General features: G+C 73.4%; 50 protein-coding genes (1 of these 50 only partly in view). 27 read left to right on the top strand and 23 right to left on the bottom strand.

Translation table 11 applies throughout. From position 1 onward, the window contains the following. The 4 genes from ACILQ5_RS17115 to ACILQ5_RS17100 form a co-directional block, all read left to right on the top strand. On the top strand, positions 1–1,150 hold the 3' portion of the coding sequence (locus ACILQ5_RS17115) for a hypothetical protein (RefSeq protein ID WP_395659237.1). The gene continues 5 nt to the left of window position 1, outside the view; the window shows 1,150 of its 1,155 coding nt (coding positions 6–1,155); its start codon lies off the left edge, out of view; its stop codon occupies positions 1,148–1,150. 59 nt (positions 1,151–1,209) lie between these two features. Next, positions 1,210–2,052: an SDR family oxidoreductase gene (locus ACILQ5_RS17110; RefSeq protein ID WP_395659236.1), complete on the top strand. Its 843-nt coding sequence runs from the start codon at positions 1,210–1,212 to the stop codon at positions 2,050–2,052. A gap of 12 nt (positions 2,053–2,064) precedes the next feature. Further along, positions 2,065–3,222, top strand: a complete 1,158-nt coding sequence (locus tag ACILQ5_RS17105) for a sulfotransferase family protein (protein ID WP_395659235.1) — start codon at positions 2,065–2,067, stop codon at positions 3,220–3,222. An 84-nt stretch (positions 3,223–3,306) separates the two neighbouring features. Then, a complete protein-coding gene (locus ACILQ5_RS17100) occupies positions 3,307–4,377 on the top strand; it encodes a diacylglycerol kinase (RefSeq protein ID WP_395659234.1) in 1,071 nt (356 codons plus the stop codon). Here ACILQ5_RS17100 and ACILQ5_RS17095 read toward each other — a convergent pair whose 3' ends face one another. Next, positions 4,378–5,313 (bottom strand): AraC family transcriptional regulator, encoded by a 936-nt coding sequence (locus ACILQ5_RS17095; RefSeq protein ID WP_395659233.1) that lies wholly within the window; start codon positions 5,311–5,313, stop codon positions 4,378–4,380. A gap of 87 nt (positions 5,314–5,400) precedes the next feature. Here ACILQ5_RS17095 and ACILQ5_RS17090 point away from each other — a divergent pair, with 87 nt between their 5' ends. After that, complete coding sequence (locus ACILQ5_RS17090) at positions 5,401–5,853, top strand: DUF1772 domain-containing protein (protein ID WP_395659232.1); 453 nt, start codon at positions 5,401–5,403, stop codon at positions 5,851–5,853. Between the two features lie 15 nt (positions 5,854–5,868). Here the strand turns inward: ACILQ5_RS17090 and ACILQ5_RS17085 are convergent, their stop codons facing one another. Further along, positions 5,869–6,177, bottom strand: coding sequence for a hypothetical protein (locus ACILQ5_RS17085; protein ID WP_395659231.1), 309 nt, complete (start codon positions 6,175–6,177; stop codon positions 5,869–5,871). An 80-nt stretch (positions 6,178–6,257) separates the two neighbouring features. On the opposite strand from ACILQ5_RS17085, the gene ACILQ5_RS17080 reads away from it, so the two are divergent. From ACILQ5_RS17080 to ACILQ5_RS17070, 3 genes are read left to right on the top strand one after another with little or no spacing between them, the layout of a single operon-like run. Further along, a complete protein-coding gene (locus ACILQ5_RS17080; RefSeq protein ID WP_395659230.1) occupies positions 6,258–7,262 on the top strand; it encodes a TIGR00341 family protein in 1,005 nt (334 codons plus the stop codon). A 51-nt stretch (positions 7,263–7,313) separates the two neighbouring features. Beyond that, positions 7,314–8,813 (top strand): ABC transporter substrate-binding protein/permease, encoded by a 1,500-nt coding sequence (locus ACILQ5_RS17075; RefSeq protein ID WP_395659229.1) that lies wholly within the window; start codon positions 7,314–7,316, stop codon positions 8,811–8,813. Further along, positions 8,810–9,574, top strand: coding sequence for an amino acid ABC transporter ATP-binding protein (locus ACILQ5_RS17070; protein WP_395659228.1), 765 nt, complete (start codon positions 8,810–8,812; stop codon positions 9,572–9,574). Before ACILQ5_RS17075 ends, ACILQ5_RS17070 begins: the two co-directional genes overlap by 4 nt. Positions 9,575–9,806: 232 nt before the next feature. Here the strand turns inward: ACILQ5_RS17070 and idi are convergent, their stop codons facing one another. The 7 genes from idi to ACILQ5_RS17035 all read right to left on the bottom strand — a co-directional run bounded on the left by idi (position 9,807) and on the right by ACILQ5_RS17035 (position 17,689). Next, entirely contained in the window at positions 9,807–10,361 is a 555-nt protein-coding gene (gene idi / locus ACILQ5_RS17065) for an isopentenyl-diphosphate Delta-isomerase (protein WP_395659227.1), read from the bottom strand. A 72-nt stretch (positions 10,362–10,433) separates the two neighbouring features. Then, complete coding sequence (locus tag ACILQ5_RS17060) at positions 10,434–11,717, bottom strand: MFS transporter (RefSeq protein ID WP_395659226.1); 1,284 nt, start codon at positions 11,715–11,717, stop codon at positions 10,434–10,436. Positions 11,718–11,769: 52 nt separating this feature from the next. Beyond that, entirely contained in the window at positions 11,770–13,323 is a 1,554-nt protein-coding gene (locus ACILQ5_RS17055) for a DHA2 family efflux MFS transporter permease subunit (RefSeq protein ID WP_395659225.1), read from the bottom strand. Positions 13,324–13,363: 40 nt separating this feature from the next. Beyond that, positions 13,364–14,740 (bottom strand): cytochrome P450, encoded by a 1,377-nt coding sequence (locus ACILQ5_RS17050; protein ID WP_395659224.1) that lies wholly within the window; start codon positions 14,738–14,740, stop codon positions 13,364–13,366. Positions 14,741–14,814: 74 nt separating this feature from the next. Next, complete coding sequence (locus ACILQ5_RS17045) at positions 14,815–15,735, bottom strand: alpha/beta hydrolase (protein WP_395659223.1); 921 nt, start codon at positions 15,733–15,735, stop codon at positions 14,815–14,817. Further along, on the bottom strand, positions 15,732–16,343 hold the full coding sequence (locus ACILQ5_RS17040) for a TetR/AcrR family transcriptional regulator (RefSeq protein ID WP_395659222.1): 612 nt from the start codon (positions 16,341–16,343) through the stop codon (positions 15,732–15,734). The genes ACILQ5_RS17045 and ACILQ5_RS17040 overlap by 4 nt, the downstream gene beginning before the upstream one ends. After that, positions 16,340–17,689, bottom strand: coding sequence for a flavin-containing monooxygenase (locus ACILQ5_RS17035; protein ID WP_395659221.1), 1,350 nt, complete (start codon positions 17,687–17,689; stop codon positions 16,340–16,342). The genes ACILQ5_RS17040 and ACILQ5_RS17035 overlap by 4 nt, the downstream gene beginning before the upstream one ends. Positions 17,690–17,795: 106 nt before the next feature. Between ACILQ5_RS17035 and ACILQ5_RS17030 the strand changes: the two genes are divergently transcribed. Together ACILQ5_RS17030 and ACILQ5_RS17025 are read left to right on the top strand one after the other, a co-directional pair. Continuing rightward, the gene (locus ACILQ5_RS17030) at positions 17,796–18,533 is read left to right on the top strand and encodes an SDR family NAD(P)-dependent oxidoreductase (RefSeq protein WP_395659220.1); all 738 of its coding nucleotides are present in this window, start codon (positions 17,796–17,798) and stop codon (positions 18,531–18,533) included. A gap of 20 nt (positions 18,534–18,553) precedes the next feature. Continuing rightward, positions 18,554–19,099 (top strand): CG0192-related protein, encoded by a 546-nt coding sequence (locus tag ACILQ5_RS17025; protein WP_395659219.1) that lies wholly within the window; start codon positions 18,554–18,556, stop codon positions 19,097–19,099. Between the two features lie 22 nt (positions 19,100–19,121). Here the strand turns inward: ACILQ5_RS17025 and ACILQ5_RS17020 are convergent, their stop codons facing one another. The 6 genes from ACILQ5_RS17020 to ACILQ5_RS16995 form a co-directional block, all read right to left on the bottom strand. Then, positions 19,122–19,847 carry a TSUP family transporter gene (locus tag ACILQ5_RS17020; RefSeq protein WP_395659218.1) on the bottom strand — a complete coding sequence of 242 codons (726 nt, stop codon included), beginning with the start codon at positions 19,845–19,847 and terminating at the stop codon, positions 19,122–19,124. Between the two features lie 26 nt (positions 19,848–19,873). Further along, complete coding sequence (locus tag ACILQ5_RS17015; protein ID WP_395659217.1) at positions 19,874–20,779, bottom strand: sucrase ferredoxin; 906 nt, start codon at positions 20,777–20,779, stop codon at positions 19,874–19,876. Beyond that, positions 20,776–21,891: a cupin domain-containing protein gene (locus ACILQ5_RS17010; RefSeq protein ID WP_395659216.1), complete on the bottom strand. Its 1,116-nt coding sequence runs from the start codon at positions 21,889–21,891 to the stop codon at positions 20,776–20,778. Before ACILQ5_RS17010 ends, ACILQ5_RS17015 begins: the two co-directional genes overlap by 4 nt. Then, positions 21,892–22,209, bottom strand: a complete 318-nt coding sequence (locus ACILQ5_RS17005; protein WP_395659215.1) for a hypothetical protein — start codon at positions 22,207–22,209, stop codon at positions 21,892–21,894. A 128-nt stretch (positions 22,210–22,337) separates the two neighbouring features. Next, on the bottom strand, positions 22,338–25,280 hold the full coding sequence (locus ACILQ5_RS17000) for an AAA family ATPase (protein WP_395659214.1): 2,943 nt from the start codon (positions 25,278–25,280) through the stop codon (positions 22,338–22,340). 58 nt (positions 25,281–25,338) lie between these two features. Then, on the bottom strand, positions 25,339–25,500 hold the full coding sequence (locus tag ACILQ5_RS16995) for a hypothetical protein (protein WP_395659213.1): 162 nt from the start codon (positions 25,498–25,500) through the stop codon (positions 25,339–25,341). 276 nt (positions 25,501–25,776) lie between these two features. Between ACILQ5_RS16995 and ACILQ5_RS16990 the strand changes: the two genes are divergently transcribed. Continuing rightward, positions 25,777–26,421, top strand: a complete 645-nt coding sequence (locus ACILQ5_RS16990) for a hypothetical protein (RefSeq protein WP_395659212.1) — start codon at positions 25,777–25,779, stop codon at positions 26,419–26,421. A gap of 28 nt (positions 26,422–26,449) precedes the next feature. On the opposite strand, the gene hutI is transcribed toward ACILQ5_RS16990, so the two are convergent. Genes hutI through ACILQ5_RS16975 form a run of 3 tightly spaced genes read right to left on the bottom strand, consistent with a single transcriptional unit; the run spans position 26,450 to position 30,098 of the window. Continuing rightward, positions 26,450–27,616 (bottom strand): imidazolonepropionase, encoded by a 1,167-nt coding sequence (gene hutI, locus ACILQ5_RS16985; RefSeq protein ID WP_395659211.1) that lies wholly within the window; start codon positions 27,614–27,616, stop codon positions 26,450–26,452. Continuing rightward, complete coding sequence (locus ACILQ5_RS16980) at positions 27,601–28,917, bottom strand: formimidoylglutamate deiminase (protein WP_395659210.1); 1,317 nt, start codon at positions 28,915–28,917, stop codon at positions 27,601–27,603. Before ACILQ5_RS16980 ends, hutI begins: the two co-directional genes overlap by 16 nt. Beyond that, a complete protein-coding gene (locus ACILQ5_RS16975; RefSeq protein WP_395659209.1) occupies positions 28,914–30,098 on the bottom strand; it encodes an allantoate amidohydrolase in 1,185 nt (394 codons plus the stop codon). The genes ACILQ5_RS16980 and ACILQ5_RS16975 overlap by 4 nt, the downstream gene beginning before the upstream one ends. Before the next feature lie 22 nt (positions 30,099–30,120). Between ACILQ5_RS16975 and ACILQ5_RS16970 the strand changes: the two genes are divergently transcribed. The 4 genes from ACILQ5_RS16970 to ACILQ5_RS16955 all read left to right on the top strand — a co-directional run bounded on the left by ACILQ5_RS16970 (position 30,121) and on the right by ACILQ5_RS16955 (position 34,300). Then, on the top strand, positions 30,121–30,759 hold the full coding sequence (locus ACILQ5_RS16970) for a nitroreductase family protein (RefSeq protein ID WP_395659208.1): 639 nt from the start codon (positions 30,121–30,123) through the stop codon (positions 30,757–30,759). Between the two features lie 128 nt (positions 30,760–30,887). After that, the gene (locus ACILQ5_RS16965) at positions 30,888–32,222 is read left to right on the top strand and encodes a M20/M25/M40 family metallo-hydrolase (protein ID WP_395659207.1); all 1,335 of its coding nucleotides are present in this window, start codon (positions 30,888–30,890) and stop codon (positions 32,220–32,222) included. Then, a complete protein-coding gene (locus ACILQ5_RS16960; RefSeq protein ID WP_395659206.1) occupies positions 32,219–33,682 on the top strand; it encodes an MFS transporter in 1,464 nt (487 codons plus the stop codon). The genes ACILQ5_RS16965 and ACILQ5_RS16960 overlap by 4 nt, the downstream gene beginning before the upstream one ends. Before the next feature lie 99 nt (positions 33,683–33,781). Continuing rightward, positions 33,782–34,300 carry a DUF1992 domain-containing protein gene (locus tag ACILQ5_RS16955; protein ID WP_395659205.1) on the top strand — a complete coding sequence of 173 codons (519 nt, stop codon included), beginning with the start codon at positions 33,782–33,784 and terminating at the stop codon, positions 34,298–34,300. Positions 34,301–34,358: 58 nt separating this feature from the next. Here ACILQ5_RS16955 and ACILQ5_RS16950 read toward each other — a convergent pair whose 3' ends face one another. Beyond that, on the bottom strand, positions 34,359–36,737 hold the full coding sequence (locus tag ACILQ5_RS16950; protein WP_395659204.1) for an HAD-IC family P-type ATPase: 2,379 nt from the start codon (positions 36,735–36,737) through the stop codon (positions 34,359–34,361). Between the two features lie 62 nt (positions 36,738–36,799). Between ACILQ5_RS16950 and ACILQ5_RS16945 the strand changes: the two genes are divergently transcribed. The 3 genes from ACILQ5_RS16945 (at position 36,800) to ACILQ5_RS16935 (ending at position 39,010) form a co-directional block, all read left to right on the top strand. Then, positions 36,800–37,897, top strand: a complete 1,098-nt coding sequence (locus tag ACILQ5_RS16945) for an HpcH/HpaI aldolase/citrate lyase family protein (protein WP_395659203.1) — start codon at positions 36,800–36,802, stop codon at positions 37,895–37,897. Position 37,898: 1 nt separating this feature from the next. Beyond that, complete coding sequence (locus ACILQ5_RS16940) at positions 37,899–38,765, top strand: HpcH/HpaI aldolase/citrate lyase family protein (RefSeq protein ID WP_395659202.1); 867 nt, start codon at positions 37,899–37,901, stop codon at positions 38,763–38,765. A 101-nt stretch (positions 38,766–38,866) separates the two neighbouring features. Then, a complete protein-coding gene (locus ACILQ5_RS16935) occupies positions 38,867–39,010 on the top strand; it encodes a hypothetical protein (protein WP_395659201.1) in 144 nt (47 codons plus the stop codon). Positions 39,011–39,120: 110 nt separating this feature from the next. On the opposite strand, the gene ACILQ5_RS16930 is transcribed toward ACILQ5_RS16935, so the two are convergent. Together ACILQ5_RS16930 and ACILQ5_RS16925 are read right to left on the bottom strand one after the other, a co-directional pair. Continuing rightward, a complete protein-coding gene (locus ACILQ5_RS16930) occupies positions 39,121–40,131 on the bottom strand; it encodes a M48 family metallopeptidase (protein WP_395659200.1) in 1,011 nt (336 codons plus the stop codon). A 35-nt stretch (positions 40,132–40,166) separates the two neighbouring features. Continuing rightward, a complete protein-coding gene (locus ACILQ5_RS16925) occupies positions 40,167–41,249 on the bottom strand; it encodes a saccharopine dehydrogenase (protein ID WP_395659199.1) in 1,083 nt (360 codons plus the stop codon). A gap of 44 nt (positions 41,250–41,293) precedes the next feature. On the opposite strand from ACILQ5_RS16925, the gene ACILQ5_RS16920 reads away from it, so the two are divergent. Both ACILQ5_RS16920 and ACILQ5_RS16915 read left to right on the top strand, forming a co-directional pair. Then, the gene (locus ACILQ5_RS16920; protein WP_395659198.1) at positions 41,294–41,860 is read left to right on the top strand and encodes a hypothetical protein; all 567 of its coding nucleotides are present in this window, start codon (positions 41,294–41,296) and stop codon (positions 41,858–41,860) included. A 64-nt stretch (positions 41,861–41,924) separates the two neighbouring features. Continuing rightward, complete coding sequence (locus ACILQ5_RS16915; protein WP_395659197.1) at positions 41,925–42,590, top strand: SDR family oxidoreductase; 666 nt, start codon at positions 41,925–41,927, stop codon at positions 42,588–42,590. Between the two features lie 264 nt (positions 42,591–42,854). On the opposite strand, the gene hutU is transcribed toward ACILQ5_RS16915, so the two are convergent. Both hutU and hutH read right to left on the bottom strand, forming a co-directional pair. Next, positions 42,855–44,525, bottom strand: coding sequence for a urocanate hydratase (gene hutU, locus ACILQ5_RS16910; protein WP_395659196.1), 1,671 nt, complete (start codon positions 44,523–44,525; stop codon positions 42,855–42,857). Continuing rightward, a complete protein-coding gene (gene hutH / locus ACILQ5_RS16905) occupies positions 44,522–46,066 on the bottom strand; it encodes a histidine ammonia-lyase (protein WP_395659195.1) in 1,545 nt (514 codons plus the stop codon). The genes hutU and hutH overlap by 4 nt, the downstream gene beginning before the upstream one ends. A 200-nt stretch (positions 46,067–46,266) precedes the next feature. Between hutH and ACILQ5_RS16900 the strand changes: the two genes are divergently transcribed. The 7 genes from ACILQ5_RS16900 (at position 46,267) to ACILQ5_RS16870 (ending at position 57,155) form a co-directional block, all read left to right on the top strand. After that, positions 46,267–47,559, top strand: a complete 1,293-nt coding sequence (locus ACILQ5_RS16900) for a choice-of-anchor P family protein (RefSeq protein ID WP_395659194.1) — start codon at positions 46,267–46,269, stop codon at positions 47,557–47,559. A gap of 102 nt (positions 47,560–47,661) precedes the next feature. Then, positions 47,662–48,858 carry an MFS transporter gene (locus ACILQ5_RS16895; RefSeq protein ID WP_395659193.1) on the top strand — a complete coding sequence of 399 codons (1,197 nt, stop codon included), beginning with the start codon at positions 47,662–47,664 and terminating at the stop codon, positions 48,856–48,858. 62 nt (positions 48,859–48,920) lie between these two features. After that, the gene (locus tag ACILQ5_RS16890) at positions 48,921–49,367 is read left to right on the top strand and encodes a hypothetical protein (protein WP_395659192.1); all 447 of its coding nucleotides are present in this window, start codon (positions 48,921–48,923) and stop codon (positions 49,365–49,367) included. 50 nt (positions 49,368–49,417) lie between these two features. Further along, positions 49,418–50,173: an IclR family transcriptional regulator gene (locus tag ACILQ5_RS16885; RefSeq protein WP_395659191.1), complete on the top strand. Its 756-nt coding sequence runs from the start codon at positions 49,418–49,420 to the stop codon at positions 50,171–50,173. 183 nt (positions 50,174–50,356) lie between these two features. Next, complete coding sequence (locus tag ACILQ5_RS16880; RefSeq protein ID WP_395659190.1) at positions 50,357–51,274, top strand: DMT family transporter; 918 nt, start codon at positions 50,357–50,359, stop codon at positions 51,272–51,274. 160 nt (positions 51,275–51,434) lie between these two features. Continuing rightward, a complete protein-coding gene (locus tag ACILQ5_RS16875; protein ID WP_395659189.1) occupies positions 51,435–53,849 on the top strand; it encodes a hypothetical protein in 2,415 nt (804 codons plus the stop codon). Between the two features lie 126 nt (positions 53,850–53,975). Further along, positions 53,976–57,155 carry a heterodisulfide reductase-related iron-sulfur binding cluster gene (locus tag ACILQ5_RS16870; RefSeq protein ID WP_395659188.1) on the top strand — a complete coding sequence of 1,060 codons (3,180 nt, stop codon included), beginning with the start codon at positions 53,976–53,978 and terminating at the stop codon, positions 57,153–57,155. Positions 57,156–57,192: the final 37 nt, after the last annotated feature.

Here is a 57,192-nt window from a genome sequence, read left to right as displayed (position 1 = left end):
CTCGGACCTGACGCGTCCCCTGCAGGACGCGATCGCCGAGGCCGAGAGGCTGATCGAGGGGGCGCCGTTCATCCGCACCGAGCAGGACCTGCTCGAGGGCTACGACTACCTCGCCGGGCGGATCCGGATGGCGATGCAGATGGCCTTCGACCACGACCTCGAGCGGCCGCTGTTCATCAACCCCACCCACCAGTTCTCCCGGCAGGGCCTGGACAACCCGGACGCGATCTACTTCAACGCCTACCTCCAGGAGGGCGTCGAGTACGTCGTCCGCGGCGTGCGCGGCACGACGGCCGACCTGTCCTTCCAGGTGATGGGCGGGGCGTACACGGCCGACTCGGCCGCCACCTCGATGCTGGCCTTCGACGACCGCGAGCTGGAGATCGCCGAGGACGGGTCGTTCGAGTTCACCTACGTGGCCGAGCCGGGCGCGAAGACGATGATCGTGCGCGAGGTCTACAACGACTGGGACACCGAGGAGCGCGGCCGGCTCTGGATCGAGCGCACCGACACCCTCGGCCGGCCCGCGGCCCCGCTCACCCGGGCCCGGCTCGCCCAGAGGTACGAGGTCGCGGCCAAGCTGCTGACCGGCTCGATCCAGACCTGGTTCGCCTTCCCCCAGTTCTTCGAGCGCAAGGAGCCGGCCAACCGCCCCACGCCGCCGCAGTCCACGCCCGGCGGCCTCTCGTCGCAGCGGTCCTCGATCGGGCACTACGAGCTCGCCGACGACGAGGCGTTGATCGTGACCGTGCCCGAGTGTGCCGACTGCGCCTACCAGGCGATCCAGATCGGCTCGGACTGGTACGTCTCCACCGACTACGAGACCCACCAGACCTCGCTCACGAAGGCGCAGGCGGTCACCGACCCGGACGGCATGATGCGGTTCGTGATCTCGGAGCAGAGCCCCGCCGGGCCCGGGGGCGCCATCGCCAACTGGCTCGAGTGCCTCGGTCACCGCACCGGGTCGCTCATGCTGCGCTGGCAGCGGATCGAGCGCGACCTCGGCCCCGAGGACGGACCCGTCGTCGAGAAGGTCGCGATCGCCGACGTACCGGACCGGCTGCCGTACTACTCCCCGATCACCACCGAGGAGTACGCCGCCCGGATCGCCGCCCGGCAGCGCTCGGTCGCCCGGCGGATGCTGAGCTGAGGACGCGTCGTTCGCGAGAACCCTCGACCCAATACTGAAACACGTTCTAGTCTGTGCGGGTGACGAACGACCTCGGCTACGCGCAGGCCCACGACACCTCGATCGAGGAGCGCTACGACCCCGTCCCCCTGCTCGCGGGCAAGGTGATCGTCCTCTCCGGTGTCGGGCCCGGCCTCGGGCGGGCGCTCGGCGAGGAGGCCGCCAAGCTGGGCGCCGACCTGGTGCTGGCCAGCCGCACCGAGTCCCGCCTCGAGAAGATGGCGGCGGCCGTCGAGGCGCACGGCCGGCGAGCGGTCGTCGTCCCGACCGACATCACCGACGAGGCGTCGCGGGCGGCGCTGGTCGAGCGGTCGCTCGAGGCCTTCGGCCGGGTCGACTGCCTGATCAACAACGCCTTCGCGATCCCGCCGATGGACCCGATCACCCAGATCAGCCCCGAGGCGCTCGCCAAGGCCAACGAGACCAACGTCTTCGCCCCGCTGCGGCTCTCGGCGCTCTTCGCCGACGCGCTCTCGGCATCGAAGGGGTCGATCATCATGCTCAACTCCTGCGTCGTGTTCTCCTCCCAGCCCGAGTACGCCGGCTACAAGCTGTCGAAGGGGGCGCTCGAGCACCTCGCGTCGTCGCTGGCCACCGAGCTCGGGCCGCGCGGGATCCGGGTCAACAGCGTGGCGCCGTCGTACATCTACGAGGACGTCAACCGGGCCTACTTCGACTTCCTCGCCGCGGTCGAGGGCGGCACGCACGAGGACGTGTACGCCGCCAAGGCCGCGCCCACCGACCTGAAGCGGCTGGCCTCGCCGCAGGAGGTGGCGCGGGCCGCGCTGTTCCTGGCCTCCGACCTCGCGTCGGCGGTGACCGGGCAGATGCTGACCGTCGACTGCGGGGAGTTCCACGACTGACATGGCCGGCCGATGAGCGACAACGTGATGACCCGGGAGCGGGCGGACGTCGGCAGCTACGAGAACATCGTCGCTGCCGCCGTCCGCACCACCGGCCTGTCCGACTTCGGGGACGGCGTGCACGAGGAGGGGTTGCGGGTCCTCACCGAGGACCTCGCGTCACCGGAGGCCGGGCTCACCCCGCGCGGCAACTACTTCCAGCGCTCCGAGGTGAAGTCGGCGCTGGTCGGGGTGCTGCTCACCCAGGCCCAGTTCGCCGCCCACCCCGAGCACCGCGAGGTCCGCATCGAGCGGCCGATCTTCGTGATGGGCCTGCCGCGCACCGGCACCACGGCGCTGCACCGGCTCCTGCACGCGGACCCGATGGCGCAGGGGCTGGAGATGTGGCTGACGCAGTACCCGCAGCCGCGGCCGCCGCGCGACACCTGGGAGTCGGACCCGATCTTCACCGCGATGCAGCAGGCGTTCTCGGCGCACCACGTGGAGAGCCCCGAGTTCATGGGCATCCACTACATGGACGCGACGACGGTCGAGGAGTGCTGGCGGCTGCTGCGGCAGACCGGCAAGTCCAACTCCTACGAGTCGCTGGCCAACCTCCCGCGCTACAGCGCCTGGCTCCAGCAGCAGGACTGGACCGACGCGTACGCCCGCCACAAGGAGAACCTCCAGCTGGTCGGCCTCAACGACCAGGAGAAGCGCTGGGTCCTCAAGAACCCGTCGCACATGACGGCGCTCGACGCGCTGATGGCCGTCTACCCCGACGCCCTGATCGTCTACACGCACCGCGACCCGGTCACCTGCATCGCCTCGTCGTGCTCGCTGTCCGCGGAGACCACCGCCGGCCACAGCTCGACGTACGTCGGCGGCGTCATCGGCCACACCCAGCTCGACCTGTGGTCGCGGGCCTTCCACGCGTTCCACGACGCACGCCCGAAGTACCACCAGGACCAGTTCGTCGACGTCGCCTTCCAGGACCTGGTGTCCGACCCGCTCGGCGTGACCCGGCGCGTCTACGACCGGTTCGGCCTCGACTGGACGCCCGAGGTGCAGGCGGCGATCGAGGAGATCGACCAGGAGTCCAAGCAGGGCAAGGCGAAGCCGTCGCACCGCTACACGCTCAAGGACTACGGCCTCACCGAGGAGCGGGTGCGGGCCGCCTTCGACCGATGATCTGGGGTAGTCCCTGACGTTCTTGCCCCGACCGGGGCCCGGGAAGGGCCAGAAGGTCAGGGACTACCGCAACGAGGAGACAGCATGAAGAAGCGCGTGGTCGTGTGGGGCACCGGCGTGGTCGGGTCGATGGTGATCGCCGAGATCGTCGACCACCCGGTGTTCGAGCTGGTCGGGGTCGGGGTGTCCACCCCGGAGAAGGTGGGCGTGGACGCCGGGACGATCTGCGGCATCGCACCCACCGGCGTCCTGGCCACCGACTCGGTCGAGGAGCTCGTTGCGCTGCGGCCAGACGCCCTCGTGCACTACGGCCCCACGGCGGCGTACGCGGACGACAACATCCGGGTGATGTCGGCGTTCCTGCGCGCCGGCATCGACGTCTGCTCGACCGCGATGACGCCGTGGGTCTGGCCGACGATGGAGCAGATCCCCGCCGCCTGGGTCGACCCGGTCGCGCAGGCGTGCGAGGAGGGCGGCGCGTCCTGCTTCACGACCGGCATCGACCCGGGCTTCGCCAACGACCTCTTCCCGATGACGCTGATGGGCCTGTGCGGCCGGGTCGACTCGGTGCGCGCGTCCGAGCTCCTCGACTACACCGACTACGAGGGCGACTACGAGGACGAGATGGGCATCGGCCGCCCGCCCGAGTTCACCCCGCTGCTGGAGATCCCCGAGCTGCTGGTCATGGCGTGGGGGGCGACCGTCCCGATGATCGCGCACGCCGCCGGCATCGAGCTCGACGAGATCACGACCACCTGGGAGAAGTGGGTCACCCCGACCGACCGGACCACCGCGAAGGGCGTGATCGCGGCCGGCAACGTCGCGGCGATCCGCTTCACGATCAACGGCGTGCTCGACGGTCGCGAGGTGATCTCGCTCGAGCACGTCAACCGGATCGGCCTCGACGCGGCCCCGCAGTGGCCCGCCGGCTCGGCCGACGACGTCTACCGCGTCGACATCACCGGCTCGCCCTCGATCAGCCAGGAGACCGCGTTCCGCTTCACCGACGGCTCCGGGCGCGCCCCCGCCGTCGCCGGCTGCCTGGCCACCGGCATGCGGGCGCTGAACGCGGTGCCCTACGTCAACGAGCTGCCGCCGGGCTGGGTGACCGCGCTCGACCTCCCGCTCGTCCCCGGGGTCGGCACGATCCGGTGATCAGGCCAGAGCCGCGCGGTGGTCCCGCGGGCTCACGCCGTACTGCCGCTTGAACGCGGCGCTCAGGGCGAACGGCGTCGAGTAGCCGACCCGGCGGGCGACGGTCGCCAGCGTGGCGCCGGGCTCGCGCAGCAGGTCGGCGGCCAGCGCGAGCCGCCACCCGGTGAGGAACGCCATCGGCGGCTCACCGACGACGTCGGTGAAGCGGCGGGCGAACGCTGCCCGGGACACGCCACCGGCCGCGGCGAGCTCGGCGACCGTCCAGGGGTGGTCGGGGTGGTGCTGCAGCAGCCGGAGCGGCGGGCCGACGACCGGGTCGGACTGGCCGAGGTACCACGCGGGGGGTTCGCTGCCCGGGCGGGCGAACCAGGCCCGCAGCACCGCGATGAGCAGCAGGTCGAGGAGCCGGTCGAGGACGGCGTCCTGGCCGGGGGCGTCCTTGGTGATCTCGTCCGCGAGCAGCGGCACGAGCGGCGAGCCGAGCTCGTCGGCGGTGAGCAGGACGAACCGTGGCAGCGCCTGCAGCAGCCGGCGGCCGACCTCGCCCTCGAGCCCGTAGGCGCCGGTGAGGAGGACGGTCCGCCCGGTCGCGCTGTTGCCCCAGCTGCGGACGCCCTGGTGCATCTCCTCCACCAGCGGGCGGCCGTCGGGGGTGGTGCAGTGCTGGCCGGGGTGGATGACGGCGTCCACCGGGCTCTCCGGGGAGTCGGCGATCGTCCAGTGGTCGGGCCCGACGGCCACCAGGACGTCCCCGGGCCCCGCGGCGACGGGCTCCCCCTCGTCCGGCACCGCCCACATCCCGCCGCGGACCACGGCGGTCACCGACAGCGGCACCTCGTCCTCGAGGCGCACCGACCAGGGCGGGTCCAGCTGGCAGCGCAGGAGGAACGCGCCGCGCGCCCGCGGGCCGTCGAGCAGCCCGGTGAGACCGTCCATCCGAGGAGGGTAGGCGTGGACGATCGCGTATGGAAGTGCGCCGATCGACCATGGAGAGTCTCACCGACCTGAGGTCTGCTGGGACCCATGGACATCCTCGAGAGCCTCCGCACCCCGGTCCTCCTGGCCGCGACGCTGGCCGCCGGGCTGCAGGCCGGCACCTACTACGCCTGGTCGTCCGGGGTGATGCCCGGCCTGGCCGGCACCGACGACCGCACCTTCGTGTCGACGATGACGCACGTGAACACCGCGATCGTGAACCCCGCGTTCATGCTGACGTTCCTCGGCGCCCCGGCCCTGGCGGCCGCAGCCGTGGCGGTGAGCCCGCCGGGCGCGCGGGCCTGGGCCGTCGGCGGTCTCGTCTGCGCGCTGGCGACCGTCGCGGTCACCGCCGCGGCCAACGTCCCGCTCAACGACGCCCTCGCCGCCGGGGGCTCGCGCGCCGACTTCGAGTCCGCCTGGGTCCGCTGGAACCTGGTACGCACCGCCACCTCGACAGCAGCGCTGGCCTGCCTCGGCTGGGCCGCGCTCCGCGCCTGAGCGCCGACCGTCGGGTCAGGCGCCCGAGCCGTCCGCCGGCAGCGGTACGTCGGCACTCCACCGCTCCCGGCGCTCCTGGTCGGACTGCTCCCACCACGGCGTACCCCGCTCGCCGAGCGCGACCTTCGCCGCCTGCACGCCGGCCCGGGCCACCTGCTCGTCGGGACCGCCGCGGGTGCGCCGCACCTCGCGCCGCCACGCCATCAGCGCCCGCGTCAGCTCACCGCGGCGCTCCTCCGGGATCGCCGGGTCAGTGGCCCGCCAGCGGCGCCCGTCGACCACGACGTAGCGCCCGTCCGGCGTCGTCTCGGGAGGTCCGGCCACCGTCCGAGGCTAGGTCGCGAGACGCCCGGTTGCGGAGTGGCGCGGCCGCAACCCGAGGCACGACGTGCTGATACTCGCTCATGTGGGTGGGACTGCGGGACCAGGTGCTGCCGGAGAACCAGCGCAGGAGCCTGGCCGACCTCGAGGACGACCTCGACTTCGGGTCCGGCGACCGACGCGCGAAGAGGTCGGCGTTCTGGACGATGCTGGTGCTGTCGTCGGTGATCGCGAGCTGCGGGGTGCTGTCGGACTCCACCGCGACCGTCATCGGGGCGATGATCATCGCGCCGCTCTCGACCCCGATCATGGGCATCGCCCTCGCCGTGGCCGAGCAGCGCCGGAACGGGTCGATCGTCTACGTCCTCGTCGGCGGCACCCTCGTCGTCGCCATCGGGATGCTCTTCTCGCTCGCGATCCCGGGCGGGATCGCGCTGATGTCCGACAGCCAGATCTCGAGCCGGACCTCCCCGGGGCTCGTCGACCTCGTCGCCGCGGTGGCGACCGGGCTGGCCGGCGCCGTGGCCCTGGCCCGCCGTGACGTCGCGGCGGTGCTGCCCGGCGTCGCGATCGCGATCTCCCTGGTGCCGCCGCTGGCCGTGGTCGGGGTCTGCCTCGGCCAGGGCGACGTCGGGTTGGCGGCCGGTGCCCTGGTGCTCTTCCTCTCGAACCTGCTCGCGATGGTGGCGGCCGGCGTCCTCATGTTCACCGCCCTCGGCTACTCGACCGAGGCCGTGGAGGACCGCGACCGTCCCCGGCGCCGCACCTACGTGCTGATCGCGGTCCTGGTCGTGCTCGTGGCGGTGCCGCTCGGCGCCAACACCTGGGCCACCTACGTCCTGGCGCGGTACGACGCCGACGTGCGCCACGCCACCGAGACCTGGCTGCGGCCGTCGCCGGACGCCGCCGTGACCAAGGTGGACTTCAGCTCGCTGGACGAGGCCCACGTCTACGTCCGGCACACCGGCCAGCTGCCGCCGTACGCCGGCCTCCTCGACGACCTCGAGGGCGTGCTGCCGGACGGGGTGACGATCTACGTCGACTCCACGGTCGGCGAGAGCCACCAGGCCGGGACCGTCGGCGACTGAGCGCGTCGCACGTCACGGTTCGGGCGTGGCCGGTCGGGGTACCCGACCCTGGTGCGCCTGATCCGTCCGCTTGTGCTCCTCACCGGGCTCCTCGCCGCCGTGCTGGGCGCCCTGCTCGGCGGCGTCCTGGTGGCCGGCCCGGCGGCGGCCGACGGCGATGGCACCGCCCCGCGGGTGGTCAAGGTCGGCACGGAGGGCACCTACCCGCCGTTCACCTACCGGGACCCCGACAGCGGCGAGCTGACCGGCTTCGACATCGAGGTGATGAAGGCGGTCGGCGAGCAGGCGGGCTGGGACGTGCAGTTCGTCGAGGCGCCGTTCGACTCGCTGTTCCCCGCGCTCGACTCCGAGCGCATCGACGTGATCGCCAACCAGGTGACGATCAACCCCGAGCGGGAGGCGCGCTACCTCTTCAGCACGCCGTACACCTACTCGCACGGGGTCATCGTCACGGCGAAGGACACCGACGACATCACCTCGCTCGCGGACCTGGACGGCCGGACGACCGCGCAGACCGCGAGCAGCAACTGGGCCCAGGTCGCCAAGGACGCAGGCGCGAAGGTCCAGTACGTCCAGGACTTCGGCCCGGGCGTCGAGCTGCTCGCCCAGGGCCGGGTCGACGCGATCGTCAACGACAACATCGCGGTCCTCGACTACCTCGCGACGTCCGGCAACGACCAGGTGAAGATCGCCGGCGACGCGGGGGACGAGACGCTGGAGCAGGCGCTCACCTTCCGCCGGTCCGACCCCGAGCTGCAGCAGGAGGCGGACCAGGCGCTGCAGGAGCTCGCCGACGACGGGACGCTCGCGCAGATCTCCGAGAAGTACTTCAAGGCCGACGTCACGGTCCGCAAGGGTTCGCGCGACGTGGAGGTCCAGGCGTCCGACTCGCGGTCGACCTGGGAGGTCGTGCAGGACACCGCGTGGCCGATGCTGCTCGGGCTGCTCAAGGGGACGCTGCCGCTCACGGCGATCAGCTTCGTGCTGGGGCTGGCGATCGCGCTCGCCGCCGCGCTCGCCCGGCTGTCGTCGGTCCGGGCCCTCGACGCGGTCGCGCGGGTCTACATCTCGGTCATCCGCGGCACGCCGCTCCTGGTGCAGCTGTTCATCGTGTTCTTCGGGCTGGGCCAGATCGGCCTCAAGCTCGACCCCTACCTCGCCGCCAGCCTCGCCCTCAGCCTCAACGTCGGCGGGTACGCCGCCGAGATCATCCGCGCCTCGATCCTCTCGGTGCCGCGCGGGCAGTACGAGGCGGCGACGGTCATCGGCATGGACTACGGGCAGTCGATGCGGCGGATCGTCCTGCCGCAGGCGACCCGCATCGCCGTACCGCCGCTCTTCAACACCCTGCTGTCGCTGATCAAGGACACCTCGCTCGCGTCGCTGGTCCTGGTGCCCGAGCTGTTCCGCGAGGCGCAGGTCACCGCGGCCGACACCACGGAGTACCTCCCGCTCTACGTGATGGCCGCCGTCTACTACTGGGTGGTCTGCTACCTGGTCACCCTCGCCCAGGGTCCCCTGGAGCGCCGGCTGGGGAGGTACGCGACATGAGCGACCTGATCGAGGTACGCCGGCTGGAGAAGTCTTTCGGCGACCGACCGGTCCTCCGCGACGTCGACTTCACCGCCGAGGCGGGCACCGTCACGGTCCTGCTCGGGCCGTCCGGCTCGGGCAAGACCACCGTGCTGCGCTCGATGAACGTCCTGGAGCGCCCCGACGCCGGCCTGGTCCGGATCGGGGACTCCTCGGTCGACTTCGGGGTGCCGCCGGCCGACAAGGCGGCCGACCGCCGGGCGGTGAAGGCGCTGCGGGCGCGCAGCGGGATGGTCTTCCAGTCCCACCACCTCTTCCCGCACAAGACCGTGCTCGGCAACCTGGTCGAGGGGCCGGTGCAGGTGCAGGGCCGCGACCCGGAGGAGGCGGCCGCGGCGGCGCGGGTGCTGCTCGCGCAGGTCGGCCTCGAGGGCCGGGAGGACGCCTACCCGTCCCAGCTGTCCGGCGGCCAGCAGCAGCGGGTCGGCATCGCCCGCGCGCTCGCGCTGCGGCCCGAGGTGCTGCTGCTCGACGAGCCGACCTCGGCGCTCGACCCCGAGCTGGTCGGTGAGGTGCTCGCGGTCATCCGCGACCTCGCCGCGGAGCACTGGACGCTGGTGATCGTCACCCACGAGGTCCGGTTCGCCCGCGACGTCGCCGACCAGGTGCTCTTCCTCGACGACGGCGTCGTCGCCGAGCGCGGCGGCGCCGAGGTGCTCACCGACCCGCGCGAGGAGCGGACCCGCCGCTTCCTCGCCCGGGTGCTCGACGCCGGCTGAGGTCTGACGGCCGCGTTCCGCAGCCGGACGCCGCGGGACGTCATACGTCGCGGTGCCCGGGGCGACCGCCTCGTCTGACGTCCGCGAGGTCGCAGCAGGACGTCATACGTCTTGGTGCCCGGGGCGACCGCCTCGTCTGACGTCCGCGAGGTCGCAGCAGGACGTCATACGTCTTGGTGCCCGGGGCGACCGGCTCGCACGACGTCCTCGGGCCGGGGCCGCGGGCGGGAGGTCAGCGCGGCTGGCGGACGACCTGGGCCAGGCCGCCGAGGGCGTCGAGCTCGGCGAGCTGCTCGACCAGCCACGGGCTGAGCGCCCACGGGGCGACCGACGCGGCGGTCTCGAGCTCGCCGGGGTCGACCCAGCGGTGCTCGGCGACCTCGTCAGGGTTGGGCCCGACCGGGCCGGCGGCGGTCGCCACGAACACGGGGCAGAACTCGTTCTCGACGACGCCCGAGGCGTCGACGGCGCGGTAGCGGAAGGACGGCAGCACGCAGCGCAGGGAGCCCAGGGTGGTGCCGAGCTCGTGGCCGGCGTACCGGTGCACGGCTGCCTCCATCTCCTCCTCGGGGCGGGGGTGGCCGCAGAAGGAGTTGGTCCAGACACCCGGCCAGGTGCGCTTGGCGAGGGCGCGGCGGGTCATCAGCACCCGGCCGGCGTCGTCGACCAGGTAGCACGAGAACGCGAGGTGCAGCGGCGTGTCGGTGTCGTGGACGCTCGCGCGCGGTGCCGTGCCGGTGGGGCGGTGCTCCGCGTCGAGGAGCACGACGACGTCGAGGTCGGTCATCGGGTACGCCTCCTCGGTGCTCGGATCCGCCGGACACCCGGCGCCGTCGGCAAAGGTACCCGGCGCCCCGAGTCAGGCCTCGCCGGCGGCCCGGCGCACCTCCCGCTCGGCCACGGCGTGCTCGTCGGTGCGGGCGTCGTAGGACCAGAAGTCCCGCAGGATCCCGGCGGTGATGGTGACGCCGGCGACGCAGGCCAGGCCGCCGGAGGTGATCGCCGCGCGGACCGACCAGAGGTCGGCGGTGACGCCGGCCCGGACCTGGCCCGAGAGCGGCCCGAGGGAGTAGGACAGCATCTCGATCCCGGCCAGCCGCCCGCGCATCGCCTCGGGGATCGTCTGGCTCCACACCGTCGATCGGAAGATGCCGGAGATCATGTCGGCCGCCCCGGCGAGGGCGAAGAACAGGGCGACCAGCCAGATGTTGGGCATCAGGCCGGCGACGGCGATCATCGCGCCGTACGCCGCCGCCGCGAGCACGATCGCCCGGCCGTGGTGGTGGACCCGCGCCGTCCACCCGCTGAGCCCGGTCGCGGCCAGCGCACCCACGACCTCGGCGCTGTAGAGCATCCCGAGCAGCTCGGGCTGGCCGAAGACCTGCTCGGCGAGCGCCGGGAACAGCACCACCGGCGCGGCGAACATCATGGCGACGATGTCGACGAAGTAGGTGCCGAGCAGGTCGCGGCGCCGGAAGGCGTAGACCATGCCCTCCTTGATGCCGGCCAGGCTGGGCGGGGTGGTCTCCTCCCGGTGCGGGTAGGCCCGCATCGAGAGGTAGAGCGTCGACGCGACGACCAGCCCGCTGACGTCGATCACGAAGCACCAGCCGATCCCGACGTAGGCGACCAGGAGGCCACCGACGGCCGGGCCGCCGAGCAGGCCGAGCTGCATGCCGAGGCTGGACAGCGCGTTGGCCGCGGGCAGCTGGTCGTGGGCCACCGTCCGCGGCAGCAGCGCCTCGCGGGAGGGCCGCTGCAGGGCCGAGCAGGAGGCGAGGGCGACCGCCACCACGAAGATCACCCACACGTCCGGGTCGCCGCGGAACGCGTTGACCGCCAGCACCAGCGTGAACACCGCCTGGGCGAGGCCGGTCAGCACCAGCAGGCGACGCCGGTCGACGTGGTCGGCCAGCGCACCGCCGTACAGGCCGAAGACCAGGATCGGTGCGAGCTCGACCAGGCCGATCGCGCCGACGGCGAAGTTGGAGCCGGTGAGCGTGTAGACCTGGTAGGGGATGGCGACGTAGCTGACCATCGCGCCGAAGTAGAAGACCGTGCCGGCCAGGAACAGCAGCCGGAAGTCACGGGAGGTGCGCAGCGGCGTCGTGTCCATCCGCAGCGCACGCAGGCGCTTGATCACGAGCGACGATCCTCCCAGCCCCGGCGGCGTGGAGGAAGCGAATTAGCGCCCGTCAGTGCACGACGACCGGCGGCCGCCCCTCGTCGTCGAGCAGGTGCGTCTCCTCGTGCTTGCGAGGCAGCAGGGCGGCCGGGATCACGGTCAGCAGCACCAGCACCCAGGCCACCCAGTAGGTGTCGGCGAAGGCGGCCGCGGCGTCGGCGAGACCCTTCGCGATCGCGACCGGTGGGAGCTTGTCGGCCAGCGCCGGGTCGTGGAGGGACGCCATCGCCGGCCCGGCCAGCTTGGAGGCGTTGAGGTGGTTGGTGAGCAGCACCGACATCACCGCGACGCCGACCGAGCTGGCGATCTGCTGGTTGATGTTCAGCAGCGTCGAGCCGCGCGCGACCTCGTGGGCCTTCAGCGTCTTCATCGCCGAGGTGAACAGCGGCATCATCGTCGCGCCCATGCCGAGGCCCATGACGAAGAGCTCGAGCATGATGTGCCAGTACGGCGTCGTGGCGGTCAGCTGGGTCAGGCCGAACATCCCGATCAGGATGAAGACCAGGCCGAACGGCACGATCTTGCCGATCGGGTGCTTGTCGACCTGGGAGCCGGCGATCGGCATCGTGATCATCGCGCCGATGCCCTGCGGCGCCACCAGCAGACCGGCCTGGAGCGTTGACTCGCCGCGGACCTCCTGGAAGTAGGTCGGCACCAGCAGCAGCCCGCCGAAGAAGGCGGCGACGAAGAGGAACATCGTGATGACGGTGATCGTCAGGTTGCGGTTCTTGAACAGCCGCAGGTCGAGCAGCGGGTGCTCGGGCCGGAAGGAGTGGAAGACGAACGCGACCATCAGCACCACGCCGATGGCCATCGGCACGTAGACCCGCGGGGCGTTGAAGGTGCCCTCGCCCGGGATCGACGAGACACCGAAGAGGAAGAGCGCGAGGCCCGGCGACATCAGCGCCATGCCGAGGAAGTCGAAGGACTCCGACGGCTGCGGGGAGTCCTTCGGCAGCACCCGCCACGCGTAGACGAGCGCGACCAGGCCGATCGGCACGTTGATGAGGAAGATCCAGTGCCAGCTCGCGACCTCGAGCAACCACCCACCGAGGATCGGGCCGAGGATCGGGCCGAGCAGCATCGGGATGCCGAGGATCGCCATCAGGCGACCCATCCGGTGCGGCCCGGCCGCCTTGGTCATGATCGTCATGCCGAGCGGCATCAGCATGCCGCCGCCGAGGCCCTGCAGCACCCGGAACCCGATGAGCGCCTCGATGCTCCACGCGGTCGCGCAGAGCGCGGAGCCGAGCGCGAACAGCGCGATCGCGGTCATGTAGAGCCGCTTGGTGCCGAACCGGTCGGCGGCCCAGCCGGTCAGCGGGATCACCGTGGCGAGTGCGAGCGTGTAGGCCGTCACGGTCCACGCGACGGTGGAGTACGGCAGCGGGTCGGTCGGCGTGCCGAACACGACCTGGAAGGTCGGCAGCGCGACGTTGACGACGGTGATGTCGAGGATCGACATGATGGCGCCGAGCACGACGACGCCGGCGATCTTCAGGACCGCGCGGTCGATGTGGTCGGGCAGGTCGACCGGCGAGCCGGACGGCACCTCAGCGGACATGGCGGCTCCCTTCACCGAGGAGCAATCCTAGGTCGCCCGGCTAGCGCGCCGACACCCGGATCCGCGCACCGCGGCGGGGCACGCTCGTGATGTTGCGGACCTTGGGCTCGTCGTCGCCGACCGCGGTCACGTCGTACGACGCGAACACCTCGCGCAGCACCGCGACCCCCTCCATCGCCGCGAAGCCCGCGCCGATGCAGCGCCGCACGCCGCCGCCGAACGGGATCCACGTGTTGGTGGGCGGGTTCTGCCCGAGGAAGCGCTCGGGCCGGAAGGCCCCGGGATCGGGGTGGTTGTCCCCGCGCTGGTGGGCCAGGATGATCGACGGCCCGACGGTCGTGCCGCGCGGCAGGTGGTAGCCCCCGACCGTGGCCGGCTCCATGAGGGTGCGCACCACCATGGGGATCACCGGGTGGAGCCGCATCGACTCCTTGAGCACGGCGTCGAGGAGCTCGTCGTCGCCCTCGTCGGCCGCCTGCCGGCAGCGCGCGAGCAGCTCGGGGTCGCGGCCCACCTCGTAGAGCGCCCAGGCCAGGGCGGTCGCGGTGGTCTCGTGCCCGGCGAGCAGCAGCGTGACGAGCTGGTCGCGCAGCTCGGTGTCGTCCAGCCGGTCGCCGTCCTCACCGGCGAGGATCAACCGGGAGAGGACGTCGGTGCGCTCCTCGAGGTCGGGCGACCTGCGGCGCTCGCGGATCTCGGCGTACATGAGCCGGTCGAGCTCGAGCTGGTTGTCGGCGGTCGCCTTCCAGGGGCCGACCTTCAGGAGCTTCGGGTAGGCCCAGCCGAGCAGGATGGCCGGGCTGACGTTCACCGTCTTGTTGACCCGCGGCCGGAGCTCGGCGAGCCGGCGCTGGTCGGTGACGCCGAAGACGACGCGCAGGATCACCTCGAGGGTGAGCCGGTTCATCCGGTCCAGCGAGCGGAACTCCTCGCCCGAGCGCCAGGTCGCGACCTCCGCGGCGGCGACCTCGGTGACCAGCGCCTGGTAGCCGCGCAGCGCGTGCCCGTTGAACGCCGGCATCAGCAGCTTGCGGGCCCGCTTGTGCTCGCTGGAGTCCTGCAGCAGCAGCGAGTGCTCGCCCATGATCGGGCCGAGGATCCCGTTGGCCTTGCCCGCGTGGAACACCTCCGGGTCGCCGGCGAAGATCTCCTTGGCGACCTCGGGCCGCGTGAAGATGACCAGCGGCCGCCCACCGGGGGCGAGCCGGATGGTGAAGGCGTCCCCGTAGGTGCGCATCAGGTAGGGGTGGAACCAGTGCCGGAAGCGCAGCAGCGCCGACGTCTGCACGAGCACCGGCCACCGCGGGCCCGGCGGCAGGCCGGTGAGGTCGACCGGCGGCAGCTTCTGCTGGCCACCGGGGCTCATCCGCCGCAGCCGCTCGCTGGTCAGCCGGCTGACGTCGTCGAGGGTGCTCACCTCGTCGATGCTAGGTCGCCCGACCGCAATTGAAAAGGTGTCAATAACGCTGGTCTGCAGGCGGTGCCTGCCGGTCAGGTCCCGAGGTGCCGGGTCAGGAAGTGCACCTGGTGCCGGACGACCGGGTCGAACCACTCCTTGCCCGGCCAGACGTCGAAGTGGTCGCACGGGTAGTGGCGGACCTCGGCCCGGCCCGCGAACGCCGCCTTGGCGGCCGCCTGCGGGGGCGCGCTGCGGTCGAGGTCGGCGATCTGCACGAGCAGCGGGGCCCGCACGTGCTCGGCCTCGCGGCCGGGGCGGTGGCTGCCGAGCTCGAGCCCGACGGCCGCGTCGACCTCGTTGCGCCAGGTCGGGCCGGCCAGCGCGAGGTAGTCCTCGTAGCAGCCGTCGAGGGTGAGCGCGCCGAGCTCCCCGGGGTGCGCGACGACCGGCATCATCCGCGGGCTGCCCACCTTGCTGCGGACGCCGAGGACGGTGGAGCGGAGGATGGCGCTCGGCCGGTGGTACGCCAGCGCGTGCCGGCCGGCGGCCCGCCCGTCGACCAGCGGGGTCAGCGCGACGACGGCGGCGAGGTCGTCACGGTGGGCGGCCGCGGCCAGGACGTGGCCGCCGGCGAGCGAGACCCCCCACAGCACGAGGCGCTGCGGGTCGACGCCGGGCAGCCGGGCCGCCGCGGCCATCGCGGCCCGGTAGTCCTCGAGCTGGGCCACCATCGACACGGTCTGCCGGGGCTCGCCGGCGCTGGCACCGAACCCGCGGTAGTCGAAGGCGAGCACGTCGAGCCCCGCGGCGGCGAGCGCCTCGGCGAACGGCAGCAGCCCGGAGTCCTTGGTGCCGGCCAGCCCGTGCGCCATCACCGCGACCGGCCGGCCGGCGTCCGTGGCGAGCGCGTCGCCCTCGCCGGTGAGGTGCCACGCGTGGCACTCGGCCCGCTCGGTGCCGGCGCCTCCGGAGAAGAAGGTCAGGTCGGCCCTCTTCACGTGCTCAGGCTTCATGCGGTCCTCCCGTGGGCCGTGGTCCCGTAGATGCTGCTCAGCCAGACGTGCACGACCGCGTCGAGCTGCTGCTCGAGGTCCGCCCCGTCCTCGGCCCGGACGACGCGTTCGAGGGTGCGGTCGTTGAGGTCGAGCAAGGCGGTCGCGAGCGCCCGCGCGTCCGGCCCGGCGGGGGCCGCGCCCGCGGCCCGCTCCGCCTCCACCAGGTCGGCCACCACGTCGACGTACGACCGCTGGAAGGCGTCCCACTGGTCGCGTACGGCGGGGCTGGCTGCGCGGGCGTCCAGGACCGCGCGGTGCAGGTGGGTGCGCTGTCCCCAGCCGTGCACGATCGCGCGGATCGCGGTGGAGATCCGGTCGCGCACGGTGCCGTCGCCGGCCAGCACCTCGGCGGCGTCGAAGCCGTCGGCGTACATCTCCTCGTGGAGCGCGGCGACCGCCGCCGCCTTGTTCTCGAAGTAGAAGTAGAACGCCGAGCGGGTCACGCCGGCGCTGCGGGAGATGTCGGCGACGTTGATCTCCCCGAGGCTGCTCTCCCGGAGGTGGTCCTCGAGCGCCTCGAGCAGCGCGCCCCGGCGCTCGACGCCGCGGGTGGGGCCGGGCCTCACGACGCGCGTCCCGCGAGCGCCGGGACGCCCCGGGCGTGCGCGCGGCGCCGGCCCTCGGGCAGCTCCTTGGTGCGCATCTGGTGCTCGTAGACGAAGTAGTCGAGCTGGTGGGTGTGCCGCGGGCGGTCGAGCATGTGGCCCATGTAGAGCTCGTCGTCGGCCTTGATCACCCGGTGCATCTCCTCGGGCGGCGGCGGGGCGTACTCCCCCACGGCGTAGGCCGCGATCAGCCGCGCCTGGCACTCCACGAACGGGAAGAGCGTCGGCGTGGCCTGGGCGAAGCCGGCGAAGAGCAGGTCGTCGACGTCGGGCTTGATGATCCGCTTGTACAGGTCGATGCGGTTGTCCGGCGCACTGATGAAGTCGGGGTCGAAGAACGGGAACGTCAGGTTGTAGCCGGTCGCGTAGACGATCGCGTCGAAGTCGGCGGAGGTGCCGTCCTCGAAGTGCACGGTCGCCCCGTCGAGACGGCTGACGTTGCCCTTCGGGGTCACGTCGCCCGACTTCAGCCGCAGCGGCAGCTCGCCGGACTGCGTCGGGTGCGCCTCGAAGAACTTGTGGTTGGGGGCGGGCAGGCCGTAGAGGGTCGGGTCGGAGTAGGTGAACCGCTGGCCCCACTGCGCGGCCTTGCGCTGCCACGACAGCGGGATCTGCGGGATCGTCCGGTAGTTCATGTCGGCGGCCTTGCCGCCGATCAGCTTCGGCACGATCCACGCGCTGCTGCGGGTCGAGAGGGTGACCTCGTTGCGCAGCGCGCGCTGCGACAGCTCGACGGTGATGTCGGCCGCGCTGTTGCCGAGCCCGACGACGAGGATCCGCTTGTCCATCAGGTGCAGCGGCGTCCACGGATCGATGTAGTGGTGGGAGTGGATCGACTCACCGGTGAACTCGCCGGGGAACTCGGCGGTCCGCGGGTCCCAGTGGTGGCCGTTCGCGACGACCAGCAGGTCGAAGCGGCGCGTCTCCCCACGCTGGGTGGTCAGCTCCCACCCGCCGCCGGGCAGCCGCTCGGCGTGCTCGACGCCGTTCTGGAACTCGATGCCCGCGCGCAGGCCGAAGGCGTCGGCGTAGCCGTCGAGGTAGTCCTTGATCTGGGTGTGGTGCGGGAAGTCCGGGTAGTCGTCGGGCATCGGGTAGTCCCGGAACGACAGCTGGTGCTTCGAGGTGTCGATGTGCAGCGACCGGTAGGCGCTGCTGTGCCCGTTCGGGTTGCCGAACGCCCAGTTGCCGCCGACCCGGTCGGAGGACTCGAAGGTCGTCCACGGTACGGCGTAGTCGTCGAGCATCTTGCTGACCGTCAGGCCGCTGATGCCGGCTCCGATGACAGCGGTCCGCGGTCGCGCCACTCGTCCTCCCCATCCCTGCGTCGGCGTACTGGAACATGTTCTAGCCGCGACGCTAGGGTCTGCACTTGACACGCGTCAACAGGTGGCGCGGGAGCGGGGAGGGCGCATGGACGCGACAACGGAGCGGGTGGCGGTGGTCGTCGGCGGCGCGTCGGGCATCGGCGCAGCGGTCGCCGCGGGGCTCGCGGCGGCGGGCTGGCACACGGTCGCGGCCGACCTGCCGGGCACGGACGCCGAGGTCCACCTCGACGTGACCGACGAGGGCTCGGTCGCCGCCGCGCTCGACGCGGTCCTCGCCGACCAGGGCCGTCTCGACGTCGTGGTCAACAGCGCGGGCGTCTCGACCCTGGGCAACGTGGTCGACCTGGCCGCCGAGGAGTGGCGCCGCGTCGTCGACGTCTGCCTGACCGGTGCGTTCCTGGTCCTCAAGCACGCGGGGCAGCGGCTGTCCGCGGGCGGGTCGGTGATCTCGCTGTCCTCGCTGAACGCCCGGCAGCCCGGCGCCGGCCTGGCGCCGTACTGCGCGGCGAAGGCGGGCCTGTCGATGCTCACCCAGGTCGCCGCGCTCGAGCTCGCACCCCGCGGCATCCGCGTGAACGCCATCGCCCCCGGGCTCGTGGTCACCCCGCTGACCCAGCCGGCGATGGAGATCCCCGGGATCGAGGACGACTACCTCGAGAACACCCCGCTCGGCCGGTCCGGGCGGCCCGACGAGATCGCCGCGGCCGCGCTCTACCTGGCCACCGCGGACTGGGTGACCGGCGAGGTGCTCGACATCAACGGCGGCGCCCACCTGATGCGCTACCCCGACCTCAACAAGCACGTGCTGGCCGCCTTCTCCTAGCCGCGTCCTAGCATCGCGGGATGGCCCACCTGCACCGCGCGACCCTCGCCCCGTCCAAGCCCGAGCTCGTCGCCGCCTGGTTGCCGACCCAGGCCTGGGCGGCCGGGCTGCCGGCCCTGCGCCCGCTCGGCGGCTACCGGCTCGACGACCCCGACGGCGAGGTCGGGATGGAGGGGGTGCTGCTCCGGAGCGCGGACGGGACGGTCGTGGTCCACGTCCCGCTGACCTACCGCGGCGCCCCGCTCGACGGCGCCGAGGAGCACCTGCTCGGCACCACCGAGCACTCCGTCCTCGGGACCCGCTGGGTGTACGACGCCACAGGCGACCCGGTCTGGAACGCGACCCTGGCGCGGACGGTCGCCGAGCGCGGCACCGGCGCCGAGGAGTGGTTCGAGGTCGACGGCGAGCGGGTCGTCCGCGAGCCGTCCGTCCGGGTCGCCGGCAGCGGCGGCGTCGGCGAGCCGGTCGTCGTGCACGTCGTGGGCGCGCCGGTCGACGGCGAGCCCGCACTCACCGGCAGCTGGGACGGCGGCTCCGGCGTGCTCGCCGTGCTGGCGCGCCCCTGACGGTCCCGGCCGCCGGCCGGCGTCAGGTCAGGCCCGCCAGCACGGCCACGACGCCGGTGGCGGCGAGGAGCAGCAGCACGACCCTGCGGAACGCCGCCGGCGACAGCAGCCGGCGGGCGCGGTACCCGAGGAACCCGCCGACGAGGACCACCGGGAGCGCGACGGCCGCGGTCGTCACCTCCGCGGCACCGAGGTCGCCGGTGGCGACGAAGAGGCACACGGCGAGCAGGTCGAGGACGAGGAACACGGTGGTCGTCATCGCCCGGAACACCTCCGGGCCGACGCCGCGGGCGTGCAGCAGCGTGACGACCGGCGGCCCGTTGGTGGCGGTCGCCGTGGTCAGCACCCCCGTGGCCAGCCCGGCGACGAGGTCGGTCGCGCGGCCCGCGGCCGGCAACGACCAGCCCCGCCACAGCGACGTCGCCGCGGCCAGGACGAGGACGCCGACGAGCACCGTCAACGAGTCCCTCCCCAGCGCGCGGTAGAGCAGGTAGCCGGCGGGCATCCCGACGCCGGCGGCCACCAGGATCCGGGCGAGCACGGGCCGCTCGACGTCGCGGCGGCCCTCCACCGCCTGCCACGCGTTGAACGCGGTGCCCATCAGCAGCGCCAGCACGACGGCCTCGTGCGGCCCGACGACGAGGGCGAGCAGCGGCACCGCCACGAGCGCGAACCCGAACCCGCTCGCCATCTGCACGGCCGCCGCGAAGCCGAGGACCACGGCGACGGCGACGGTGGTGAGGGGCATGCTCCGGAGTCTGGCCCCCCGCGGGCTCAGGTGCGGGTGAGACCGACGACCTCGTGCCGCGGGACCGGGTTGTCCCGCTGGGCCTTGCAGGTGAGCCGCGCAGCGGAGGCGGGGTCGCGCACGGTCTCGACGACGACCTCGTAGGTGCCGCCCGCCGCCGCGAACCGAGCCGTGGTTCGGGCACCATCGGTCGAGCGCGCCGTCAGCGCGACGGCGTCCAGCCGGGTGGCGCCCAGCGTGCGCCGCAGGTGCAGCTCGGCCGCCTGCACGGCCATCGGGTGCGCGGACCCGCCGCGCAGGTGGTCGAGGTCGAGCTCGCCGTTGAGGTGCGATCCGGCGACCGCGATCGCCGAGGCCGGGTCGAGCCGCCCGTAGTAGAGCCCGTGCGGCAGGACGACCATGTTGGCGGCGAACCGGTCGCCGCCGACGTGCGAGACCTCCCAGGTCTCCTGCGGGTGCGCCCGGTCCAGGGCCCGCGCGACGGGGCGGCCGCGCTCGGCGCAGCACGCGTCGTGGCGGCCGTTGGTGCACACGCAGAACAGCGAGCCGTCGTACGCCGGGAGGCCGGTCGTGCCGCCGCGCCGGAACGCCTCGAGGTCGAGGTCGAGCACCTCGCGCTCGTCGCCGAGCACCCCGGACTCCAGCCGCGGGCCTGCGGGGTCGGTGTGCGCGGCGAAGACGCGGACCCCGTCGCCGTCCGGCACCGACGCGAACCGGCGGACCAGGAGGATCTTGGCGCGCAGGTCGCGGGCGCGCTGCTCGAGCGCGGCGCCGAGGCCGTCGGGGAGCCGCGCGTCGCGGAGGGCGTCCTGGCCCCAGGGGCCGACGTGCTCGAGCAGCAGCCAGGTGCGGACGTGGGTGGCGGTGCCGCCGACCGGCTCGTCGCGCAGCAGGCTGGCGGCCGCGCACCGGGTCGCGGGAGAGGGGCTCACGCGAGCTCCAGCAGCCCTTCGCGGACCAGGCGGCGGCAGAGCACGAGGTTGCTCGCGGCGTCGAGGGGGAGGTCGGCCGGGGTCAGCTCGGCGCGGGCGCGGACCTCCTCGAGGGCCGGCCGGATCCAGGCCGGGACGGTCATGGTGCGGTCGCCGAGCAGCACCTCGACGCGGTCGCCACGGTCGAGGAGCACGCAGGGGTGGCCGGGCCGGCGACGCAGCCGGGTGTCGACCGCCAGGTCGGCGAGGCCGAGCACGTCGTGCAGCCCGCCGGGCAGCCGCGGCGGGCGGGAGGTGAGGAACCGGCGAACCTCCGCCTCGACGGCGGCGTCGGTGTCGAGGGCGCGCACGGCCTCCGCCAGCGCGGCGAGCCGGTCGGCGAGCGGGCCCGCGAGGCGGCCGGGGTCCTCGAGGTAGCCGGCGGGCAGGTGCTCGTCGGGCACCTGGGCCAGGACCGGCTTGATCGTGCGCTCGACCAGGCCGCGCCAGGTGAGCTGGTTGATGCCGACCGTCACGTGCAGCGACACCGTCTGCTGGGCGCGTGCGGCGTGCGGCGTGCCGGTGGGCAGGTACATCGACAGCCCGGGCTCGAGCAGCAGCTCCTCCGGCCCGTCCTGGCCGTGCACCTCCCAGAGCTTGGAGCCGGCGGTCTGGAAGACGAACACGTCGTGGGAGTCCGCGTGGACGGCGAACCCCTGGGCGCCCGGGGGCGTGAGGTAGGCGTTGGCCTGGCAGGGGTGGCCGAGCTCGACCTCGAGCTCGGCGACCAGCCGGGTCAGCGGCGGCCAGTAGCGGTGCAGCCCCTGGAAGACGACGGTCGCGCCGTCGCGGAAGAGGTCGAGGGCCTTGCGCCCGTCGACGAGCCCGGTGAGGGACTTGCCGGCCAGGGTGGCGCTGCGGGTGTACGACGACTCCGGCAGCACCGCGCCGTCCTGGGCCAGCCGGACCGACGGCGTGCGGATCGCGGTCGAGGTCAGCAGGTGGTCGGCGTCGTCGAGCGAGAGCAGCCCGACCAGGTCCTCGGGGTCGGTGCGGTGCACGTGCACGCGGGACGCCCAGACCTTCGCGAGGAAGGTCTGGGCGTCACCGCTCAGCAGGTCGAGAGCAGACACTCAGGAGGCGTCGCCGTCGGTGCCGTCGCCGTCGGTGCCGTCACCGTCGCCGGCGTCGCCGTCCGTGCCGTCGCTGTCGCCGCCGTCGGTGCCGTCGCTGTCGCCGCCGTCGGTGCCGTCGCTGTCGCCGCCGTCGGTGCCGTCGCTGTCGCCGCCGTCGGTGCCGTCGCTGTCGGTGCTGTCGCCGTCGGTGCTGTCGGTGCTGTCGCCGTCCGCGCCGTCGCCGTCGGTGCCGTCGGCGTCGCCGCCACCGGCGAGCGGGTCACCGGCCGAGGCCGTCGTCATGTCGTCGTCGCTCAGGGGCTCTTCCGGGGTCATGGGTCCTCCTGTGTCGTGGCCAGCTGTGGTCGCCAGTCTGCTGGGGGGCGGACCGGCGGACAAGGAGTACCCCTGGCTGGTCCGCACTACACCGGGCCGGCGACCCGGCAGGCAGGTCCGGCGGACCGCTACAGCAGCCCGCGCCTCCGGGCGATGGCGGCGGCCTCGGTCCGGCCGGCCGCGTCGAGCTTGGCCAGGATGTTGGAGACGTGCACCGAGACGGTCTTCGCGCTGATGAACAGCTGCTTGCCGATCTCCCCGTTGGACCGGCCCTCGGCGACGAGCGCGAGGATCTCGGTCTCGCGCGGCGTGAGCGCGTCGGGGGCGGACTCGCCGCGCACCGGGGTGCTGCCGATGGCCTTCAGGTCCTCGAGCAGGCGTACGGCGCCGAGCCGGTGCGCGGCGGCACGGGCGGCGTCGCCGAGCTCACGGGCGCCGGCCAGGTCGCCGCCGGCCCGCAGGATCTCCGCCAGGGCGGTGCGCACCCGGGCCAGCTCGTGCACGTGCCCGAAGTCCTCGAACAGCGTGACCGCCTCGCGCCAGGTGCGGACCAGGTCCTCCTGGGGCGGCGCGTCGATGCCGACCAGCCAGCGGAACCGCAGCGTCTCGGCGTCGAGCCGCTTCATCCACGCCCGGCCCTCGGGGCCCCAGTGCCCGGAGGGGTCGGAGTAGCGGTCCAGCACGACGTGGCCGTCGGCCAGGATGCGGTCCACCCGCTCGGCGTAGGTCGCCCGCTCGGCCGCGGACAGGGTCGGCACCGCCCGGGCGAGGGCGGCGATGGTGAGGGCGCCGAGACGGATCCGCGCGCTGAACCACTCGTGCCAGATCCGGCTCAGCACGGCCACGACCTCGTCGTAGGCCTCGACGGCGCCCGCGGCGTCCCCGCGGTAGCCGGCGGCGTCGATCTCGACCGCGCTGGCGTTGATCGCCACCCCGCCGTCCCGGGCCCAGAACATCCGCAGCGCCCGCGCGTCGGCGGCCACGTCCGCGCCGCGCGCGAGCCGGACCGCGAGGCGCAGCGGCTCGAGCAGGGCCCGCGGGATCGGCGGCGGCCGGTCGTCGGCCACGTCGGTCAGCGCGAGCGCCTCGTCCCAGCGGCCGAGCACGTCGTACACCCAGGCGAGCTGCCAGCGGGACTCGAAGGCGAACGGCGCGAACGGCATGCCGGCATCGACGCCCCGGTCGATCGCGCTGCGGAACCAGAACTCGGTCTCGTCGAACTCGGCCCAGTCCTCGTAGGAGCGGCCGAGCAGGTAGCGGGCCCGGAGCTCGGAGGCGAGGGCACCGGACTCCTCGGCCCGGATCACCGCGTCGGCGAGCGCCGAGCGCAGGCCCTCCTTCGGGCCGCTCTTCTTCAGGCCCGAGAGGGTGGTGATGACGTCGGCGACGAGCTCGCTGAGGTCGAGGCGCTCGGCCAGGCCGAGCGCCTCCATGCCGACGGCCTGCGCCTCGTCGTACCGGCCCATCCCGGCGAGCACCCGGGCGTGGGTGGCGAGCACCCGGGTGCGGAGCCCGGTCTCGCCGTCGGGGACCAGGGCGACCGCGTCCTCGGAGATCGGGACCGGGTCGGTGCCCTCGGTCGCCATCAGCAGGTGCGCCTGGGTGGACAGCATCCGGGCCCGCCACGTCGTCGGCGCCTCGGCGGGCAGCCGCTCGAGCTGCTCGACGATCACCTTCACCGCGCGCTCGGGGTCGCCGCTCGCCGAGAGCGCCTCGGCGGCGCTCACCACGAGCTTGGAGAGGTCGAGGTCGACCTCCGCGCAGCGGCGCGGGTCGACGAGCAGCTCCAGCGCCTGCTGGTAGTGGTACGCCGCCTCGTCCGGGCCGCCCACCTGGCTGGCCTCGTCGCCGGCCTGGATGCTCGCGGTCAGGGCGGTGTCGAGGTCCATCGCGAGCCGCGCGTGCCGCGCCAGCTCGGCGGCGGTCCCGGAGGCCACGCCCTCCTGCAGGGCCGTCACGTAGCGGCCGTGCAGCCGGACCCGCTCGCCGGGCAGCAGGTCGTCGTACACCGCCTCGCCGAGGAGCGCGTGCCGGAAGGAGTAACGCGAGTCGCTCGCGACCACGATGTTGCCCTCGACCGCCTGGCGCAGGCCCTCGTCGAGCGCGGCGTCGTCGAGGTCGAGCACCGCAGCGAGGAGGTCGTGGCCGACCCGGCGACCGGAGACGCTGGCCGCGCGCACCACCTGGCGCGCGGTGTCGTCGAGCCGGTCGAGGCGCACGAGCAGCACGTCGGCCAGGTCGGCCGGGACCCAGCTGCCGGGCCCGGCGGCGGCGCTGGTGAGCTCCTCGACGAAGAACGCGTTGCCCTCGGCGCGGCTGACGATGTCGGCCAGCTCCCGGTCGGAGAGGCCCTCGGGGACGAGCTCGGCGATCAGGGCGCGCACCGCGTCGTCGGGCAGGGGGGACAGCGCGACGCGGTGCACGCCCCGCAGGCGGGACCACTCGGCCACCTGGCGACGCAGGGGGTGGCGGCGGTGCAGGTCGTCGGAGCGGTACGACGCGACGATCGCGACCGGCCCGGCGAAGGGGCGGGAGAAGAGGAAGCTGAGCATGTCGCGGGTCGACTGGTCGGCCCAGTGGGTGTCCTCGACGACGAGGAGCACCGGGCCGGTCTCGGCGACGGCCTCCAGCAGGGCGTGCACGGCCTCGAAGAGGTCGCCGCGGTCGAGCGCCGCGGCGTCGCCGCGCTCCTGGTGGCCCATCATCCGGCGGCCGGGCTGGAGGCGGGCGAGCGCGGGGTGCCGGGACGCGACGTCGTCGACGACCGCCGGCAGGTCGGCCGCCACGCGGCCGAGGACCTCGGAGAACGGGAGGTAGGGCAGCGCGCTGTCGCCGAAGTCGAGGCAGTGGCCCGCGAAGACCTGCCAGCCCTCGGTGAACGCGAGGTCGCGCAGCTCGGTCAGCAGCCGGGTCTTGCCGACACCGGCGTCGCCGGAGAGCAGCACCGTGGCCGTCTCGCCTACCGGCGTACCGGCCCCGTCCGGGGCCGGGGACGGACGGACGCCGAGCAGGGAGGCGACCTCCGTCAGCTCGGCGTCTCGTCCGACCAACGTCCGACTGGTGTGTGCCACGTCGGACAGTGTCCCGTGCCCGGGCACGGTGTGCGCTGTCATTTCCGCCGCCCGGCGGTCAGCGGATCGTGGTCCAGCCGCTGTCCTGGACGGCTCCGCCGGACCCCCTGCGGCTCAGCAGGCGGCGGCGACGCCGGCCGGCGATGTCGGCCTGGATCCGGCCCAGGCGGAACTCCAGCTCGGTCTTCACGTAGTCGCGGTCGATGGTGCTCTCGTACATGGTGGGCTCCTCAGCTCCTCGGTGGTGAGCACGAGGTTCGTCGTCTGAGGTAGCGCGGCACATCGGGAAGGTGCCTTATCTCCCGTGGGCCGGCCCGGGGGTGCCTTAGAGACGCCTCCCTGGTGCCGGCGCCCGCGCGCGCTCGTGGAGGGCGCGGCTGCTCTGGCCGCACGGTCCACCCGCGCCTATCGTCGAGGGAGACGACGCGGGGGTCGTCACCGAGGAGCGAGGCAGCACCGGACCCTCCCGCGCACCGCCGCAGGAGGAGACGCAGCCATGGCCCGTCCGCGACCAGCCCTCCGCGTCGCCGCGCTCGTCGTCGGCTTCGTCACGTGCCTCTCCGTGGTCCCGGTCGCCGCCGCGGCCACCCAGCACACCGACGACGCCACCGGAGACGTGTGGGAGGCGGTCCGCGACGACGAGGGCTACGTGGTCGGCTGGGACCATGCCGGGTCGCCCGGCAACGCCGACGTGGTCGCCGTCGACGCGGGGCACGAGCGACGTCAGATCGTGTTCACCGTCCGGCTCGCGGAGCTGGCCCGGGGACCGCAGCACGACCCGTTCATCAGCCAGGAGCGGATGGTCTTCGACCACGGTCCCGGGGTGACCGCCGAGGTGCACACGACCCTGGGATGGCACGGCCGCAGCTTCCTGTTCAGCTCCGTCACCGGCAACCGGGTCCGCTGCCCGGACCTGCGGCACGAGATCGACTACGCGGCGGACACCGTGCAGGTGTGGGTGCCCCGGTCGTGCGTGCACCGCCCCCGGTGGGTCCGGTACTCGGTGACCCAGTGGACGCTCGGCGGGGGGAGCACGGCGACCCTCGAGGACGACCACGACTACTTCGACAACGGGCTCAACCCGACGCACCACCGCCGGGTCGACGACGCCAACCTCTCCGCCCGGCTCCGGCGAGGCTGAGGGACCTCGAGAGCGGGGTGGCTCGGCGTCACAGCACGGGGCGGCCGGCCACCCAGGTCTGCGCCACCAGCGGCACGCCGGGGCGGTAGGCGAGGTGCACGTGGGACGGGGCGTCCAGGACCACCAGGTCGGCGCGGCGGCCGGGGACGAGGGCGCCGACGTCGTCACGGTCCAGCGCCTCGGCGGCGCGGTACGTCGCCGCGTGGACCGCCTCGGCCGGCGTCATGCCCATCTCCCGGACGGCCAGGGCGACGCAGAACGGCATGGAGCTGGTGAAGCAGGAGCCGGGGTTGCAGTCGGACGCGATCGCGACCCGCACGCCCGCGTCGAGGAGGCGGCGGGCGGAGGGGTAGGGCTGGCGGGTCGAGAACTCGACGCCGGGCAGCAGCGTCGCGATCGTGCCCGAGTCGTGCAGGGCGTCGACGTCGGCGTCGTCCAGGTAGGTGCAGTGGTCGACGGCGACCAGGCCGAGCTCGGCCGCCAGCCGGACGCCGGGGCCCGGGCCGAGCTGGTTGGCGTGCAGCCGGCCGCGCAGGCCGACGGCCGCTCCCGCCTCGAGGATGCGGAACGCCTGGTCGGCGTCGAAGGCACCGCGCTCGCAGAAGACGTCGATCCAGCGGGCGTGCGGGGCGGCGGCGTCGAGCATCGGGCCGGTCACCAGGTCGACGTACGCCGCGGGGTCGTCGGCGTGCTCGACCGGCACGACGTGGGCCCCGAGGAAGGTCGTCTCGTCGGTGAACTGCCGCGCGACCGCGAGCGAGCGCGCCTCGTCACGGACGGTGAGGCCGTAGCCGCTCTTGATCTCGACGGTCGTCGTGCCCTGGCGGCGCATCTCCTCGACCAGCCGGGCGACGTGGCTGGTGAGCTGCTCGTCGGTCGCGGCGCGGGTCGCGGCGACGGTGGTGCGGATCCCGCCGGCGGCGTACGGCGTCCCGGCCATCCGGGCCGCGAACTCCGGGGCCCGGTCGCCCGCGAAGACCAGGTGGGTGTGGCTGTCGACGAAGCCCGGCAGCACCGACCGGCCCCCCACGTCGACCTGCTGGTCGGCGGCGGGCGCGTCCGCGGCCGGGCCGACCCACGCGACCCGGGTGCCGTCGACGACGAGTGCCGCGTCGGCCACCGTGCCGAGGAGGTCGGTCGCGGCCGGGTCGTTGGTGACCAGCTCGCCGATGTTGGTGATCACGGTGCTGGCCACAGGTCTCCCATCGCCCGGTCGAGCTCGCGCCCGATCTGCTCCACGTCCGCGGCCGTGTGGACCGGACGGCCGCCGACCACCACGTGGGTGACGTCCGCGGCGGTCGCCGCGTAGACAGCGGTGTGCTCGTCGGCGCCGGTGCCCGCGGTGCGCGGGCTGCGGGTGTCGATCGTGACCAGGTCCGCCGGCTCCCCGACGGCGATCCGGCGGGGCGTGCCCACCGCGAGCAGCTCCGCCGCGGTCCAGTGGCCGCGCTCCTGGGTGGCCAGGCGCTCGTCCATCTCCAGGCCACGCAGCTCCTCGAACGGGTCGACGACCGCGTGGCTGTCGCTGCCGATGCTGACCCGGCAGCCCGCCTCGGCCAGCCGGCGGGCCGGACCGATGCCGTCGGCGAGGTCCCGCTCGGTGGTCGGGGTGATGCAGACGTTGGTGCGGGTGCCGCCGAGCAGCGCGATGTCGTCGTCGGTGAGGTGCGTGGCGTGGACGACCGTGGTGTCCGGTCCGAGGAGACCCTCGTCGTGCAGCAGGCGGGTCGGGGTGACGCCGTACGCCGCGAGGCAGGCCTGGTTCTCCGCGACCTGCTCGGAGAGGTGGACGTGCAGGGGCGCGCGGCCGCGGAACACCGCGAGCTGGTCGCGGGGCACCGCACGCACCGAGTGGATCGCGGCGGGGCCGTCCCCGGCGCGCTCGGCCCAGGCAGCCGCGGTGCCGTCGCTGTAGCGCCGCTGCACGCCCTCGGGCGGCGCGCCGAAGCCGCTGCTGAGGTAGCAGGTGTCGAGCAACGTGATCCGGATCCCGGCCTCGGCGGCCGCGGCCACCAGGGCCTCGCCCATCGCGTTCGGGTGGTCGTGGGGCGACCCGTCGGGCCGGTGGTGCAGGTAGTGGAACTCGCTCACGCTGGTGTAGCCGGCCGCGACCATCTCGCGGTACGTGGCCCGGGCGAGCGCGAAGTAGCCGTCCGGCGTGAGCCGTCCGGCCACGTCGTACATCTGCTCCCGCCAGGTCCAGAACGTCCCCCGCTCGCGCTGGGTCCGCCCGCGCAGGGCGCGGTGGAACGCGTGGCTGTGGTCGTTCGCGAGGCCGGGGAGGGTGAGGCCGGGGAGCCGTGAAGGTTCATCGGCCGGCCGATGAAACTCACGCCTGGACGATGAAGCTTCGTCGTCCAGGGATGAGTTTCGTGGCACGACCGTCGTGAACCGCCCGTCCTCGATCTCGACCAGCACCTCGTCGCACACGGCGCCGTCGACCCAGGCCCGCTCGAGGAGGTACGACGAGGAGGACCCGCCCCCCAGGTGGGTCACCGGGCCAGCCGCTCGAGCGTGTCGGCGAGCGCGGAGACGCCGACCAGGCAGTCGGCGACCTCGGCGTGCTCGTCCGGGGAGTGCGAGACACCGGTCGGGTTGCGGACGAAGAGCATCGTCGTGGGGATGCCGGCCGCGGAGAGGATGCCCGCGTCGTGGCCGGCCTGGGTGGGGATGACCGGCCAGTCGCCGCCCTCGTGGTCGGCCGCGACCCGCGCCGCGAGGGCGTCGTCGAAGACGACGGTCGGCGACACCGACTCCGCGACGACGGTCAGCCGGGTCCCGTCCCGGTCGGCCCGGTCGGCCGCCTGCGTCGAGATCGACCCCACCAGCTCCTCGAGCCCGGCCTCGGTCGAGCACCGCGCGTCGAGCCAGGCGGTCACCCGGGACGGCACCGCGTTGGTGCCGTTGGGCTCGACCGACACGCGCCCGAAGGTCGCACGCTGGCCGGCCAGCCGCGCCTGCTTGTTCGCACCGAGCGCGGTGAACGCGTAGGTGAGCATGGGGTCGACCCGGTCCTCCATGCGCGTGGTGCCGGCGTGGTTGGCGGCGCCGGTGAACTCGAACCGGTAGCGCCCGTGCGGCCAGATCCCGCTCGCCACGCCGACCGCGGCCCCCCGGTCGACCAGGTCGCGGCCCTGCTCGACGTGCAGCTCGACGAAGGTCCCCACCCCGTCCAGCAGCGACGAGGTCCCGCCCTCCACCACGTCACCGAGATGCACGCCGTCCCGGTCGGTCAGCCCGCGGGCCGACTCCCACGGGGTCGCACCGGTCGCGAGCCGCGAGCCCAGGCAGGCCAGCCCGAACCGCGAGCCCTCCTCCTCGACGAACACCGACACCCCCACCGGACGGCCGGGCACGACGCCGCGCTCGCGCACGAGGTCGAGGGCGGCCAGCGCGGACACGACACCGAGCGGGCCGTCGTACGCCCCGCCGTCGAGCACCGAGTCGAGGTGCGAGCCGGTCAGCAGCGCCGGTCCGGTGCCCACGTCCCACCAGCCGACGACGTTGCCGAACGCGTCGGCCTCCACCCGCAGCCCGCGCGCGGTGCACTGCCCGACGAACCAGGCGGACAGCTCACGCTCGGGGGTCGTGAACGGCTGCCGGAAGTAGCCCCCGGAGCGCGCCGACCGGCCGACCGGGGCGAGGTCGGCCCACATCCGCTCGAAGTCGTCAGGCACGTCGGTCCCCATACTGGTCCCCGTGGAGTTCCAGGACGTCGTACGCCGCCGCAAGATGGTCCGCAACTACGCGACCACCCCCGTCGACCCGGAGGTCGTCGACCTGGCGCTGCACAACGCGGTCCGCGCGCCGAACGCCGGCTTCAGCCAGGGCTGGGCGTTCCTCGTCCTCGACACCCCCGAGGACGTCCGCACCTTCTGGGAGGCGACCGCCGAGGACGTCGACCAGCCGGACGAGTGGCTGCGCGGCATGATGCGCGCGCCGGTGGTGATCCTGCCCTGCTCCAGCAAGGCGGCCTACCTGCGCCGCTACGCCGAGGACGACAAGGGCTGGACCGACCAGGACGAGCGGCGCTGGCCCAAGCCGTTCTGGGACATGGACACCGCGATGGCCAGCCTGCTGATCCTGCAGACCGCGACCGACCACGGCCTGGCCTCCTGCTTCATCGGCATCCCGCCCGAGCGTGAGCCCGCCGTGCGCGCGGCGTTCGGGATCCCGGAGGACTTCGACCCGGTCGGCGTCGTGACGATCGGCCACCACGCGGAGGACGCCGGCGCCAGCGGGTCGCCGTCGCGCCGGCGCCGCCGGGACATGGACGAGCTGGTGCACGGCGGTCGGTGGGGCGGACGCTGGGGGCACGGGACCAGTCCATCGGCGTGACCCCGGACGGTCAACGACCGCAGCGGCGCGGCAGTCTCGCATCCGAGACGGACCGGGCGGATCAGGGGGCCGGGGCCGGCTTCCCCGAGTCGCCGCGGCCGGTCCCGCAGGTGGCCTAGGGTGCGTGCGTGACCGATCCGTCCGTGGCGAAGCTGCAGGCCCTGGTGCGGATCCCGACCGTCTCCCACCGCGACTGGAGCCGGGTCGACAGCAGCGCCTTCGACCTGTTCCTCGCCGAGCTGCAGCGGCAGTTCCCACTGCTGCACGAACGGCTCGAGCTGACCCGGGTCGACACCCACGGCCTGCTGTTCCACTGGACCAGCGCGACCGCCCCTGGACCGACGCAGCGGCCGGTCGTGCTGATGGCCCACCTCGACGTCGTCCCGGTCGAGGAGGACGCCCCCTGGCAGCACCCGCCGTTCGGCGCCGAGATCCACGACGGGGCCGTCTGGGGCCGCGGCACCCTCGACGACAAGGGACCCCTGGTCGCGATCTGCGAGGCGGTCGAGACGCTGCTCGGCGACGACTTCGTCCCCGCCCAGGACGTGTGGCTGTCCTTCGGCTGCAACGAGGAGGTCTCGGGGGCCGCGGCCGTGCTGGCCGTCGAGGAGCTCGAGCGGCGTGGGGTGCGGCCCTGGTTCGTGGTCGACGAGGGCGGCGCGATCGCCGCCGAGGCGTTCCCCGGCGTGGCCGCCCCGATCGGCGTCGTGGGCGTCACCGAGAAGGGGGTCACCTCGCTCGAGCTGCGCGTCGACGGGCGGGGCGGGCACGCCTCGACCCCGGCCCGCAACGGCCCGACGGCCCGGATCGCCCGCGCGATCACCCGCCTGGACCGGCACCAGATGTCGGCGTCGGTCCCCGAGCCGACCGTGGAGCTGCTGACCCGGATGGCGCCGCACGCCAACGCCGCCCTCCGCCCGGTGCTCGCGCGGGCCGCCCGGCTGCGGCCGCTGCTCACCCGGGTCCTGGTCGCCGCCGGGCCCGAGCCCGCGGCGATGACGCGCACGACGTTCGCGGTCACGACGCTGGCGGGCTCCCCCGCGCTCAACGTCATCGCCAGCACCGCGACCGCCGGCGTGAACATCCGGATCATGGTCGGCGACACCGTCGCCTCGGTGCTCGAGCACGTGCGGAGGACCATCGACGACGACCAGGTGCAGGTCACGGTCGTCGAGCAGAACGAGCCGAGCCCGATCTCGCCGAGGGACGACGCCTTCGAGCTCATCGAGTCGACGATCGCCGAGGTGTTCCCCGACGCCGTGCCCGCGCCGTACGTGATGATGGCGGCCACCGACTCGCGGTTCTTCACCCGGATCTGTCCGCGGGTCTACCGGTTCGCGCCGTTCCGGATGTCCAAGGCACAGCGCGAGTCGATCCACTCCTACGACGAGCACCTCGGGGTCGACGCCTTCGTCGACGGCGTGCGCTGGTACCGGCGCCTGATCGAGAGGATCCCCCGATGAGCACTCCCGGGAGCACCCAGGCGACCGCCCGGTCGCACGTGCACAGCCTGTTCGCGATCGTCGGCTTCCTGGTCTGCGTGGAGATCGCCAGCGGCATCCTGCAGGGCTACTACACGCCGATCTTCAGCGACATCGCCGACCACCTCGACATCGCCGACGCCGACGTCAACTGGTTCGAGGCCTCGCAGCTGATCGTCTCCGCGATCGTCATCGCCCCACTCGCGCGACTCGGCGACATCGTCGGCCACAAGAAGATCCTGCTGCTCTCGACCGCGGTCACCGCGCTCGGGTCGTGGGTGCTCGCACTGGCGCCGTCGTTCGGGGTGTTCCTCGTCGGCGCCGCGCTCCAGGGCGCGTACGTCGTGTGGCTGCCGATCGAGGTCGCGATCATCTACCGGCGCACCGCCGACACCGGCCGCCAGAACCTGCTCACCCGTCGTGGCGCGGCCGTCCTCGTCGGCGCGCTCGAGCTCGCCGTGATCATCGGTGCGGTCACCAGCGGCGCGCTGGTCACCGCGACGTCGATGACGGTGCTGCTGATGCTGCCGGCGATCGTCGTCACGATCGTCTTCTTCGTGATCTGGTTCGGGATCGAGAGCGTGCCCGGCACCTCGTCCGGCCGCCTCGACCTCGGCGGCCTGGCGATGCTGACGCTCTGCCTGGGCCTGGTGATGGGCGGACTGATCGCGATCCGTCTCCAGGGCGCCGGCAGCCTGCTGGCCTGGGGACTGGTCGTGCTCGGCGTCGCGGCACTCGTGCCGTTCACCCGCTACGAGCTCCGCCACGACGAGCCGCTCGTCGACATCCGGCTGATGCGGGCGCCCGGTCAGTGGCCGGTGCAGCTGACGGCGTTCCTCTTCGGCATGTCGGTGCTGGGCGCGCAGATCCCGCTCTCGACGTTCGCCCGGACCGACCCCGAGGTCGCCGGCTACGGCCTGGGGGCGTCGGCCGGGTTCGTCTCCACGCTGATCGGCGTCTACGTGATCTTCCTGGCGATCGGCGCGTTCACGTTGCCGCTGACCACGCGGCTGCTGGGGCCGCGGCTCGCGCTGGTGGCCTCCGCCGTCCTGGTCGCGGTCGGCTACGGCATGTGGCTGCTCTTCCACGACCAGACCTGGCAGGCGCTCCTCAACATGGCCGTCGCCGGCCTCGGCTCCGGGGCGCTGGTCGCCGCGCTGCCCGCGACGGCCGCGGCCGCGGCCCCCGGCGACCGCACCAGCTTCGCCACCGGCATGACCAACGCGACCAAGACCGTCGGCGGCGCGATCGCCTCGGCGATCTTCGCGATCGCACTGTCGGCCACCGGGTCGCTCGACGACCCGACCGAGGGGCACGCGCCCCTCGCGGGCTACATGACCGTCTGGGCCGTCTGCGCCGTCGCTGCCCTGCTGGCCGCCGCGTCGCTGCTGATGCTGCCCCGCCACGTCGCCGAGGAGCCGGAGGTCCCGGTCGTCGTGTAGCCCGACGTCGGGATAGTCCCTGACGTTTCCGCCCCCGATCGAGGGCGAACGGGGCGTTTGTGTCAGGGACTACCGTGGTCGGCCCGGAGGTGAGCGCGCATGTCCGAGAAGCCCGACGAGCCCGACAGCCCTGAGCAGCGTCGGAAGGCCGAGCGTGCGGCTGCCCGGGCGCGGATGGAGCACCAGCACACGTGGGTCGACCTGCAGATCCGGCAGGCGATGGAGCGCGGTGACTTCGACGACCTGCCCGGGGCGGGCAAGCCGATCGAGGGGCTCGGCCCGCAGCACGACCCGGACTGGTGGCTGAAGAAGCTCGTCGAGCGCGAGCGGATCACCGTGCTGCCGCCGAGCGTCTCGCTCCGCAAGGAGGACGCCGCGATGGAGGAGACCCTCGACCGCCTGCACTCCGAGCGGGAGGTGCGGGCGCACGTCGAGGACTTCAACGCCCGGGTCATCCACGCCCGCTACTCGCTCTCGCCCGGCCCGCCGCTGGTGACCATGCCCCGCGACGTGGACGCGACCGTCGCGGCCTGGCGGGAGCGACGCGACGCCCGTCGTACGCCGCCGGCCGACCCGGCCCCGCCGCGCCGACGTCGCTGGTGGCGCCGGCGGGGGTAGGCAGGCGCGGCCCGGCGAGTTTCGTCGGCCGGCCGACGAATCTCGCGGCCCGACCCCCTCAGGTCCCGGCCGCCTCCTGCATCCCCGGGGTGGTGCGGTAGACGACCTCGACCGCGGCGGCGCCGACCGCGCCGACGCCCAGCGACAGCAGGACGACCTGCGGCGAGGCAGAGAAGTGGAAGAACTCCCGGGCGGCCGGGACCACGAACGCGAGCGCGGCCAGCCCGACGCACGAGGCGACCAGCGCCGTCTTCCAGGGCCGGAACGGCCGGGCCAGGACCGCGAGGATCCAGAACGCCGTCACCAGCAGGGTGATCGTCGCGCCGGTCGACGGCTCCCAGCACGCAGGGAGCTCGTCCGCGCCCACGGCGACGCACGAGCGCGCCGACGGCTCGTGGAAGAACCAGCGCGCCAGCAGGTACGACGCGACGACGGCGAACCCCGACACGGCACCGGCCGGCACGGCGAAGCGGAGCACGCGGTCCAGGAAGCCCGGGACGTAGCGGCGCCGGTTCGGCCCGAGCGCCAGGAAGAAGGCCGGGATCCCGATCGTCGTCGCCGAGACCAGCGTCAGGTGCCGGGGCAGGAACGGGAACGGCAATGTGAAGACCGCCGCCGTCACGATCGCGATCAGGCTCATCACGTTCTTCGCGACGAAGAGGTTGGCGACCCGCTCGACGTTCCCGATGACCCGACGCCCCTCGGCCAGGACGTTCGGGAGGTGGGAGAAGCGCCCGTCGAGCAGCACCAGCTGGGCGACCGCCTTGGTGGCCTGGGCACCGTTGCCCATCGCCACCCCGATGTCGGCGTCCTTGAGCGCGAGCGCGTCGTTGACCCCGTCACCGGTCATCGCGACCACGTGCCCCCCGCGCTGGAGCGCCTGCACGAGGGCACGCTTCTGCTCCGGGGTCACCCGCCCCAGCACAGCGGCCCGCTCGACGACCTCGCGGAGCTCGGCCGGATCGGTGCCGATGCCGCGCGCGTCCACCACCGCGGCCGGCGTGACCTCCAGGCCGACGCGGCGGGCGATGGCGGCGACCGTCGTCGGGTTGTCGCCCGAGATCACCTTGATCGCCACGCCCTGCTCGGCGAAGTAGCGCAGCGTCTCGGCCGCGTCCGGCCGCACCTGCTCGGTCAGCGTCACCAGGGCCACGCAGCGGGCGTCGGCCGGGAGCGCGTCGGTCGCGGGCGCCGAGCCGTGGAGGAGGGCCAGCACCCGCCGGCCGCTCTCCGCCAGCTCGGCGACGCGGGCGCGCAGCGGGTCGCCGTCGGGAATGAGCAGCTCCGGCGCCCCGAGGACGTAGGTCCCCCGCCCCTCGAAGGCCGCCGCGCTCCACTTGCGAGCCGAGCTGAACGGCGTGGTCGACGTCCGCTGCCACCCGGGCGGACCCGGCAGTGCCGAGCCCACCGCCAGCAGGGTGCTGTTGGCGGCCGGGTCGTCGGCGAACGCGCCCAGCGCCTCGTCCAGCGCGGCCGCGTCGAGGTCGCCGGTCGGCTCGCACCGCTCGTAGGCGATCTCGCCGGTCGTCAGCGTGCCGGTCTTGTCCAGGCAGACCACGTCGACCCGGGCCAGCCCCTCCACCGCCGGCAGCTCCTGCACCAGGACCTGCTGCCGCGTCAGGGAGACGGCCGCCAGCAGGAACGCGACCGAGGTCAGCAGCACCAGGCCCTCGGGCACCAGCCCGACCAGGCCGCCGGTCGACCGGATGACGACCTGCTGCCAGCCCTGGTCGCCGACGACGCGCGCCTGCGACCACAGCTGCAGCGGCAGCGCGATGACGATGACCCAGGTGATGTACTTCAGCAGCCGGTTGACCGAGTCCTGGATCTCGGACCTGGTCCGGGTGAACACCCGGGCCTCGGACGCGATCCGGTTCGCGTACGCCGACGGCCCGACCGCCGCCGCCACGAACCGCCCGGTCCCGGCGACCACGGCCGTGCCCGACCGCACCTCGTCGCCCACGACCTTCGCCACCGCGTCGGCCTCGCCGGTCAGGTTGGACTCGTCGACCTCGAGCCCGTCGACCACCACCAGGGCGCCGTCGGCCGGCACCTGGTCCCCGGTCCGCAGCTCGACCAGGTCGTCGAGGACGACCTCGGCCGTCCGCACGGTGACCAGGCGCTCGTCGCGGACCACCCGGCTCGTCGGGGCGTGCATCAGGGCCAGCCGGTCGAGCTTCCGCTTGGCGAGGTACTCCTGCGTGATCCCGATCGCGGAGTTGACGACCAGCACCAGGCCGAAGAGGCCGTCGGCGAAGGACCCGGTGACCAGGATCAGGGCGAACAGGGCCCCGAGGATCGCGTTGAAACGCGTGAACACGTTGGTCCGGACGATGGTCCCCAGCGAGCGGGACGAGCGGTCGTCGGTCGCGTTCGTCTGCCCGCGGGCGCGACGCGCCTCGACCTCCCCCGAGGACAGTCCCCGCGGAACCTCCACGCCCGACACTGTGTCAGATCGGTCATATCGGCGGGCGCCGATCCGCTGCTACGTTCCGCCGCATGAGCGGATCACGTAGCCCCAAGGACTTCTTCCGACCCCTGGCCGTGGGTGCGCCGACGCCGGTGACCGAGATCCGGGCCCGGCCCAGCCGCGCGATCCACTTCTTCGACCCGAGCAACCCCAAGATGGCGGCGAAGATCCCCGACATGGTCGGCACCGTCGACGTGCTGCTCGGCAACCTCGAGGACGCCATCAAGGCCGACAACAAGGTCGCCGCGCGTGAGGGTCTGGTGAGGATCACGCAGGAGACCGACGGGCTCGGCGGGCCGGGAGCCTCCACCCAGCTGTGGACGCGGGTCAACTCCCTCGACAGCCCGTGGGCGCTCGACGACCTGACCACGCTGGTCCCGGCGATCGGCGACCGGCTCGACGTCGTCATGGTGCCGAAGGTCCAGGGCGCCGAGGACATCCACTACGTCGACCGGCTGCTCGCGCAGCTCGAGGCGAAGGCCGGCCTGGACCGCCCAATCCTGGTGCACGCGATCCTCGAGACCGCGCGCGGTGTCGCGAACGTCGAGGAGATCTGCGGCGCCAGTCCGCGCATGCAGGGCCTCTCGCTCGGCCCGGCCGACCTGGCCGCCGACCGGCGGATGAAGACCACCCGGGTCGGCGGCGGCCACCCCGGCTACCTGGTCCGGGAGGACCCGCCGCGCGAGGGCGGGATCGCCAACCTCGAGGCCAGCCGCGCGACGTACCAGCAGGACCTGTGGCACTACACGATCGCCCGGATGGTCGACGCCTGCGCGATGCACGGCATCTACCCCTACTACGGCCCGTTCGGTGACATCAGCGACGTCGTCGCGTGCGAGGACCAGTTCCGCAACGCGTTCCTGCTCGGCTGCGTCGGCACGTGGAGCCTGCACCCGAAGCAGATCGCGATCGCGAACAAGGTCTTCAGCCCGAGCGTCGAGGACGTCGCGCACGCGCGGCGCGTGGTGGCGGCGATGGGTGACGGCACCGGCGCGGTGATGCTCGACGGCAAGATGGAGGACGACGCCTCGCTGAAGCAGTGCCTGGTGATGGTGGAGCTCGCCGAGCAGCTCGCGGCGATCGATCCCGAGCTCAAGGCGGCCTACGACGCGATCGAGGTCGCCTGAGATGAGCGACTTCACCCCGTTGCGCAGCGTCCTCTACATGCCGAGCTCGAACGAGCGGGCGCTCGAGAAGGCCAAGGGCATCGCGTGCGACGCCCTGATTCTCGACCTCGAGGACGCCGTCGCGCCCGACGCGAAGCCGGCCGCCCGCGACGCGGCCTGCGCCGCGGCCGCGAGCGGCGAGTACGGCCGCCGTACCGTCACGATCCGGGTCAACGGGATCGGCACCGAGTGGCACGACGCCGACCTCGAGGCGGCCGCCCAGGCGGGACCGGCCGCCGTCGTGGTCCCCAAGGTCGGCAGCGCCGCCGAGGTCGCGCAGCTCGTCGACGCCCTCGAGCGGCACGGAGCCCCGGACCACACCACGCTGTGGGCGATGATCGAGACCCCGGTCGCGATCCTCGACGCGCTGGCGATCGCGCGCTCCTCGGAGCGGCTGAGCGCGTTCGTGATGGGCACCAACGACCTGGTCAAGGAGCTCTACGCCGAGCACGTTCCTGGCCGCGCGCCGATCCTGCCCAGCCTGCACACCGCCCTGCTCGCCGCCCGCGCCGCGGGCATCGCGATCCTCGACGGCGTCTACAACGACGTGAAGGACCTCGACGGCTTCCTCGCGGAGTGCCGGCAGGGTCGCGAGATGGGCTTCGACGGCAAGACCCTGATCCACCCGGGTCAGGTCGAGGGCGCCAACGAGGCCTTCGCCCCGAGCGAGCAGGCGATCGAGGACGCCCGCGGCCTGATCGCGGCGTTCGAGGCCGGTCAGGGCTCCGGGGTCGTCACCTACAACGGTCGGATGGTCGAGAACCTGCACGTCGAGTCGGCGCGCCGCACGCTCGCCATCGCCGAGGCGGTCGCCGCGCTGGGCGGCTGACCGCCGGTCCTCTCCCTCCGCCGCGGGCCGAGGTTTGCGGCGCCCACCGCACGGGGTACGCACGCCCACGAGCGGGGGCTTATGAGGGAGGAAGAACAACCATGGTGATTCTCGGACTGATCCTGCTGATCATCGGCCTGGTGGCGAGCATCCCGGTGCTCACCACCATCGGGGCGATCCTGCTGGTCGTCGGCCTGATCCTGAACCTGGTGCCGCTGGGCGGCACCCGGCGCAGGGTGTACTAGCCACCCCCGGCCGCGGGGCTCGACCTCGCACACCGCGCGACCGCACGGCCGCCGGCACGGACCGTCCTCGGGACGCCGTACCGGCGGCCGTCCGTCGTCCGGCAGCAGGATCAGTCGCGTCCGCGGCGCAGCTGCTCGTCGAGCCAGACCTTGACGCTGCCGAGCACGCCCGCCACGTCGTGGACGAGCTTGCCGAGCGCGTCCTGGCTCTGCTGGAAGGTCACCGTGTAGCTGCGCGCCGCCTCCGCCGCCGCGTCGGAGACCTTCGCGGTGGCGTCGTCCTGGCGCCGCGGATAGTCGCCGGACAGGATCGCGGTGTAGTCACCCGAGTCCACCCAGCGACGCAGCTCGGTCGCGCGGACGACGAGGAACGGGTGCGACCGGTTCTCGATGAGGAGCAGCTTGAGCACCGAGTCGCGCAGGTCGGAGTCGTCGTACTCCTGGCCCTGCGCGAAGAACGACGTCGCGTCGAGGTCCTCGAGGTGGCCGCCGCTGGCCAGCTGCAGGTGGACGCGGGTCGCGGTCGCCGGGTCCTGGGTGGCCAGCAGTCCGGCGCGGTCGGCGGAGAGCTCGGCCTTGCGCGACCACTCGTAGAGGGCGGCCATGATCGCGCGGAGGCCCAGGGTGCCGCCGGGTACGGCGGCCAGGACCCCGCTGAGCACGATCATCCGCTGCAGCAGGGTCTGGTACAGCGCGTGGCCGCTCATCGCGTGGCCCAGCTCGTGGCCGATCACGAAGCGCAGCTCGTCCTCGTCGAGCAGGTCGACCAGGCCGGAGTTGAGCACGATGAACGGCTTGTTCATGCCGATCGTCAGCGCGCCCGGCACCGGGTTGGTGATCACGTAGAGCTCGGGCAGCTCCGGCGCGTCGAGGGTCCGGCCGACCTCGCCGAGCAGCCGGTGCAGCCGGCTGAACTGGCGCTCGTCGGCGCGCACCGCGGAGCCGAGGAACACCAGGCGCACCGCACGCTCGTTGAAGAGCCCCGACAGCGCCTTGAGCAGCGTGTCGAAGCCCTTGAGCTTGCGCAGCGCCACCAGGGCGCCGCGGTCCGCCGGGTGCTCCCACGCGCGGGAGCTGATGTCGGTGAGCGTGGCACGGGACCGAGCCGGCGGGGTCGTCACGCGGTCACTGTTTCACGGGCCGTGGGTCGCCGGGGCTAGGAGCCGTTCCCCGCCTCGAGCTCCTCGACCGCCTGGTCGAAGGCCCGGCCGGCCGCCCGCCACGGCCCCGAGGGGCCGCCCTCCTCCGCCAGCCCCAGCAGGTGCGGGGTCAGGTCGGCGCTGAACCCCTCGCTGGCCTCGCGCGGGAGCAGCGAGGGCAGGTTGTCGATGGCGATGACCTCCAGCGGCGCGGTGCCGTGCTCCGCGGAGCCGTCGTGCAGGTGCCGGACCGGCTCCTGCCACGTGGTGATCTCGGTGTTCACCGGGAGCATGTTGGTGGGGCCGGTGACGTCGCACGTCACGTCCGCGAGCACCCGCAGCCGCCGCTCGTGCTCGAGGTCGGCCTGCTCCACGAACGGCGGGGTCGGGGTGTGCGTGACCACGCAGTTGACCAGCAGGTCGTGGCCGAGGAGTGCCTGCTTGTGCAGGTCCCGGGTCTCCTGGCGGTCCCACCGGGTGATCGGCACGCTGGCGGTCACCAGGGCCCGCTGGGCTCCGCGACCGGACCGCCCACGAGCCCCGGTCACCAGCCCCAGCAGCAGGTCGGCGCCGTTCTTGCCCGCGTGCTCCAGCTCCCCGTCCAGCTCGTGCTTGGCCATCGGGGCGAGCGGCGCGACCAACCGCCCGGCCAGGTGCAGCACACCGAGCGCGGCACCGACGTAGCCGGCCCAGTAGCCGAACGCGACGACGCGCTTGCCGTCGGTGTCGGTGAGGTACTCGATGTCGAACAACCGGCCGCCGCCGCGGTGGAACCGCTCCAGGGTGCGCCGGGCGTCCTCCTGGCCCTTGAACGCGTGGGCGAAGTAGATGTGCTGGTGGCGCAGCGACGCCGGCTCGTCCGGGAGCTCCTTGATGCCGAGGACGTAGGCGTCGTGGGGCGCGTCGATCCAGGTGCCCTCGCCCGCGACGGACGCCCCGGCCGCGGCGTACTCCTCGATGTCGAAGATGCGTTGCGGCGACTCCTCGACCGTCACCTCGAAGCCGGCGTCCAGCAACATCGGGACGTCGGCGGGCACGACGGGCGCTCGTCGTTCGGTGCCTCGGGACTCGGACCGGATCCACACGTGGACGGGCTGCATGGGCTCAGGATGCCATCGTCGGCCGTGCCCCTAGGCTCTGGCCCGTGGGAGCGCGGTTCGGGTTCGGGTTCGTCGAGGTGTCTGCGTTCGGGGTCGCCGTCGGCGTGTCCGCGTCGGCCGTGAACGCTGTCGGTCTCCCGACGGCGCGGTTCGCCGGCTACCTCCTGAACTCGGGATGGCTGTGGGCGTCGGTCGCGGTCGCCGCCGGGTGGTGGACGGGGACCCGAGGACGCGGAGCCGTCGCCGGGCCGCTTGCCCTCCTGGCGACGACAGGGGCGTACTACGCCACGGACTCGGTGGTCCGCGGAGAGTCCATGACGTCGTACTGGTACGAGATGCGCGTCTGGTTCGTCGCCAGCATCGTGGTCGGCTCGGTCCTCGGCATCGTGGGCGCGAGCGCCCGCCGGCCCGGGCTCTGGGGACTCCTCGCGCGGCTGGCCGTCCCGGTCGGCGCGGCCGTCGAGATGGTCTGGCTCCCCAGGTGGGACCACCGGTTCGGCCTCGACCCCGCCCTGGACCTGGCGCGGATCCTGGTGTGGGTCGCGAGCGCGCTGTGCATGGTCGTCCTGGCGCGGACGACTCTCGAGCGCAGGACCGAGGGAACTCGCTGACGTCGGCGTCTCCCGTCGGGCTCCTCGCCCGGGGCGGCGCCCCCGGCCGCACTAGTGTTCGCGCATGCCGCTCGCCCTGGTCACCGGAGCCGGCCGCGCCAACAGCATCGCGGCGGGCATCGCGCCGCGCCTGGTCGCGGACGGCTGGGACGTGGCGACCAGCGACCTGGCGGACGTCGACTACCCGTGCGACCTGGCGACCCCCGAGGGCCCGCAGGCCCTGGTGGACGCGGTCGTCCGGGACCGCGGCGCGATCAGCGCCCTGGTCCTCAGCCACGCCCACGACGAGCCGACCGGGATCCTCGACACGACGGCGACCGGCTTCGACCAGCACGTCGCCGTCAACGCCCGCGCGAGCCTGCTCCTGATCGCGGCCTTCGCCCGCCAGGTCCCGCCCGACGGCGGGGCGATCGTCGCGCTCACGAGCGACGGCACCACGGGCAACGTCCCGTACGGCGCCTCCAAGGGCGCCCTCGACCGGATCGTGATCGCCGCGGCCCGCGAGCTCGGCCCGGCCGGGATCTCCGCCAACGCCGTGAACCCCGGCCCGGTCGACACCGGGTGGATGGACGACGACGTCCGAGGCGCGGTCCGGGACCGCCAGCCGCGCGGGCGCATCGGCGAGCCCTCGGACATCGCCGGCGTCGTCGCGTTCCTCGTCTCCGAGCCCGGCCGCTGGGTGTCGGGACAGCTGCTGCACGTCGACGGCGGCTTCTCAGCGCGCTTCTGACGACCCCGTGGCCGGCTCGTGGGTCGCCGCCACAGTTTCACCATGGTCTGTCGGTGAACCCTCACTTCCCACGGCGGGCACGGCATGGGAAGTGCAGGTTCACCTGGGTCCCATGGTGAACCGCCACCGCCCACCGCCACCGCCACCGTTACCGCCACCGCCGCCGACCTGAGCGGTGTCGGCCGCAACCCGAGACGACCCGCAACTCGACGACACCGACCCCCGAGACGACCCGCAACCCGCCGACACCGATCCTCAGCCCCCTCAGCCCTCGGACATCGGGACCCGCACGCCGCGCTCGTGGGCGACCTCGACGGCCCGGTCGTAGCCGGCGTCGACGTGCCGGATGACGCCCATGCCCGGGTCGTTGGTGAGCACCCGCTCGATCTTCTCGGCGGCCAGGGCGGTGCCGTCGGCGACGCAGACCTGGCCGGCGTGCAGCGACCGGCCCATGCCGACGCCGCCGCCGTGGTGGAACGACACCCAGGTGGCGCCGGACGCCGTGTTGACGAGCGCGTTGAGGATCGCCCAGTCGGCGATCGCGTCGGAGCCGTCGAGCATCGACTCGGTCTCGCGGTACGGCGACGCGACCGACCCGCAGTCGAGGTGGTCGCGCCCGATGACGATGGGCGCCTTCAGCTCGCCGCTCGCCACCATCTCGTTGAACATGAGGCCGGCCAGGTGCCGCTCGCCGTACCCGAGCCAGCAGATCCGCGCGGGCAGGCCCTGGAAGTGCACCCGCTCGCCGGCCATCGTGATCCACTTCCGCAGCCGCTCGTTCTCGGGGAACAGCTCGAGGATCGCCCGGTCGGTCGCCGCGATGTCGGCCGGGTCACCGGACAGGGCGGCCCACCGGAACGGGCCCTTGCCCTCGCAGAACAGCGGCCGGATGTAGGCCGGCACGAAGCCGGGGAACTCGAAGGCGCGCTCGTAGCCGCCCTTGCGGGCCTCGTCGCGGATCGAGTTGCCGTAGTCGAAGACCTCGGCGCCGCGGTCCTGGAACTCCACCATCGCCCGCACGTGCACGGCCATCGAGGCCTGCGCCTCCTTGGTGAACCCGGCAGGGTCGGCGGTACGACGCTGCTCCCACTCCTCGAACGGCACGCCGATCGGCAGGTAGGCCAGCGGGTCGTGCGCGGAGGTCTGGTCGGTCACGATGTCGATCGGGGCACCCATCTCGAGCAGCGCGGGGACCATCTCCGCCGCGTTGCCCAGCACGCCGATCGAGAGCGGCCGGCGCTCGTCGCGGGCGGCGACCGCCATGGTCACGGCCTCCTCCAGGGAGGTCGCCTCGACGTCGAGGTAGCGGTGCTCGATACGGCGCTGGATCCGGGACTCGTCGCACTCGATGCAGATCGCCACGCCGTCGTTCATCGTGACGGCCAGCGGCTGCGCGCCACCCATGCCGCCGAGGCCGGCCGTCAGCGTGATCGTCCCGGCGAGCGTGCCGCCGAACCGCTTGTCCGCGACCGCGGCGAAGGTCTCGAAGGTGCCCTGGAGGATCCCCTGGGTGCCGATGTAGATCCACGAGCCGGCGGTCATCTGGCCGTACATCGTGAGGCCGAGGTCCTCGAGCCGGCGGAACTCCTCCCAGTTGGCCCAGTCGCCGACCAGGTTGGAGTTCGCGATCAGCACCCGTGGCGCCCACTCGTGGGTCCGCATCACGCCGACCGGCTTGCCGGACTGCACGAGCATCGTCTCGTCGTCGCCCAGCGTCCGGAGCGTGCGCACCAGGGCGTCGTAGGCCTCCCACGAGCGGGCCGCACGCCCGGTGCCGCCGTACACGACGAGGTCCTCGGGGCGCTCGGCGACCTCGGGGTCGAGGTTGTTCATCAGCATCCGCAGCGGCGCCTCGGTCTGCCAGGACCGGGCGGTCAGGTCGGTGCCGTGCGCGGCGTGGATCGGCAGACGGGGGTTGGTGGGCTGGCTGGTCATCGAAGTGCTCCGATCACGGACTCGGCGGCGGACAGGACGGCGCCCGACGCGACCAGGCCGACGGCGGCCTCGATCTCGGGCGAGAGGTAGCGGTCGGGTCCGGGGCCCGCGACGCCGGAGGAGCGCAGCAGCGCGACGACGGCGCCGGTCGCGGGGGACGGCTCGAGGGGGGCGCGGAGGTCCAGCGCTCGCGCGGCGGTGAGCACCTCGATCGCGACCACCCGGGTGAGGCCGTCGACGGCCCGGCGCAGCTTGCGCGCGGCCGACCACCCCATCGAGACGTGGTCCTCCTGCATCGCGCTCGAGGGGATCGAGTCGACCGACGCCGGCACCGCGAGCCGCTTCATCTCGGAGACGACGGCGGCCTGCGTGTACTGGGCGATCATGTGCCCGCTGTCCACCCCCGGGTCGTCGGCGAGGAACGGCGGCAGCCCGTGGTTGCGGGCCTTGTCGAGGAAGCGGTCGGTCCGCCGCTCGCTGATCGAGGCCACGTCGGCGGCGACGATCGCGAGGAAGTCGAGCACGTAGGCCACGGGGGCGCCGTGGAAGTTGCCGTTGCTCTCGAGCCGTCCCTCGGCCGGGAGCACCACCGGGTTGTCGACGGCCGCCGCGAGCTCGCGGCCGGCGACGGTCGCGGCGTGCTCGACGGTGTCGCGGGCCGCACCGTGCACCTGGGGCGAGCAGCGCAGCGAGTAGGCGTCCTGCACCCGGTTGCAGTCCGGGCCGCGGTGCGAGGCCACGACGCCGGAGCCGTCGAGCAGCGCGACCAGGTTGGCCGCGGAGGCCGCCTGCCCCGGGTGCGGGCGCAGGGCCTGGAGCTCGGGCGCGAAGACCCGGTCCGTCCCGAGCTGGGCCTCGACCGACATCGCGGCCGCGACGTCGGCGGTGCGCAGCAGCATCCGCAGGTCCTCGATCGCGAGGACGAGCATCCCGAGCATGCCGTCGGTGCCGTTGATCAGGGCCAGGCCCTCCTTGGCGGCCAGCTCGACCGGGACGAGGCCGGCGGCGGCCAGCGCGTCGGCGGCCGGCCGGAGCGTCCCCTCGGCGTCGCGCACCTCGCCCTCGCCCATCAGCGCGAGCGCGCAGTGCGCGAGCGGCGCGAGGTCGCCGGAGCAGCCGAGCGAGCCGTACTCGCGCACCACCGGCGTGATGCCGTGGGCGAGGAGCCCGGCCAGCAGCTCCGCGGTCTCCGGCCGTACGCCGGTGTGGCCGGTCGCCAGCGTCGAGAGCCGCAGCAGCATCAGCGCGCGCACGACCTCGCGCTCGACCTCGGGCCCGGACCCGGCCGCGTGCGAGCGGACCAGCGAGCGCTGCAGCTGGGCGCGCAGCTCGGTGGGGATGTGCCGGGTCGCCAGCGCACCGAACCCGGTGGAGACGCCGTAGGTCGGCCGCTCGCCGGCGGCGAGCTCCTCGACCACCTCCCGGGCCCGCACGACGGCGGCGCGGGCGTCCTCGCCCAGCACCACGGGTGCGCCGTCGCGGGCCACCGCCAGCAGCTCCTCGAACGTCACGGGCCCGGTCCCGACCACCACGGATTCCATGTCCGCCATCCTCGCCGCGCCCGCCGGACCCGACCAGACCACCAGCGACCTCGCTGTCCGAGATCCGAGACATCCTCCCCGGGGGCATAACCCCTGCTCACGCCGCGCGTTTGACCGTGGACAGGCCTGGGCATTCGCCTGCCAGGAGTGGTGCCGGGGACTCGTGGGAGGCGCCACCACACCATTGGGAGAGGGACCAGATGAACCGACGTACGTCCAGCCGAGCCGCCACCCGATCGCGGGTCGCGCCCGCACTGGCGGCGCTCCTCGGAGCGGCGCTCGTGACCACCACCGTCCTGCCCGCCGCGTCGGCGACGACGGCGCCCGCGCCGCGAGCGCAGGCCGGCGGCTCCGACATCGCCCTCAAGGCCGGCGCCTACGGCACCCGCCTCACCGGCGGCCAGGTCCCGGCCGGCTCCGGCATGACCGCCTTCTCGGTCATCGGCTGCTCGACCGTTCCCGGCGTCTCGCACCACAACGAGGTCGCCGAGGCGAACCTGCCGAGCGCCGGCACCGTCTCCGGCGTCACCACCCGCGTGTGGGCGACCAAGTCCGGCGGCGCCATGCACTCCTACGCCCGCAGCACCACCGCCGAGGTCGTGCTGGCCGACTCGCCGCTCGGCAGCGTCAGCATCCGCGCCGTCACGTCGCTCTCGCACGCCTGGCACGACGCCAGCGGCTTCCACTCCAAGACCACCTCGAGCGTCGGCAAGATCGTGTTCACCCCGCCGGTCGGCGACCCGCAGGTGCTCGACATCCCGACGCCGGGACAGCCCGTCGAGATCCCGGGCCTCGCCCGGATCTCCGTGGGCGAGTCCCACGACCGCTCGAACAGCACGGGCGCCACCGCCTGGGGCGTCGCCCTGCGGGTCAAGGTCATCCCCTCCGAGACCGAGCTCTACGTCTCGCGCAGCAAGGCGCAGGCGCTCTCCGGCGTCAAGCACGGCCGGTTCGGCGGCTACTCCGCCGGCACCGAGGCCGAGATCCTCGGCGGCGTGCTCGTCAGCGGCCGCAACCCGGTCTCGCTGATGCCGTGCCAGGGCACCAACGGCAAGACCCTCGGCAAGGACGACGCCGACGTGAACCTGGGAGGCGGCCTCCACGCCGAGGCGGTCAGCTCCAAGGAGTGGGCCAAGCGGTACGCCGACCACAGCAAGGCGTGGGAGCAGGGCTCGATCGCCGGGCTCGACCTCGGCGACGGCGCGCTGGTGATCGACGCGGTCGTCGGCAAGGCGACGGTGGTCCGCAAGGCCGGCGGCGGCCTGGTGCGCAGCACCGCCGGCACCAGGATCGGCTCGATCACGGCGAACGGCGAGCCGCAGGAGCTCCCGCTCGACCAGACCCTCGAGATCCCGGGTGTCGCCAAGCTCGACCCGAAGGTCGTCTCGAAGATCCCCGGCGGCCTGAAGGTCATCGCACTGCAGATCACGCTGCTCGACGGCAGCGGCGCGGTCATCGACCTCGGGGTGGCCAAGACCTCCATCCGGCACTGAGCGCCTGACGCACGCATCCCGCCTCGGGTGGTGTCCGGTCTCACCGGCCACCACCCGAGACGCGTCGGCGTCCGGAGCACGCGAGGGCGTTGACTGGGCCGGGTGACCTCGACCCTCGCCCCGACGCCCACGGTCGGCGCCGCACGCCGCTGGGCGATGCTGGCGGCGAGCACGCTGGCCCAGGCGGCCACCGCGGTCATGGTCCACGGACCGGCGTTCCTGATCCCGGCCCTGCACGCCCAGGGCATGAGCCTGCCGCGCGCGGGCCTGGTGGCGGCCGCGCCGACCGTCGGCGTGATGCTGACCCTCGTCGCCTGGGGCGCGGTCACCGACCGTCGCGGCGAGCGGTTCGTGCTGCTCACCGGCCTGGCCGGCACCACGGTCGCCGGGCTCGCCTCCGTCCTGGCCGGCGGTACGGCGGCGCTCGCCGCCGCGCTCTTCCTCGCCGGCGCCGCTGCGGCGAGCACGAACGCCGCCAGCGGGCGGGTGGTCGTCGGCTGGTTCCCGCCCGAGCGGCGGGGGCTGGCGATGGGCGTCCGGCAGATGGCCCAGCCGGTCGGTGTCGGGATCGCCGCGGTCTCGATCGCCGCGATCGCCGCGACCAGCGGCGTCCCGGCCGCGCTCGTGGTCCCCACGATCACGTGCGCCCTGGCCGCGGTCGTCGTCCTGGCCGTCGTGGTGGACCCGCCGCGTCCCCAGCACCGCGACGCCGAGAGCGCCGCCAACCCCTACCGCCAGGACTCCTACCTGGCCCGGATCCACGCGGTCTCGGTGCTCCTTGTGGTGCCCCAGTTCCTCGTGTGGACGTTCTCCCTGGTCTGGCTGGTGCAGGACCGCGGCTGGGCGCCGGCCGCGGCGGGCGCCGTCGTCGCGGTCGCCCAGGTCGCGGGCGCGCTCGGCCGGATCGCGGTCGGGCACCTCTCCGACGTGGTCGGCAGCCGGATGCGGCCGCTGCGCTGGGTGGCGCTGGCCGCGGCCGGCACCCTCGCGTTCCTCGGCCTCGCGGCCGCGCTCGACCTGGCGGTCGCCGTGCTGCTGGTCGTGGTCGCCACCCTGGTCACGGTCGCCGACAACGGGCTGGCGTTCACCGCGGTCGCCGAGCGGGCCGGGCCGTTCTGGTCCGGCCGGGCGCTCGGCGTCCAGAACACCGCGCAGTTCCTCACCGCGTCCGTGGTCCCGCCGCTGGCGGGACTGACGGTGACCCACCTCGGGTACGCCGCGACGTTCGCCGTCGCGGCGGCGTTCCCCGTGCTCGCCGCGCCGCTGGTGCCGGTCCGCCGGGAGCGCTCCCTCTCCTGAGGCGTGCCGCCCGTGCGGTCGGGGTACGACGCCGGGTGGGGGACTCAACCAGGGAGGTCCGAATGACAACCAGCACCACCGTGATCGTGGTCCTCGTGATCCTTGTGGTCATCGCCATCGCCGTCGCGGCGTACCTGTCCGCGAAGCGGCGCAACGAGCAGCGCCGGCAGCAGGCCGAGCAGCTCCGCGTCCAGGCCCAGTCCCGCGCCGGGGAGGTCGACGCCGCCCGTCAGGACGCGGCGGCCGCCGAGGCACGTGCCGAGGCCGCCCGCGCGGAGGCCGAGCTCGCCGAGCAGCGCGCCGCGGAGGCGCGGCAGGGCATGCAGGTCGAGGAGGCCCGTCGGGAGGACACCCTCCGGGAGGCCGACGCCCTCGACCCGGACGTCGACCACCGGTCCGCGGACTACCAGCCCGGCACCACCGCCGCGCAGCCCGGGACCACCGCGGCCGAGCCCGGCACCACCGCCGCGCAGCCCGGCACCACCGGACGGCACGTCGACACGCCGTAGGGCCGCGGCCGGGGCGACGCCCTCGACGGCGTCGCCCTAGCCTCTGCTCCATGAGCCAGGTGCCCGCAGCGACCCGCGCGCTGCGGGTGCTGCGGTTCCTGGCGGGTCAGCCCGACCCGGTCCCGCTCGACCGGATCATGCGCGCGTGCGACCTGCCCCGCAGCACGACGTACCACCTGCTGCACGCGATGATGGCCGAGGGCTTCGTCGTGCACCTGGTCGACGAGCACCGCTTCGGGCTCGGCCCGGCGGCCTTCGAGATCGGCAGCGGCTACGCCCGCCAGGAGCCGCTGCAGCGGATCGCGCGCCGTCCGCTGGCCGACCTCGTCGACCGCGTCGGCCAGTCGGCGCACCTCGCGATCCTGCACGGGCGGGAGGTGCTCTACGTCATCGAGGAGCGGGCGCCGGGCCGTCCGCCGCTGGTGACCGACGTCGGCGTCCGGCTGCCCGCGCACCTGACCGCCAGCGGCCGTGCCGTGCTGGCCCGGCTGCCGGCACGCCAGGTGCGGGCGCTCTACCCCGGAGCGGCGGAGTTCGTCGACCGGCACGGCCTGGGGCCGCGCACCCCCAGCCAGCTGCGCGCCCTGCTGTCCGACACCCGCCGGCGGGGGTACGCCGTCGAGGACGGCGAGGTGACGCCCGGGCTCGCCAGCGTGGCGGTCGCGGTGCTCGACCACAACGAGCACCCGGTCGCCGCGGTCGCGGTCACCTACCCCGACCACGCCGACGCCGCGGCCCTGCCCGAGGCCGTCCGCGCGACCGCCGACCGGCTCAGCCGCCGGATCGGGGGCGCGCCCACATCGTGACAATCCGGTCGACCCGGTGGCGACGGTCGGGCACGATGTCGCCCGTGACCTCGCCCGTGACCTCGCTCGTGACGCAGCTCGGCATCCTTCCGCCTCCGGTCGCCTGACCGGAGCCGCCGCCCGCTCGCTGGGCCCGGCGTGCTCCCGACCTCCCACCGTCGGTCCGCCTCCAGGAGCACCCTCATGCCCTCATCCCCCTCCGGGTCCGCCCGGCTGGGTCTCGCCCAGATCTGTGTCGCCGGCGTCCTCTGGGGCACCGGCGGCCTCGCGGTGCGCGTCCTCCGCGACGCCGAGCCGTTGTCGGTCGTCACGATCAGCGCCTGGCGGATGCTCATCGGTGCGGTCTTCCTGCTGGTCGTGGTGGCAGTCCTCCGGCAGACCGGGGCCCTGCGTGAGCTGCTCCGGCGCCGGCCGGCCCGGGTGGTCACGGTCGGGGTCGCGACCGCGGCGTACCAGGCGCTCTACTTCGCCGGCGTGGTCGCGGTCGGCGTCACCGTGTCGACCGTCGTGAGCCTCGGCCTGGCCCCGGTCGTGGTCACCGTCGTCGAGAGCGTCCAGCGCCGGAAGGGCCCCGATGCGACGCACCTGGTGGTGCTGGCCGCGGCCCTGGCCGGGCTGGTCCTGGTGAGCGCCTCCGCGGGGTCGGCGGGCGGCCCCCACCCCGTCCTCGGCGTGCTCGCCTCGATCGGCTCGGGCACGGCGTACGCCCTGACGACGCTCGTGGGGCGGTCCATCGCCGGCAGCACCCCACCACTCAGCCTCGCGACCGCGAGCACCGCGGTCGGGGCGGTCGCGCTGGCGCCCCTCGCGCTCGTCACCGGCGTCGGCGGGCCGGCGCTCACCGACCCGGTCGTGAGCGGCACGCTGGTGTACCTCGGGGTGCTGACCATGGCGATCGCCTACCTGCTCTTCTACGCCGGCCTCCGCACCGCCCCCGGCAGCTCCGCGGTCATCGCCACCCTGCTCGAGCCGCTGACCGCCGCCGTCCTCGCCGCGGTCGTCCTCGGCGAGCGGCTCGGGGCGGCCGGCGTCGTGGGCGGGGTGCTGATCCTGGCCGCCGTCGCCGGGCTCGGCCGCCGGCCGGTCGTCCCGCCGGGCTAGCGGGGAGGCGAAGCGGACCCGCTGATGGTGGTCGAGCAAGCCGCGCGACCGGCGTGTCGTGACCCGGTCCGGACCGGGCGTACGGCCCGCGTCCGCGGGGAAGCATCACCCCGTCCGACTCCGGTCGTTGGACAGCAGAGCCGTCGCGAAGGAGTCCCAGGTGAACGAGCGAACCCCCGTCCGCCGGGTCGTCTGCACGGTGCTGGCCGCCGCCACCGTGGTCGCGGTCGCCATCTCCCTCGGCGGTGCGGCCGGGCAGCGGTCCGGCGGCCTCGGCCAGCGCTACGCGTTCGCCCAGCGCGCCCTCGCCTCCGTCGCGACCGACAAGAACGCGATCTCCCGGGCCGGCGACCTCGGCGGCATCACCCGCGACCCGACCACCGCGGCCGACAAGGCCGCCGCCGCCCGGTACGTCGCGCAGGAGCGGGCGCTCCCCGACCCCCCGCTCACCTCGGTGCCGGTGATGGAGAAGCGCCGGCTGCACCCGCAGGACCGCTACGCGCTCGGGAACGGCTGCTACACCCTCACCGCCGGCGGCGAGCCGCTGTTCTTCAAGCCGACCGACCTCGGCAGCTACCTCCTCTACGACGCCGACCGTCGCTTCGTGGTCGCGAGCGGCGACCGGCCCGACACCCCGAGCGCCGACACCGTGTGGCGGATCTCCCGCGCGGGCAGCGGGCGCTACTCGTTCCGCAACGCGACCGGGACCCTCGTGGTCGACGGCGCCCGGGTCTTCCGGCCGACCCGGACGACCGGCTGCACGGCGTACCCGGAGTCCCAGATCGACGTCCGCGGACGCCCGCACGCCGGGGTGACCCCGTTCCAGGAGGTGCGCGGGTACGTCGACGCCCACACCCACGGCATGGCCTTCGAGTTCCTCGGCGGCGACGCCCACTGCGGCAAGCCCTGGGACCAGTACGGCGCGCCGTACGCGCTCGTGGACTGCCCCGACCACAGCGCGACCGGCGGGTACGGCGGGGTGCTGGAGTCCGTGCTCTCCGGGCAGCCGCACCACGACCCGGTGGGCTGGCCGACGTTCAAGGACTGGCCGGCACCGGACTCGCTGACCCACGAGGGCACCTACTACCGCTGGCTCGAGCGCTCCTGGCGCGGCGGGCAGCGGCTCTTCGTCAACCTCCTGGTCGAGAACGACCAGCTGTGCAAGATCTACCCGATCAAGCACAACTCCTGCGACGACATGGACTCGATCCGCCTGCAGGCGCACGACATGTACGCGATGCAGGACTACATCGACGCGCAGTTCGGCGGCCCGGGCAAGGGCTTCTACCGCATCGTCCGCGACCCGTGGCAGGCCCGGAAGGTGATCAACGCCGGGAAGATGGCGGTGGTCATGGGCATCGAGACCAGCGTGCCGTTCGGCTGCACCATGAAGCTCGACGTGCCCCAGTGCGACCTCGAGGACATCGACCGCCAGCTCGACGAGGTGCACCGCCTGGGGGTGCGGCAGATGGAGCTGGTCAACAAGTTCGACAACGCGCTCTCCGGCGTCGCCGGCGACAACGGCGAGGTCGGCGTCGCGGTCAACGCGGCCAACTTCCTCGAGACCGGATCGTTCTGGGACATGCGGCACTGCGACCCCGCCGACGGGGAGTCCCACGACAAGGACCAGGTCGCCGCGCCGGAGATCTCGCCCGAGCAGCAGGACGCCCTCTTCGGCGCGATCGGCGAGCTCTTCGGCACCGTGCACGCGGCGCTCCCGGTCTACGGGCCGCCCCACCACTGCAACGCCCGCGGGCTGACCACGCTCGGCGAGTACACGATCCGGGGTCTCGCGAAGCGGCACATGCTCTTCGACCCCGACCACATGAGCGTCAAGGCCCGCACCGCCGCGCTCGACCAGATCGATGCGATGGGCTACCACGGCGTGCTGTCGAGCCACTCCTGGTCGACGCCGGACGCCTACCCGCGGATCTACGAGGAGGGCGGGTTCATCGCGCCGTACGCCGGCGACTCGACCGGCTTCGTCGAGAAGTGGAAGGCGCACGTCGGGTGGGCGGACCCGCGCTACTACTGGGGCATCGGCTACGGCGCCGACATGAACGGCCTCGGCGCCCAGGGCGACCCCCGCGGCGCCGACGTGCCCGACCCGGTCACCTACCCGTTCCGCGGGCTCGGCGGCGTCACGATCGAGCAGCAGCACGCCGGTGAGCGGGTCTACGACATCAACACCGACGGCGTCGCGCAGTACGGCCTCTACCCGGACTGGATCCAGGACCTCACGAAGGTCGCGGAGTCGGAGCAGGCCGGCGACGGCGCGAAGATCCAGGACGACATGGAGCGCGGCGCGGAGGCCTACCTGCAGATGTGGGAGCGGGCCGAGGGCATCGCCCCGGACTCCTGCCGCAACCCGGACCTGCGCGAGCCGGTCGGCGTGGTCCAGCGCCTGGTGCGCACCGGGATGACGACCAAGCAGGTGATGACGGCGGTCGGCCAGCCCTACGAGCGGCTGGGCTCGACGTATGCCTTCTGCGCGCGCACCGCGGCCGACCCGAAGGTGATGGTCACGGTGCGGTTCTCACCCGCCGGCCGGGTCCTCGGCCTGCGTCTCGGCTGACAAGTTACCAACCGGTAGGATCCTTCTCACACCCTCGCCGGGACTGACGACGCCCGCCTCCGGCAATAGGCTCGCTGAACGTGCCGCGAGCGGCCACCGACACCAACTTCCGACAGGGAGCTCCTTGTGACTGCAGTGCTGATCCTGGGGATCGTGATGACCGCGATCGCCCTCCCGATCGCCGGGAAGCGGGTCTGGTTCCTCTTCCGGCTCATCAGCGGCGGTCAGCCCGCCCCGGACCGGGTGGAGGGCGTCACCGGACGCCTGGGCCGGGCGGTGAAGACCGAGCTCGTCGAGGTCTTCGGCCAGCGCAAGCTGCTCAAGTGGACGGTGCCCGGCACGGCGCACTTCTTCGTCATGTGGGCCTTCTTCATCCTCGCGACGGTCTACGTCGAGGCCTACGCCGTCCTGGTGTCGCGCGACCCGGAGTGGAACTGGTTCATCTTCGGCAACTGGGCCCTGCTCGGCTTCCTGCAGGACTTCATCGGCGTCATGTGCCTGCTCGGCCTGGTGGTGTTCTGGGCCATCCGGCTGCGCAACCAGCCGAAGCAGATGGGCCGCAAGTCGCGCTTCTTCGGCTCGCACCTCGGCCCGGCGTACTTCACGCTGTTCATGATCTTCAACGTCCTCTGGACGATGTTCCTCTTCCGCGGCGCGGTCGAGGCCAGCGCCCAGGCCTCGGGGAGCGAGAGCGGCTACGGCCAGGCCGCGTTCGTCTCGTACGGGCTCGGGCAGGTCCTGCCCGACAGCACCGCGCTGATCGGCATCGGCCTGCTGCTGCACATCGGCGTGATGCTGGTGTTCCTCATCTTCGTGCTGAACTCCAAGCACCTGCACATCTTCGTGGCGCCGATCAACGTGCTCTTCTCCCGACGCCCGGTCGCCCTGGGCGCCGTGAAGCCGCTGATCTCCGACGGCAAGCCGGTCACCCTCGACGACATCGACGACCTCGACGAGGACGCCAAGCTCGGGGTCGGCGCCGTCGAGGACTTCACCTGGAAGGGCCTCCTCGACTTCGCGACCTGCACCGAGTGCGGCCGTTGCCAGTCGCAGTGCCCCGCGTGGAACACCGAGAAGCCGCTGTCGCCGAAGCTGATGATCATGGCGCTGCGCGACGCGTCGTTCGCGAAGGCGCCGTACCTCCTCGCCGACGAGGACAAGCGCGCCGGGCTGCTCGAGGGCAGCGACACGCTCACCAAGGAGGTCGAGCGGCCGCTGGTCGGCGACACCGGTGACGACTGGTTCTACATGCCCGAGAACGGCGCGGGCGTCATCGACCCCGACGTCCTCTGGTCCTGCGTCACCTGCGGCGCGTGCGTCAACCAGTGCCCGGTCGACATCGAGCACGTCGACCACATCGTCGACATGCGCCGCTACCAGGTGCTCGTGGAGTCGAACTTCCCCAGCGAGCTCAACCAGCTCTTCCGCGGCCTCGAGAACAACGGCAACCCGTGGAACATGTCCCCCAACGCCCGGATGGACTGGGCGAAGGGCCTCGACTTCGAGGTGAAGGTCGTCGGGGAGAGCATCGAGTCCCTCGACGAGGTCGAGTGGCTGTTCTGGGTCGGCTGCGCCGGCGCGTACGAGGACCGGGCGAAGAAGACCACCCGCGCGGTCGCCGAGCTCCTCGACATGGCCGGCGTCAGCTTCGGCGTGCTCGGCAACGGCGAGACCTGCACCGGTGACTCCGCCCGCCGGGCCGGCAACGAGTTCGTGTTCCAGGGCCTCGCCCAGCAGAACGTCGAGACGTTCAAGGAGCACAAGGTCAAGAAGGTCGTCTCGACCTGCGCCCACTGCTTCAACACCCTCAAGAACGAGTACAAGGAGTTCGGGATCGAGCTGGAGGTCGTGCACCACACCCAGCTGCTGAACCGGCTCGTCCGCGAGGGCAAGCTGACCCCCGTCGCCGACGGGGCCGGCGCCCACCAGCGGTCGATCACCTACCACGACCCCTGCTACATCGGCCGCCACAACGGCGTCTACACGCCCCCGCGCGAGCTGCTCCAGGTGCTCCCCGGCGCCGAGTTCGTCGAGATGGAGCGCAACTCCGAGCGGTCCTTCTGCTGCGGCGCCGGTGGCGCCCGCATGTGGATGGAGGAGAACATCGGCGAGCGGATCAACGTCAACCGCACGGTCGAGGCGGTCGGCACCGGCGCCGACCAGATCGCGGTCGGCTGCCCGTTCTGCCGGGTGATGCTCTCCGACGGGCTCACCGCCCAGCAGGACAAGGGCGAGGCCCGCGCCGAGGTCGAGGTGCTCGACGTCGCGCAGATGCTGCTTGCCTCGGTCAAGGGTGAGATGGCGACCCGCTACGCCCCCGGCTCGGGCGGCGCCGCCGCGCCGGCCGCACGGTCCACCGAGACCAAGGCCGAGCCCGAGGCCGGCGACGAGACGCAGACCGCGGACACGGTCACCGAGACCGCGGACGTCGGCCCGGCGGCCCAGGCCTCCGGTGGGTCCTCGCTGTTCGACACCCCGGCCGACACCGAGCCGGAGACCGCTGCGGAGGACACGACCGTCGCCGAGGAGGCGCAGGCCGCCGAGCCCGCGTCGTCGGGCGGGTCGCTCTTCGACCTCGGCGGGGACACCGAGCCGGCCTCCGAGCCGGCCGCGCCCGAGCCGAAGCCCGAGGCGAAGGCCGAGCCGGCCCCCTCGTCCGGCGGGTCGCTGTTCGACATCGCCGCCGACGAGCCGGCGCCGGCCGCCTCGCAGGCGGAGCCCGAGGCGACGCCGGAACCCGCGGCGGAGGCGAAGGCCGCGCCCGCGCCCGCGCCCGACCTGGGCTCCGGCGGGTCGCTGTTCGACATCGCCACCCCCGAGCCGAGCCCGGCCCCGGAGCCGACGGCCGAGCCCGCTGCTGCGGCACCGGCCGAGGAGCCGGAGGCACCGGCAGCGCCGGAGCCGGCCGCGCAGGTCGACCTGGGGTCGGGCGGGTCGCTGTTCGACATCGCCGCCCCCGAGCCGGCCGCCGCGGCACCCGCCGCGACTCCTGCTGCGACGGAGGCCGAGGCGGAGCCCGAGCCGGAGCCGGAGCCGACCACGGGTGCGGCCGATGACAGCAAGCCGGACCCGACGGCGCTGAGTGCGGCGGCCACCGCCGCCGCGAGCGACGACGGCTCGGCCGAGCCCGAGCCCGAGGCAGCGGCGGAGCCGACGCCCGAGCCGGAGGCGGCAGCGGAGCCGACGCCCGAGCCGGAGGCGGCAGCGGAGCCCGAGGAGAAGAAGCCGTCGACGTCCGACGGCCCGGCCCACCAGCCGAAGACGGACGTCGACATCAACCAGTCCGGGTCGCTCTTCGACCTCTGAGCCTCGCAAGGCACGACCACCGGGTCGTGTGCCTCAG

This window comes from Nocardioides sp. (assembly GCF_044226305.1).
Lineage (GTDB): Bacteria > Actinomycetota > Actinomycetes > Propionibacteriales > Nocardioidaceae > Nocardioides.
Note: the sequence above shows the minus strand (reverse complement) of the source record. Positions and strands in the feature narration are given on the sequence as shown.

What these genes read in the sequence shown, in the direction of transcription:
- ACILQ5_RS17105 (WP_395659235.1), top strand. Translation starts at nt 2,065, where the DNA reads ATGAGCGACAACGTGATGACCCGGGAGCGGGCGGACGTCGGCAGCTAC.
- ACILQ5_RS17100 (WP_395659234.1), top strand. Translation starts at nt 3,307, where the DNA reads ATGAAGAAGCGCGTGGTCGTGTGGGGCACCGGCGTGGTCGGGTCGATG.
- ACILQ5_RS17095 (WP_395659233.1), bottom strand. Translation starts at nt 5,313, where the DNA reads ATGGACGGTCTCACCGGGCTGCTCGACGGCCCGCGGGCGCGCGGCGCG.
- ACILQ5_RS17090 (WP_395659232.1), top strand. Translation starts at nt 5,401, where the DNA reads ATGGACATCCTCGAGAGCCTCCGCACCCCGGTCCTCCTGGCCGCGACG.
- ACILQ5_RS17080 (WP_395659230.1), top strand. Translation starts at nt 6,258, where the DNA reads ATGTGGGTGGGACTGCGGGACCAGGTGCTGCCGGAGAACCAGCGCAGG.
- ACILQ5_RS17070 (WP_395659228.1), top strand. Translation starts at nt 8,810, where the DNA reads ATGAGCGACCTGATCGAGGTACGCCGGCTGGAGAAGTCTTTCGGCGAC.
- idi (WP_395659227.1), bottom strand. Translation starts at nt 10,361, where the DNA reads ATGACCGACCTCGACGTCGTCGTGCTCCTCGACGCGGAGCACCGCCCC.
- ACILQ5_RS17055 (WP_395659225.1), bottom strand. Translation starts at nt 13,323, where the DNA reads ATGTCCGCTGAGGTGCCGTCCGGCTCGCCGGTCGACCTGCCCGACCAC.
- ACILQ5_RS17045 (WP_395659223.1), bottom strand. Translation starts at nt 15,735, where the DNA reads ATGAAGCCTGAGCACGTGAAGAGGGCCGACCTGACCTTCTTCTCCGGA.
- ACILQ5_RS17030 (WP_395659220.1), top strand. Translation starts at nt 17,796, where the DNA reads ATGGACGCGACAACGGAGCGGGTGGCGGTGGTCGTCGGCGGCGCGTCG.
- ACILQ5_RS17025 (WP_395659219.1), top strand. Translation starts at nt 18,554, where the DNA reads ATGGCCCACCTGCACCGCGCGACCCTCGCCCCGTCCAAGCCCGAGCTC.
- ACILQ5_RS17020 (WP_395659218.1), bottom strand. Translation starts at nt 19,847, where the DNA reads ATGCCCCTCACCACCGTCGCCGTCGCCGTGGTCCTCGGCTTCGCGGCG.
- ACILQ5_RS17005 (WP_395659215.1), bottom strand. Translation starts at nt 22,209, where the DNA reads ATGACCCCGGAAGAGCCCCTGAGCGACGACGACATGACGACGGCCTCG.
- ACILQ5_RS16995 (WP_395659213.1), bottom strand. Translation starts at nt 25,500, where the DNA reads ATGTACGAGAGCACCATCGACCGCGACTACGTGAAGACCGAGCTGGAG.
- ACILQ5_RS16990 (WP_395659212.1), top strand. Translation starts at nt 25,777, where the DNA reads ATGGCCCGTCCGCGACCAGCCCTCCGCGTCGCCGCGCTCGTCGTCGGC.
- ACILQ5_RS16960 (WP_395659206.1), top strand. Translation starts at nt 32,219, where the DNA reads ATGAGCACTCCCGGGAGCACCCAGGCGACCGCCCGGTCGCACGTGCAC.
- ACILQ5_RS16955 (WP_395659205.1), top strand. Translation starts at nt 33,782, where the DNA reads ATGTCCGAGAAGCCCGACGAGCCCGACAGCCCTGAGCAGCGTCGGAAG.
- ACILQ5_RS16945 (WP_395659203.1), top strand. Translation starts at nt 36,800, where the DNA reads ATGAGCGGATCACGTAGCCCCAAGGACTTCTTCCGACCCCTGGCCGTG.
- ACILQ5_RS16940 (WP_395659202.1), top strand. Translation starts at nt 37,899, where the DNA reads ATGAGCGACTTCACCCCGTTGCGCAGCGTCCTCTACATGCCGAGCTCG.
- ACILQ5_RS16935 (WP_395659201.1), top strand. Translation starts at nt 38,867, where the DNA reads ATGGTGATTCTCGGACTGATCCTGCTGATCATCGGCCTGGTGGCGAGC.
- ACILQ5_RS16925 (WP_395659199.1), bottom strand. Translation starts at nt 41,249, where the DNA reads ATGCAGCCCGTCCACGTGTGGATCCGGTCCGAGTCCCGAGGCACCGAA.
- ACILQ5_RS16915 (WP_395659197.1), top strand. Translation starts at nt 41,925, where the DNA reads ATGCCGCTCGCCCTGGTCACCGGAGCCGGCCGCGCCAACAGCATCGCG.
- hutU (WP_395659196.1), bottom strand. Translation starts at nt 44,525, where the DNA reads ATGACCAGCCAGCCCACCAACCCCCGTCTGCCGATCCACGCCGCGCAC.
- hutH (WP_395659195.1), bottom strand. Translation starts at nt 46,066, where the DNA reads ATGGAATCCGTGGTGGTCGGGACCGGGCCCGTGACGTTCGAGGAGCTG.
- ACILQ5_RS16900 (WP_395659194.1), top strand. Translation starts at nt 46,267, where the DNA reads ATGAACCGACGTACGTCCAGCCGAGCCGCCACCCGATCGCGGGTCGCG.
- ACILQ5_RS16890 (WP_395659192.1), top strand. Translation starts at nt 48,921, where the DNA reads ATGACAACCAGCACCACCGTGATCGTGGTCCTCGTGATCCTTGTGGTC.
- ACILQ5_RS16885 (WP_395659191.1), top strand. Translation starts at nt 49,418, where the DNA reads ATGAGCCAGGTGCCCGCAGCGACCCGCGCGCTGCGGGTGCTGCGGTTC.
- ACILQ5_RS16880 (WP_395659190.1), top strand. Translation starts at nt 50,357, where the DNA reads ATGCCCTCATCCCCCTCCGGGTCCGCCCGGCTGGGTCTCGCCCAGATC.